General features: G+C 66.7%; 50 protein-coding genes (1 of these 50 cut by a window edge). 33 read left to right on the top strand and 17 right to left on the bottom strand.

Annotated features, from left to right (window positions below; all coding sequences use genetic code 11):
- The 10 genes from KUV62_RS20175 to KUV62_RS20130 form a co-directional block, all read left to right on the top strand.
- On the top strand, positions 1-1,046 hold the 3' portion of the coding sequence (locus KUV62_RS20175) for an O-antigen ligase family protein (RefSeq protein WP_222605551.1). 406 nt of this gene lie to the left of the window's left edge; only the last 1,046 of its 1,452 coding nucleotides appear in the window; its start codon lies beyond the left edge, outside the window; it ends in the stop codon at positions 1,044-1,046.
- On the top strand, positions 1,043-2,239 hold the full coding sequence (locus KUV62_RS20170; RefSeq protein WP_222605550.1) for a glycosyltransferase: 1,197 nt from the start codon (positions 1,043-1,045) through the stop codon (positions 2,237-2,239). Before KUV62_RS20175 ends, KUV62_RS20170 begins: the two co-directional genes overlap by 4 nt.
- A gap of 20 nt (positions 2,240-2,259) precedes the next feature.
- On the top strand, positions 2,260-3,483 hold the full coding sequence (locus KUV62_RS20165; RefSeq protein ID WP_222605549.1) for a polysaccharide biosynthesis/export family protein: 1,224 nt from the start codon (positions 2,260-2,262) through the stop codon (positions 3,481-3,483).
- A 58-nt stretch (positions 3,484-3,541) separates the two neighbouring features.
- Complete coding sequence (locus tag KUV62_RS20160) at positions 3,542-5,902, top strand: exopolysaccharide transport family protein (protein ID WP_222605548.1); 2,361 nt, start codon at positions 3,542-3,544, stop codon at positions 5,900-5,902.
- Positions 5,903-5,934: 32 nt separating this feature from the next.
- Positions 5,935-6,744 carry a sulfotransferase domain-containing protein gene (locus KUV62_RS20155; RefSeq protein WP_222605547.1) on the top strand — a complete coding sequence of 270 codons (810 nt, stop codon included), beginning with the start codon at positions 5,935-5,937 and terminating at the stop codon, positions 6,742-6,744.
- A gap of 34 nt (positions 6,745-6,778) precedes the next feature.
- A complete protein-coding gene (locus KUV62_RS20150; protein WP_222605546.1) occupies positions 6,779-6,976 on the top strand; it encodes a hypothetical protein in 198 nt (65 codons plus the stop codon).
- A gap of 441 nt (positions 6,977-7,417) precedes the next feature.
- On the top strand, positions 7,418-8,482 hold the full coding sequence (locus KUV62_RS20145; RefSeq protein ID WP_222605545.1) for a permease: 1,065 nt from the start codon (positions 7,418-7,420) through the stop codon (positions 8,480-8,482).
- 12 nt (positions 8,483-8,494) lie between these two features.
- Positions 8,495-8,731, top strand: a complete 237-nt coding sequence (locus KUV62_RS20140; RefSeq protein WP_222605544.1) for a thioredoxin family protein — start codon at positions 8,495-8,497, stop codon at positions 8,729-8,731.
- Between the two features lie 267 nt (positions 8,732-8,998).
- Positions 8,999-10,132, top strand: a complete 1,134-nt coding sequence (locus KUV62_RS20135) for an exonuclease SbcCD subunit D (RefSeq protein WP_222605543.1) — start codon at positions 8,999-9,001, stop codon at positions 10,130-10,132.
- Positions 10,129-12,726: an AAA family ATPase gene (locus KUV62_RS20130; protein WP_222605542.1), complete on the top strand. Its 2,598-nt coding sequence runs from the start codon at positions 10,129-10,131 to the stop codon at positions 12,724-12,726. The genes KUV62_RS20135 and KUV62_RS20130 overlap by 4 nt, the downstream gene beginning before the upstream one ends.
- A 7-nt stretch (positions 12,727-12,733) precedes the next feature.
- Here the strand turns inward: KUV62_RS20130 and KUV62_RS20125 are convergent, their stop codons facing one another.
- From KUV62_RS20125 to KUV62_RS20105, 5 genes are all read right to left on the bottom strand, one after another.
- Positions 12,734-13,558: a MurR/RpiR family transcriptional regulator gene (locus tag KUV62_RS20125; RefSeq protein ID WP_222605541.1), complete on the bottom strand. Its 825-nt coding sequence runs from the start codon at positions 13,556-13,558 to the stop codon at positions 12,734-12,736.
- Between the two features lie 266 nt (positions 13,559-13,824).
- On the bottom strand, positions 13,825-14,373 hold the full coding sequence (locus KUV62_RS20120; protein ID WP_222605540.1) for an NADPH-dependent FMN reductase: 549 nt from the start codon (positions 14,371-14,373) through the stop codon (positions 13,825-13,827).
- Between the two features lie 31 nt (positions 14,374-14,404).
- Positions 14,405-15,757 (bottom strand): MATE family efflux transporter, encoded by a 1,353-nt coding sequence (locus tag KUV62_RS20115; protein ID WP_222605539.1) that lies wholly within the window; start codon positions 15,755-15,757, stop codon positions 14,405-14,407.
- 199 nt (positions 15,758-15,956) lie between these two features.
- Positions 15,957-16,466: a PaaI family thioesterase gene (locus tag KUV62_RS20110; protein ID WP_222605538.1), complete on the bottom strand. Its 510-nt coding sequence runs from the start codon at positions 16,464-16,466 to the stop codon at positions 15,957-15,959.
- Positions 16,463-16,888: a PaaI family thioesterase gene (locus KUV62_RS20105; protein ID WP_222605537.1), complete on the bottom strand. Its 426-nt coding sequence runs from the start codon at positions 16,886-16,888 to the stop codon at positions 16,463-16,465. Before KUV62_RS20105 ends, KUV62_RS20110 begins: the two co-directional genes overlap by 4 nt.
- A gap of 125 nt (positions 16,889-17,013) precedes the next feature.
- On the opposite strand from KUV62_RS20105, the gene KUV62_RS20100 reads away from it, so the two are divergent.
- From KUV62_RS20100 to trhA, 9 genes are all read left to right on the top strand, one after another.
- Positions 17,014-17,385, top strand: a complete 372-nt coding sequence (locus KUV62_RS20100; protein WP_222605536.1) for a MerR family transcriptional regulator — start codon at positions 17,014-17,016, stop codon at positions 17,383-17,385.
- A gap of 307 nt (positions 17,386-17,692) precedes the next feature.
- The gene (locus KUV62_RS20095; protein ID WP_222605535.1) at positions 17,693-18,091 is read left to right on the top strand and encodes a MerR family transcriptional regulator; all 399 of its coding nucleotides are present in this window, start codon (positions 17,693-17,695) and stop codon (positions 18,089-18,091) included.
- Positions 18,092-18,123: 32 nt separating this feature from the next.
- Positions 18,124-19,905 carry an acyl-CoA dehydrogenase gene (locus KUV62_RS20090; protein ID WP_222605534.1) on the top strand — a complete coding sequence of 594 codons (1,782 nt, stop codon included), beginning with the start codon at positions 18,124-18,126 and terminating at the stop codon, positions 19,903-19,905.
- Between the two features lie 58 nt (positions 19,906-19,963).
- A complete protein-coding gene (locus KUV62_RS20085) occupies positions 19,964-20,176 on the top strand; it encodes a hypothetical protein (protein ID WP_222605533.1) in 213 nt (70 codons plus the stop codon).
- A 487-nt stretch (positions 20,177-20,663) separates the two neighbouring features.
- Positions 20,664-21,302 (top strand): glutathione S-transferase family protein, encoded by a 639-nt coding sequence (locus tag KUV62_RS20080; RefSeq protein ID WP_222605532.1) that lies wholly within the window; start codon positions 20,664-20,666, stop codon positions 21,300-21,302.
- 13 nt (positions 21,303-21,315) lie between these two features.
- Positions 21,316-22,527 carry an acetyl-CoA C-acetyltransferase gene (locus KUV62_RS20075; protein WP_222605531.1) on the top strand — a complete coding sequence of 404 codons (1,212 nt, stop codon included), beginning with the start codon at positions 21,316-21,318 and terminating at the stop codon, positions 22,525-22,527.
- Positions 22,528-22,544: 17 nt separating this feature from the next.
- Positions 22,545-24,746 carry a 3-hydroxyacyl-CoA dehydrogenase NAD-binding domain-containing protein gene (locus tag KUV62_RS20070; RefSeq protein ID WP_222605530.1) on the top strand — a complete coding sequence of 734 codons (2,202 nt, stop codon included), beginning with the start codon at positions 22,545-22,547 and terminating at the stop codon, positions 24,744-24,746.
- A 152-nt stretch (positions 24,747-24,898) separates the two neighbouring features.
- Positions 24,899-25,186 carry a putative quinol monooxygenase gene (locus KUV62_RS20065; RefSeq protein WP_222605529.1) on the top strand — a complete coding sequence of 96 codons (288 nt, stop codon included), beginning with the start codon at positions 24,899-24,901 and terminating at the stop codon, positions 25,184-25,186.
- Between the two features lie 294 nt (positions 25,187-25,480).
- On the top strand, positions 25,481-26,122 hold the full coding sequence (gene trhA / locus KUV62_RS20060; RefSeq protein ID WP_222605528.1) for a PAQR family membrane homeostasis protein TrhA: 642 nt from the start codon (positions 25,481-25,483) through the stop codon (positions 26,120-26,122).
- Between the two features lie 583 nt (positions 26,123-26,705).
- Here the strand turns inward: trhA and KUV62_RS20055 are convergent.
- On the bottom strand, positions 26,706-27,944 hold the full coding sequence (locus tag KUV62_RS20055; RefSeq protein ID WP_222605527.1) for an L-rhamnose isomerase: 1,239 nt from the start codon (positions 27,942-27,944) through the stop codon (positions 26,706-26,708).
- A 76-nt stretch (positions 27,945-28,020) separates the two neighbouring features.
- On the bottom strand, positions 28,021-30,120 hold the full coding sequence (locus KUV62_RS20050; RefSeq protein WP_222605526.1) for a bifunctional rhamnulose-1-phosphate aldolase/short-chain dehydrogenase: 2,100 nt from the start codon (positions 30,118-30,120) through the stop codon (positions 28,021-28,023).
- Between the two features lie 186 nt (positions 30,121-30,306).
- On the opposite strand from KUV62_RS20050, the gene KUV62_RS20045 reads away from it, so the two are divergent.
- The 9 genes from KUV62_RS20045 (at position 30,307) to KUV62_RS20005 (ending at position 39,450) form a co-directional block, all read left to right on the top strand.
- Positions 30,307-31,107: a DeoR/GlpR family DNA-binding transcription regulator gene (locus tag KUV62_RS20045; RefSeq protein WP_222605525.1), complete on the top strand. Its 801-nt coding sequence runs from the start codon at positions 30,307-30,309 to the stop codon at positions 31,105-31,107.
- Positions 31,108-31,134: 27 nt separating this feature from the next.
- Positions 31,135-32,133 carry a rhamnose ABC transporter substrate-binding protein gene (gene rhaS / locus KUV62_RS20040; RefSeq protein ID WP_222605524.1) on the top strand — a complete coding sequence of 333 codons (999 nt, stop codon included), beginning with the start codon at positions 31,135-31,137 and terminating at the stop codon, positions 32,131-32,133.
- A gap of 98 nt (positions 32,134-32,231) precedes the next feature.
- A complete protein-coding gene (locus tag KUV62_RS20035) occupies positions 32,232-33,773 on the top strand; it encodes a sugar ABC transporter ATP-binding protein (RefSeq protein WP_222605523.1) in 1,542 nt (513 codons plus the stop codon).
- A complete protein-coding gene (locus KUV62_RS20030) occupies positions 33,770-34,762 on the top strand; it encodes an ABC transporter permease (protein WP_222605522.1) in 993 nt (330 codons plus the stop codon). The genes KUV62_RS20035 and KUV62_RS20030 overlap by 4 nt, the downstream gene beginning before the upstream one ends.
- Positions 34,759-35,751 (top strand): ABC transporter permease, encoded by a 993-nt coding sequence (locus KUV62_RS20025; protein WP_222605521.1) that lies wholly within the window; start codon positions 34,759-34,761, stop codon positions 35,749-35,751. The genes KUV62_RS20030 and KUV62_RS20025 overlap by 4 nt, the downstream gene beginning before the upstream one ends.
- Positions 35,751-36,065: an L-rhamnose mutarotase gene (rhaM, locus tag KUV62_RS20020; RefSeq protein ID WP_222605667.1), complete on the top strand. Its 315-nt coding sequence runs from the start codon at positions 35,751-35,753 to the stop codon at positions 36,063-36,065. The genes KUV62_RS20025 and rhaM overlap by 1 nt, the downstream gene beginning before the upstream one ends.
- Positions 36,062-37,435, top strand: coding sequence for an FGGY-family carbohydrate kinase (locus KUV62_RS20015; RefSeq protein WP_222605520.1), 1,374 nt, complete (start codon positions 36,062-36,064; stop codon positions 37,433-37,435). Before rhaM ends, KUV62_RS20015 begins: the two co-directional genes overlap by 4 nt.
- A gap of 550 nt (positions 37,436-37,985) precedes the next feature.
- The gene (locus KUV62_RS20010) at positions 37,986-38,621 is read left to right on the top strand and encodes a DUF1326 domain-containing protein (RefSeq protein ID WP_222605519.1); all 636 of its coding nucleotides are present in this window, start codon (positions 37,986-37,988) and stop codon (positions 38,619-38,621) included.
- A gap of 19 nt (positions 38,622-38,640) precedes the next feature.
- A complete protein-coding gene (locus KUV62_RS20005; protein ID WP_222605518.1) occupies positions 38,641-39,450 on the top strand; it encodes a DUF2182 domain-containing protein in 810 nt (269 codons plus the stop codon).
- 410 nt (positions 39,451-39,860) lie between these two features.
- On the opposite strand, the gene KUV62_RS20000 is transcribed toward KUV62_RS20005, so the two are convergent.
- The 5 genes from KUV62_RS20000 to KUV62_RS19980 all read right to left on the bottom strand — a co-directional run bounded on the left by KUV62_RS20000 (position 39,861) and on the right by KUV62_RS19980 (position 45,217).
- Positions 39,861-40,955 carry a hypothetical protein gene (locus tag KUV62_RS20000; RefSeq protein WP_222605517.1) on the bottom strand — a complete coding sequence of 365 codons (1,095 nt, stop codon included), beginning with the start codon at positions 40,953-40,955 and terminating at the stop codon, positions 39,861-39,863.
- 473 nt (positions 40,956-41,428) lie between these two features.
- Positions 41,429-42,397: a Kelch repeat-containing protein gene (locus tag KUV62_RS19995; protein WP_222605516.1), complete on the bottom strand. Its 969-nt coding sequence runs from the start codon at positions 42,395-42,397 to the stop codon at positions 41,429-41,431.
- Entirely contained in the window at positions 42,370-44,331 is a 1,962-nt protein-coding gene (locus tag KUV62_RS19990; protein ID WP_222605515.1) for a winged helix-turn-helix domain-containing protein, read from the bottom strand. The genes KUV62_RS19995 and KUV62_RS19990 overlap by 28 nt, the downstream gene beginning before the upstream one ends.
- Positions 44,332-44,530: 199 nt before the next feature.
- The gene (locus KUV62_RS19985; protein WP_222605514.1) at positions 44,531-44,734 is read right to left on the bottom strand and encodes a hypothetical protein; all 204 of its coding nucleotides are present in this window, start codon (positions 44,732-44,734) and stop codon (positions 44,531-44,533) included.
- 12 nt (positions 44,735-44,746) lie between these two features.
- On the bottom strand, positions 44,747-45,217 hold the full coding sequence (locus KUV62_RS19980; RefSeq protein WP_222605513.1) for a hypothetical protein: 471 nt from the start codon (positions 45,215-45,217) through the stop codon (positions 44,747-44,749).
- Positions 45,218-46,173: 956 nt separating this feature from the next.
- On the opposite strand from KUV62_RS19980, the gene trmFO reads away from it, so the two are divergent.
- Together trmFO and KUV62_RS19970 are read left to right on the top strand one after the other, a co-directional pair.
- Complete coding sequence (gene trmFO / locus KUV62_RS19975; protein WP_222605512.1) at positions 46,174-47,526, top strand: methylenetetrahydrofolate--tRNA-(uracil(54)-C(5))-methyltransferase (FADH(2)-oxidizing) TrmFO; 1,353 nt, start codon at positions 46,174-46,176, stop codon at positions 47,524-47,526.
- A complete protein-coding gene (locus KUV62_RS19970) occupies positions 47,523-47,744 on the top strand; it encodes a hypothetical protein (RefSeq protein WP_222605511.1) in 222 nt (73 codons plus the stop codon). Before trmFO ends, KUV62_RS19970 begins: the two co-directional genes overlap by 4 nt.
- Before the next feature lie 52 nt (positions 47,745-47,796).
- Here KUV62_RS19970 and KUV62_RS19965 read toward each other — a convergent pair whose 3' ends face one another.
- The gene (locus tag KUV62_RS19965) at positions 47,797-48,330 is read right to left on the bottom strand and encodes a YbhB/YbcL family Raf kinase inhibitor-like protein (RefSeq protein WP_222605510.1); all 534 of its coding nucleotides are present in this window, start codon (positions 48,328-48,330) and stop codon (positions 47,797-47,799) included.
- A gap of 161 nt (positions 48,331-48,491) precedes the next feature.
- Between KUV62_RS19965 and gluQRS the strand changes: the two genes are divergently transcribed.
- On the top strand, positions 48,492-49,349 hold the full coding sequence (gluQRS, locus tag KUV62_RS19960) for a tRNA glutamyl-Q(34) synthetase GluQRS (RefSeq protein WP_222605509.1): 858 nt from the start codon (positions 48,492-48,494) through the stop codon (positions 49,347-49,349).
- Positions 49,350-50,004: 655 nt separating this feature from the next.
- Here the strand turns inward: gluQRS and KUV62_RS19955 are convergent.
- Complete coding sequence (locus KUV62_RS19955; RefSeq protein WP_222605508.1) at positions 50,005-52,110, bottom strand: alkyl/aryl-sulfatase; 2,106 nt, start codon at positions 52,108-52,110, stop codon at positions 50,005-50,007.
- A gap of 211 nt (positions 52,111-52,321) precedes the next feature.
- Between KUV62_RS19955 and KUV62_RS19950 the strand changes: the two genes are divergently transcribed.
- On the top strand, positions 52,322-53,044 hold the full coding sequence (locus KUV62_RS19950; protein ID WP_222605507.1) for a Crp/Fnr family transcriptional regulator: 723 nt from the start codon (positions 52,322-52,324) through the stop codon (positions 53,042-53,044).
- A gap of 408 nt (positions 53,045-53,452) precedes the next feature.
- Here the strand turns inward: KUV62_RS19950 and KUV62_RS19945 are convergent, their stop codons facing one another.
- Both KUV62_RS19945 and KUV62_RS19940 read right to left on the bottom strand, forming a co-directional pair.
- Positions 53,453-54,766 carry an APC family permease gene (locus tag KUV62_RS19945; protein WP_222605506.1) on the bottom strand — a complete coding sequence of 438 codons (1,314 nt, stop codon included), beginning with the start codon at positions 54,764-54,766 and terminating at the stop codon, positions 53,453-53,455.
- 211 nt (positions 54,767-54,977) lie between these two features.
- Positions 54,978-55,367 (bottom strand): hypothetical protein, encoded by a 390-nt coding sequence (locus KUV62_RS19940; protein WP_222605505.1) that lies wholly within the window; start codon positions 55,365-55,367, stop codon positions 54,978-54,980.
- A 545-nt stretch (positions 55,368-55,912) separates the two neighbouring features.
- Between KUV62_RS19940 and KUV62_RS19935 the strand changes: the two genes are divergently transcribed.
- A complete protein-coding gene (locus KUV62_RS19935; protein ID WP_222605504.1) occupies positions 55,913-56,320 on the top strand; it encodes a c-type cytochrome in 408 nt (135 codons plus the stop codon).
- A 486-nt stretch (positions 56,321-56,806) separates the two neighbouring features.
- On the opposite strand, the gene KUV62_RS19930 is transcribed toward KUV62_RS19935, so the two are convergent.
- Entirely contained in the window at positions 56,807-57,145 is a 339-nt protein-coding gene (locus KUV62_RS19930) for a hypothetical protein (RefSeq protein WP_222605503.1), read from the bottom strand.
- Positions 57,146-57,217 lie beyond the last annotated feature (72 nt).

Raw genomic sequence — 57,217 nt, 5'->3', positions numbered from 1 at the left:
TGTGGCTGTTCGAGCGCTTCCACGACCGCGGCCTCTTCGCGCTGCTCGCCGGGGCCGCCATCCTGATCGTTCTGAGCAATGTCGCGGTGGCCATCGCGGTGCCGTCGATCGGCACCCACCCGGCCCTGACCGAGCTCGGCGATCCCACCCCCCATGTCGGGACATGGCGCGGCCTCTACGATCACAAGAACGATTTCGGCCGCATGATGGCGCTCTGCGTGATGATCCTATGGATCGCCTATGCCGCGCGTCGCAGCTGGCGCCGGTCGGTGGGGCTCGGCCTGCTCGTCGGTTATCTCGGCGTCGCCGGCTCGACCTCCGGCCAGGCCGCCTTCCTCTCCGTCGCGGTGCCGCTGCTGGTGCGCACCATCGCGCTGCTGCGCCCGCTCTCGCCCTCGCGCCGCGCGATGGTCGTCGCGGTGTCGCTGCCCGCGCTGGTAACGGTCTACCTGTTCTCGCAGATCGTCGTGACCATCGTGCTCGGCCTGCTGGGCAAGGATCCCTCGCTGACCGGGCGCACCGACATCTGGCTTGGCACGCTGATGGCGATGAAGGGCAACATGGCGCTGGGCGGCGGCTTCGGCGCCGGATGGGGCCTCGTCGGCGAGCGCCTGCTGATCCTCACCGGCATCGATGTCGGGCACGCCCATAACGGCTATCTCGACCTGGTCACCGATCTCGGCGTCACCGGGCTGCTGATCCTCACCGTCTTCTATATCGGGATCTTCGTCTCGGCGCTGACCGCCTATTTCCAGGATCTCGCCAGCGAGACCGCGCTGCTCGCCGCGGGCATCGCCGCCTTCGCGCTGATCGGCAACTGGGTGGCCTCCTTCCTGATCCTGCACAACTCGATCTACTGGATCCTGCCGGTGCTCTGCGTCATGAGCCTGCGCCGCGCCCGCGCCCTGCAACTGCCCGGCGCCCTGCCCGGCCAGACCGCCACCGGCTTCGCACCGGGCTGGAGCCTCGCGGCCTCCGGACCGGCACGGGCCACGGCACGCCGCGGTACCTCTTCCCCAACTCCACAGCGCAAGGCCCTTTCATGAGCAACGCGACCACCTATCCGACCAGCCACGGCACGCGGGCCACGGCCCCGAGCCGGGAGGCGCGCCACGGAGCGAAGCTGACCTTCCTGATCAACTCGATGGAGGGCGGCGGCGCCGAACGCGCGATGGCCAACCTGCTGCACCATCTCGAGGGCCACCTTCCCGCCGACCGCGTCGACCTCGTGCTGCTCGACGATCTTCCGGTGGTCCAAGAACTCCCGGCCTGGGTCAATGTCGTCAAGCTCGACGGCCGCGGCTCGATGCTGCGCTCGGCCCGGGTCCTGGCGGGGTATTTCCGCAGCGCCCGCCCCGAGCTCTGCGTCAGCTATCTGGCCCGGTCCAACAGTCTCAACGTGCTGTTCTCCGCCATCAACCGGCACCGCGCGGTAATCTCGGAGCGGGTCCAGACCTCGAGCCACCTGTCGACCTCGCGTGCGGGGGCGCTCTATCGCTACATCACCCGCCGCACCTATCCGCGGGCGCATCGTGTCATCGCGGTGAGCGAGGGCGTGGCCGACGACCTGATCAACCATTTCGAGGTGCCGCGCGAGAAGACCCGGATCATCGGCAACCCGATCGACGCGGCCGCGCTCAACATCGCCGCCAGCGAGACACCCGCCTTGCCGCTGCCGCGGCGCTTCATCCTCGCGGTCGGGCGCATGGTGGTGAACAAGAATTTCGCGATGCTGCTCGAAGGCTACGCCCGCGCGCAGCCCTCGGCCGAGCTCGTCATCCTGGGCGACGGCCCCGAGCGGCCGGCGCTCGAACACATGATCAATGCCTTCGGCCTGGCCGGGCGGGTGCACATGCCGGGCTTCGTCCGCAACCCCTACCCGATCATGGCGCAGGCCGAGGCGCTGGTGTCCTGCTCCAACGCCGAGGGCTTCCCCAACACCATCATCGAGGCGATGTCGCTCGGCACGCCGGTGATCGCCACCGATTGCCCCTCGGGGCCGTCGATGGTGCTGCGCGGCACCGCCCTCAAGGGCGCGCCAATCGAGACCAACGCCCGCGACGGGCTGCTCATCCGCATGGGCGAAAGCGAGGAACTCGCGCGCGCCCTGGCCATCCTCGAGGACCCCCGCAACCGCGACGACTACGGCGCCCGCGCCCGCAGCCGCGCGCAGGCCTTCGGCGTCGACGCCGTGGTGCGGGATTACCTCGACATCATCGAGACCTGCATGCGGTCCTGACCCGCGCTTTCGGAGGCATCATGAAACCCACACGCATCTCCCCCGTCCCGAAGCTCCCGCTCACCGCCGCGCTTGCGCTGAGCCTGTCGACCGTCCTCGCGTCCGGCCTGCTGCCAGAGCCGGCCGCGGCGCAGGATTCGATGCAGGTGCAGGCCCTGAGGGGCTACCCGCTCGGCGCCGGCGACGTCCTACGGCTCGGTTTCCTCAACCGGCCCGACATCCGGCTCAACATCCCGGTCGAGCTGACCGGCTATGCCAATTTCCCGTTCATCGGCTCGGTGCTGGTCGGCGGCCGCACAATCGAGGAGCTGCGCGCGGAGCTGCCGCTCCTGCTCGATGGTGCGGTGCTGCGCGAGGAGGTCGGCAACGACATCCGCTCGAACAAGGTCGACAGTTCCGAGCTGATCCTGTCGGTGCAGTCCTACCGCCCCGTGGTCGTCGCCGGTGACGTCGCCGAGCCCGGCGAGATCCCGTTCAACGTCGGCATGACGGCGCGCACAGCGGTGTTCAAGGCGCAGGGCATCGGCTCGGTCAGCAACGGCACGCCGGGATCGGTCAACGTGTTCCGCACCCGGGCCGAGATCGGGCGCGTGGTGACCCGCTACGCGGTGCTCAACGCGCTGGTCGAGGCCGATGACATGATCTCGGCCGACGAGCTCGTGCTGCCGCCCAATACCGGCCTGACCGCTTCGAACCTCGTGGCCCGTGCCAATGCCGACCTCGCGCTCGAGAAGGAGAAGGTCGAGCAGGAGAAGAGCCGCGAGCAGCTGCGCGTCGATACGGCCGCGGATCGCATCACAACCGCGCAGGCGCGGGTCGAGAACCTCAAGGCCGCCGAGATCGTCGAGAACGACAACGTGCTCCGCCTCGAGACGCTGATCGAACGCCAGCTGGTGTCGAGCGACGTGCTCAACGAGGCCCGTCGCGATTTCCTGCAGACCTCCGAGTTCCGCCACAAGGCCGAGGCCGAGGCGGCGAGCGCGAAGCTTGCCTGGGAAGAGCTCCAGGTGACCTCGCGAATCGAGGACATCAATCGGCAGCAGCTCTGGCGCACCGAGCTTGCCGCGCTCGATGGCGAGCTCGACGTGCTGATGATCGCGCTATCCGCCGCCTGGGGCCAGGACGCCAGCGCCACCGTCTACCGCCAGACACCTGCCGGTATCATGCGCCTGACACTCAATATGGACGACATGCTCATGCCCGGAGACATCGTCGAACTCAACCGGACCTGGGTCGGCCAATGACCTGCCGCCAGCCGTCCCTCGGCCCTCGCGGGCCCCGCACAGGAAGTGGAGCGATCGGATGAATATTGATCGACTGACAATCAACGACAGCGCCGCCGCACACCAGGGCTACGACCGGTCTTCGAGCTTCGATTTCCGCACCGCGTTCCGCGTTCTCAAGCGCCGCTCGCGGACGGTGATCGCCGTGACCGTTGCCTGCCTCGGCCTCGGGGTCGGGGCCGCGCTCATCGCCGACAAGAGTTACGAGTCGGGCACCAGCGTCTTGCTGGAGGCACCGGCGCTCAACCCGTTCGGCCGCGAGCAGGTCTATTCCGGGCCCAAGTTCGACAATGTCACCATCGAAAGCCAGATGCAGGTGATCCGCTCGCCGCTGCTGCTGTCGCAGGTGGTCGAGACTTTGGACCTCGAGGACCGGCCGCTGTTCTGGGCGCCCGAGCCCGGCCGGTTCGGCACCAGGGTCGAAGAGCTGAAATCAAACCTCGCAGAAGCGTTGCGGCCGCCCGCCTCGGCACGCAGGGGTGCCCCGGACGGGGTACTGGGCACGCTCTCGGCCTTCGGGCTGCAGATGCGGAGCATGCTCGCCGAGCGGCTCGAGCCTGCCGACGACGCCGTCGAGCTGTCGGACGCGGAGCGCTTCCGCAACGCGGTGGAGAAACTGCGCGACGATGTCAGCGTGTCACGCAACGGGGTCACCTCGGTGCTCGCGATCAAGGCCAGCGCCAACAGCCCCGAGCTTGCCGCGGAGATCGCCAACGAGGTCGCGCAGGCCTATGTCATGCAGCGCTACGACATGCGCCGCGCCTCCGCCACCACCGCCGCCGGCTGGTTCGAGACCCGGATGGAGGAGCTGTCGCAACAGGCCGCCGCCGCCGAGGGCGAGCTCAGCGCCGCCTCCGGCCTCGGCAATGCCGACACCGGGGCCGCCCGCAGCGCCGGCACCGCCGCCGCCATGCGCGATGCGATCTCCGCCCGGCTCGAGGCGCAGGCCCGGTTCGACCAGACCATGCTGGCGACGAGGTCCAACAACCCGCTCGGCGTGCTGCCGGCAAGCTCGGCCAGCCCGGCCTTCGCCGAGCTCTCCAAGGCCTACAGCACCACCACCGATCCCGACGAGCGCGCCGACATGAACCAACAGGCCAAGGCGCTGCTGCCCGGCCTCCTGGCCACCGCCCAGACCAGCCTCGACGAGGCCATCGCCGCCGAGAAGGCCGCGCGGGACCAGATGGATGCCAGCGCGGTGGCGCGCAGCGAGGCGCAGTCCGATATCGGGCGGCTCGAGAGCGAGGCCCGCATCTACCGCGAGATGTACGAGACCTACACCACCACCTACCTGCGCACCAAGGAGCAGCAGACCTTCCCGGTGGTCGACGCGACAGTGCTCGGCGTGGCGCAGCCGCCCGAGGCGGCCAGCGGGCGCAGCGGTTCGCAGCTGCTGTTCATCTCGGGGCTCCTGGGCCTGACCCTCGGCTCCGGGCTGGCCTTCCTGCGCGAAAGCGCCGACGCCACCCTGCGCACCCGCGCGGCGCTGTCGCGCGCCGTGGGTGGCCCGGTGCTCGGCCTGCTGCCGCCGCTCGACGAGCCAGGCACGCTCGGCACCGCCGCCAAGCCGCTGACACTGCCCGAGATCAGCATTCTCCGGCCGAGGGTCGACGATCTCACGGCGCTGGCGGCGGAGGGCGATGCGGCCAATCTTGTGCCGCTGCCCAAGCACCGGCTCGAGCTCGAGACGATCCCCGGCCAGATGTCGATGACCCTGACGCATCCGCTGTCGCGCTATTCCGACACGGTGCGCCGCATCCGGGTGGCGTTCGACAATCATTTCTCGCCCCGCCACGCCAAGCGCGGCTCGGTGATCGGGTTCCTCTCGGACGAGGGCACGAGCACGCGCTCCACCCTCGCGATGAACTACGCCGAGATGATCGCGGTCGGCGGCAAGAAGACGCTGCTGATCGATTTCGACTGGCTGGAAGCCTTCCTGAGCCGCGCGATTACCCCGCAGGCCGGACTCGGCATGACCGACCTGCTCTATTCCATGAGCCCGAATTTCGAGCCCGACGATGTCTACTGGGTCGATGAGCGCAGCGGGCTCAACTTCCTGCCCAACCGCGCCCTGAGCCGCAGCGAACCGGTCGATCCCGCCACCTTCGACACCGCCATGCTGACGCGGCTGGTGGCGATGCTGTCGCAGCGCTTCGACCAGATCGTGATCGATTTCCCGTCGCTGGCCGACACCGTCGATGCCGCCGGCCTCTCCTCGGTGGTCGACGGCTTCGTCTGCGCCGCCGACTGGGGCCTGTCGAACCGCAAGACCCTGGCCCGCCACATGGCAACCAGCGGCATCCCCTCCGACAAGGTGATCGGTGCCGTGCTGGCCGGTGTCACCGAGGAACGCCTCGCACAATACGAAGCCACCGCCTGACCCCGAGACCGTGACGAACAGAGGACCGAGCAATGCACCCTTCCGTTATTTTCGTCGGCCCGACCAAATGCGGCACGACCTGGATCGACAGCTACCTGCGGACCCGGCCCGAGGTCAGCCTGCCGCAGGCCCAAAAGGAGACCTTCTTCTTCGACAAGTGTTTCGAGCGCGGCGCCGAGTGGTATGCCGCCCAGTTTGGCCAGCAAAGCGGTATCGGCGTCGAGGTCGCGCCGTCGCTGTTCCACAAGCGCCACGCGCGGGAGAACCTCGCGGCGACGCTGCCCGATGCGAAGATCGTCATCGTCTACCGCGACCCGCTCGACCGCGCCGTCTCGCATTATTTTCATTATCGCAAGGCCGGCGTGCCGCGCATGGCGCTGACCGAGATGGTTCGCGCCCATCCCGACATCGTCAATGCCGGGCGCTTCCGCACCCATCTGGCCGAGTGGCAGGCGACCTTTCCGGGACGGGTGTTCTTCCTCGAATACTCGATGCTCAAGACCAATCCCAAGGCGTTCTGCGATGCGGTCTGCGCCATCGTCGGCATCGCGCCAGAAGACAGCCTGCCCGAGGCGCTGATGGGGCAGAAGGTCAACGCCGCCTCGATCCCGCGCTCGGCCTTCTTTGCCCGCATCGGCCGCCGCGCGGCGGAATTCGCCCGCCGTCGCGGGCTGCACGGGCTGGTCAACACGCTGCGCGAGACCCGTCTCAAGCAGCTGCTGTTCTCGGGCCGCGCCAATGTCAAAGACGAGCGCGACGCGCTGCGCAGCGAGTTTGCCAGCTTCGAGAGCCTGTTCGACAACGAGCGCCTGCAGATCGTCTCGCATCAGGCCGCGCAGTAGCGCACCGGACCCACCCGTTCGAGGGGGAAGAGTGATGAACCTTTGGCAGCTTTTCTGGTCGGCCTACCTGGTCATAGCCGTCTTCGCGATCAGCATGACCTGCCGGGAGCAGCGGCGGTTGCGGCAGACGACGCCGCTCAAGGCCCTTCTGGGATGCGTCGCCTGCACGCTCTGGCCGCTGCTGGTGACGGCCATGCTGCTGCTGATCAGCGCCGACCGCAAAAAGAGCTGAGCGCGGCAGCGTCAGGCGCCGCTCTGGTGCCGGCGCCGCGCGCCAAGCTGAGCTCGCGTCAGGGCGGCGCACCGGAAAGGTCGGATTAGACCCCCGCCCCATGCCAGCCGCCGCGCCGAGCCGAGGGAGACGCAGGCGGCGTTCCTCCTCGTTCGCGCGACGTCGCAGAGCCCCTCGTCGACCGCACGCCCGCGCGGCTCGAAACGCCCTCGGGGCTTTCAGCATCGAGGACTTGGACGGCGCCCTGACCGTCACCCCCGCAGAGCCCTGTGCCCCCGGCATCACCTTGGACTGCCCCCCTTGAAGGCCATGCGCCACCAAGCGCCGATTGACCTGCGTCAACGCGGCTTGGCGGAAAACATGCGCCAATACGCATGTGAGAGACTCCCGCGCCGGTCTCGACGCGGGGCTCGCCGCCCCGAGCGAGGAAAGGCACGCCAGATGACCTCCCATACCCCATCCGCCGCCGCGCCAGCGCATCGCCCCGATTGGCTCTGGCATCTCGGCGTCGCGGCCTTCGTGCTGGCCTGGTGGCTGCTCTATCAGCGCCTGCTCGCCATCGCCGAATGGCTCACCGCGCTGCTGCCGGTGGACCGCCACAGCCATGCCGGCGAGGCCATCGCTTTCTTCCTCTACGACGTTCCCAAGGTGATGATGCTGCTGACCCTCATCGTCTTCGTCATGGGCGTGGTGCGCAGCTATTTCTCGCCCGAGAAGACCCGCGCGCTGCTCTCGGGCCGCCGCGAGGGGCTGGGAAACGTCATGTCCGCCGGGCTCGGCGTCCTGACGCCGTTCTGCTCCTGCTCGGCGGTGCCCCTCTTCATCGGCTTCGTCTCGGCGGGCGTGCCGCTGGGCGTCACCTTCTCCTTCCTGATCGCCGCGCCGATGGTCAACGAGGTGGCGCTGGTGCTGCTCTTCGGCCTCGTCGGCTGGCAGGTCGCCGCGACCTACCTCGCCTTCGGGCTCGCCCTCGCCATCATCGCGGGCTTCGTGATCGGCAAGCTGCAGCTCGAGGGCTGGCTGCAGGATTGGGTGCGCGAGATCCAGTCCGGCGCCGCCGCGCCCGTGCTGCCCGAGGGTGAGACCCCGAGCCTCCCCGACCGCTACCGGCTCGGCATCGAGGCGGTGCGCGAGATCTTCGGACGGGTCTGGATGTGGATCCTGCTCGGCATCGCGCTGGGCGCGCTGATCCACGGCTACGTGCCCGAGGCGCTCATGGTGCGCATCATGGGCGCCGAGGCGTGGTGGTCGGTGCCGGCCGCCGTGGTCATGGGGATCCCGATGTACACCAATGCCGCCGGCGTGATCCCGATCGTCGAGGCACTGATCGGCAAGGGCGCGGCGCTCGGCACGGTGCTGGCATTCATGATGAGCGTCATCGCGCTGTCGCTGCCCGAGATGATCATCCTGCGGCAGGTGCTGACCCTGCGCCTCATCGCGGTCTTCATCGCGGTGGTCGGTAGCGGCATCCTCGCCGTGGGCGTCCTGTTCAACCTGCTGTTCTGAAAGGAGCACGCCATGACATCCGTCACCGTCTACGGCCCCGGCTGCAAGCGCTGCGAGACCACCGCAAGGATGGTTTCCGAGGCCGCCGCGAAGCTCGGCATTGAGGTCGAGATCGAAAAGGTCACCGACGCCCGCGCCATCGCCATGGCCGGCGTGATCTCGACGCCTGGCCTCGCGGTGGACGGCAGGCTTGTCCATGCTGGCGGCCTGCCCGACCCGGCAAAGCTCGAAGGCTGGCTCGCCGCCTGAGTGGGGCAGCGCGGCGCGAGAGAGCCCCCCGAGCCCCGCAGTCGGAATAGGTTACTTGAACCGGGCCGCGCGAAGACGCCGCCCGAGCCGCGCAGCCCGAGATCGCCACCTGCGCCGGACCGCGCGGGCAGCAAGGCGCGGCCATCGTGGGAAAAGCCCTTGCAACCGGGCGATGTTCCCGTTTCAGTCTCGGCAAGACAGCGCCCGGCCCGCAACACCCCGTTGCGCGCCGCGTGCGCCGAATATCCGAAGACCCCGGGAGCCTCGATGACCCTGCGCTTTCTGCACTCCTCCGACCTGCATATCGGCCGGAAGTTCGCCAACATCCCCCAGCCCGCCGATGGCAATATCCGCGGCCGGCTGATGGAGGCCCGCCACGGCGCCATCACCCGCCTCGCGCAGGTGGCACGGGAGACTGGCGCGGCGCATATCCTGCTTGCCGGCGACACGTTCGACACCGCCACGCCCTCGCCGGCGGTGGTGCGCCAGGCGCTTGCCGCAATGGGCGAGGCCGAGGGCATCACCTGGTGGCTGCTGCCCGGCAACCATGACAACATGCGCGATGCCGAGCCGCTCTGGGAGACGATCCGCGAGACCGCGCCCGGCAATGTCCGCCCGCTGACCGAGGCGGCGCCCGTGCCCCTTGGCGATCAGGCCACCCTGCTGCCCTGCCCGATCGCCTACCGCGCGATGGGCGGCGATCCCACCGAGGCGCTGGTGACCATGCCGAGCCCCGAAGGCCAGCTGCGCATCGGGCTCGCCCATGGCGGCGTCACCGATTTCACCGAGAGCGGCGAGGTCATCGCCCCCGACCGCGACCGCAGCGCCCGGCTCGATTACCTCGCCCTTGGCGACTGGCACGGACGCATGGGCGTCTCGCCGCGCGTACATTACCCCGGCAGCCCCGAGCAGGACCGCTTCAAGCACGGCGCCCGCGGCGCCTGCCTCTGCGTGACCCTGACCGCCCCCGGCGAGCCGCCGCAAGTCAAGGAGATCGAGACCGGCCAGTTTCTCTGGACCGAGATCCCGCTTCAGCTCCACCCCCGCCAGGACGCCGCAGCCGCGCTTGCCGCGGCGCTTCCCGCCTCCGGCCGGCGCGACGTGCTGGTGCGCGTGGTGGCCTCGGGCTGGGCGGCGCTGTCGGACCGGGCTCAGCTCGACGCGGCCATCGCCCGCACGGGGCCCGAGTTTGCCCATTTCGAGCTCCGCGCCGAGGCCCTCGGCACGCAGTACGACACCACCGATCTCGACCAGATCGACCACGGGGGCGGCGCCCTGCGAATCGCCGCCGAGGCGCTGATGGCCGATGCCGAGGCCGACACCCTCGCCCCGGAGGAGCGCGCCGCCGCCGCCGATGCGCTGGCCCGGCTCTATGCCTATGTCCGGGAGGGCGCGGAATGAAGCTGCGCGCCATCGAGCTGCACAACGTGCGCCAGTTCACCTCGCCGGTTCGCATCGACGGCATCGGCGACGGCTTGAATGTCCTGAGCGAGCCCAACGAGGCCGGCAAGTCGACCCTGTTCGACGCGCTGCAGGCGCTGTTTTTCAAGCCCCATGGCAGCGCCGACAAGGAGACCAAGGCGCTGCGCCCGCATGCCGGCGGCGCCCCAGAGATCCGCGTCGAGCTGGAGACCCAGGAGGGCCGGTTCACCGTCGCCAAGCGCTGGCTGCAGAAGGCCTCCGCTACGGTGCATCGCGACGGGCGGCTGATCGCTCAGGCCGATGCCGCGGAAGACTGGATCGCCCGCGCGCTCGGCCAGGACGCGGGCGGACCCTCGGGGCTGATCTGGGTCCGTCAGGGGCTCACCGCGCTGACCGATGGCTCGAAGAAGGAGAAGGACGCGGCGCTCGAAGCGCGGCGCGACCTGCTCTCCTCGGTCAGCGAGGAAGTCGAGGCGATGACCGGCGGGCGGCGCATGGACGCGGCGCTGCGACGCTGCCGCGAGGAGCTCGCGCTCTACGCCACCGGGACCGGTCGGCCGAAGACCGGCGGGCCGTGGAAAGCGGCGCAGGACCGGGTCGAGGCGCTGAGCGCCGAGCGTGACGGTCTGGCAGGGCTGACGCAGGAGCTGCATGGCGCGCTGGCGGCGCGCAACCGCGCCCGCCGCACCCTGGCCGAGCTTGCCGCCCCAGAGGCCGCGGAAGCCCGCCGCAGCCGGCTCGAGGCCGCCCGCGCCGCGCATCAGGCCGCCACGCGCCACGCCGAGGAGACCGAGGCTCTGGCCCGCAAGACCGACATGGCCCGGCTCACCGCCGCCAACGCGCAGGCCCGGCTGGACGGGCTGCGCAAGGCGCTGGCCGAACTGGCCGAGACGACGACGTTGGCCACCCAGACCGAGGGCACCGCCACGCAGGCCCGCAACGTTCACGCCGAGGCCTTCGAGGCTCAGGCGCGTGCCCAGACGGCGCTGCACGGGGCTGCCGAGGCGCTCGACCGGGCCGAGACCGAGCGCCGCCGCGCCGAGCGCGCGCAGGCGGCGCGCGACAGCGCCGACCGCCGCCGCGATCTTGTAACCCGCCTCAAGGACGCCGATCGCGCCCGCGGCGAGATGGAGCGCGCCAAGGCGGCGATCCAGGGCCCCGACGCCAAGGCGCTGCAGCGCATCGAGGCCCGCGCCGCCGATCTGACCGCCACCGAGGCCGCCCGCGATGCCCGCGCCACGCAGATCCTGATGCGCTACGCAGACGGCGCCTCGGCGCAGGTCAAACTCGACGGCCAGCCGCTTGAGGAGGGCCGCGCCCTGCCCCTGACCCGCGCGGCGCGGCTGGAGATCGACGGCCTCGGCACACTCGAGATCCGCCCGCCCGAGACCGGCGGCAGCGATCCGGTGGAGGCCGCCCGCGCCGCCCTCCGCAATGCGCTCGCCGAGATCGGTGCCGAGCGCCTCGAGGCGGCCCGCGCCGCCGCCGCCGCCCGTACTCGCGCCGAACAGGCCTTCGGCGAGGCCCGCGCGGTGCTGGGCTCGCTCGCCCCCGAGGGGCTCGATGCGCTGCGCCAGCAGCTCGCTACCCTGCCCAAGGCCGAGGAGGCCGAGGACGCCCCCGAGCTCGCCAGCGCCACCGCCGCCCACGAGGCCGCGCGCGAGGAGGAGAAGGCGCGGCGCGCCAGCCTCGCCAGCGCCGCCGAGCGGCTGTCGCAGGCGCTGTCGGAGAAGACCCGAACCGAGACCCTGCTGGCGCAGGTCAGTGACCGGCTGGCCCGCGCCCGCGCGGCCGTCGAGGGCGCGGAGAGCGACGAGGCGACGCTGGCGGCGCAGGCCGAGGCGGCCCGGCAGCAGCTCCTGCTTGCCGAGGCGGCGCAGGCGGAGAAGCTGCAAAGCGCGCCCGACCTGGCCGCGGCCGAAGCCGCTCTGGCGCGCGCGCAATCAGTCGAGGAGCAGGCCCGCCACGAGATCGAGACCCTGCGCCCCGAGCTGGCCCGCCTTGAGGAGCGCATCGCCCGCGCCGCCGGCGACGCGGTCGAGGAGCGTCTCGCAGAGACCGAGGAGACGCTGGCCGCAGCCCAGGCAGACCTCGCGAGGATCAGCCACGAGGTTGCCGCGCTCACCCGGCTCGAGCAGGCGCTCACCGCCGCCCGGACTGAAGCACGGGAGCGGTATTTTTCGCCCGTTGCCAAGGAGTTGAAGCCGCTTCTCAATCTTCTGTGGCAAGAGTCAGAGCTGACGTGGGCCGAGGATTCCCTGTTGCCGGACGGGCTCGTGCGCCAGGGACATGTCGAACCGCTCGACATCCTATCGGGCGGCACGCAGGAGCAGGTGGCGCTGCTGGTGAGGCTGGCCTTCGCGCGGATGCTGCAGGCGGCGGGCCGTGCCGCGCCGGTGATCCTCGACGATGCGCTCGTGTTCACCGATGACGACCGCATCGAGCGCATGTTCAACGCGCTGCACCGTCAGGCCGCAGACCTGCAGATCCTCGTGCTCACCTGCCGGCAGCGCGCCTTCCGCGATCTCGGCGGCCGGGCGCTGCGCTTCCAAGCACTGGACGAGACCGTCTGAGCGCCGCTCAGACCTCTCCCAGCCGGGCGTTGACCTCGTCGATGCGGCGCAGGCGAGAGCGCGCGATGGCGCCGGCGCGCTGGGTCGCGCGGCCGCCGATCTGGCTGCAGAGCGACAGCACCGCGGCGTGGCATTCCTGCACCTCGGAGCGCTCGGTCCGGCAGCGGAACTGCCAGCGCACGCCGGCTGCCGGCACATCCGAGCCGTCTGCGATCAGCGCCACGGGCACGCGGCTGCGGCGCAGCTCGTCGAGCAGCGCTTCGATGCGGCCCTCTCGGCTCCCCAGCGCCACGCAGATCACCAGGTCCTCGGGGCCGATCTCGGCCACGTGTTCTCCAAGGCTGACGCCGGGCTGCGGGATGCTGGCGCAGGTCGGTGCCACCTGCACGAGCTGGGCCTGCAGGTAATCGGCGAACACGCGGCACAGCCGGAAGCCCACCAGCCAGACCCGTCGGGCGCTCAGCACCGCGTCGGCCAGCGACTCGAGTTCCTCGGCATCGACCTGCTCATAGGTCCAGATCAGGTTGTCGATCTCCTCGCGCACGCTGTCGGAAATATCCGCCGAGCCGACCGCCGGGCGCGGCCGCACGCTGATCTGCCGGTTGGCCTGCTGGCGCTCCTCGCGCGCCGCCCTGCGGGCCGCGTCGTAATTCTCGAAGCCCAGCCGCCGCACGAAGCGCGAGACGGTGGCCTTGGACACGCCGCACAGGCGCGCAAGTTCCTGCGCGTCGTAGGACGCGAGATCGCCGGGAAAGTCGAGAAGGAAGCAACCGAGCTTGTATTCGGCTCTGTGCAGGTCGGGAAGTTGCGCACGGATACGGGCGAGAAACATAACAATAACCATTTTGAAATCAAAATTTCACACCCCATTTGTGCGGAGGTCTGATCTTTTGCGCAAGTCCCAGAGCCAAATTTAGCGTTAATCTTGTAAAAATTGCATATATCCACGGCGAGGCCCCCGTCATCAGGCGTTGCGAAACACCCCTTCGCACAACCATAAAGAAGTGAAGTGCGATCTCGTTCGGTATACCGCAGGCGCAGGAAACTTTGGTTTCACGCCTTTTCATCATTCAGATGACTGAACCGGGTTTGCGAAGGTCAGTGTCCGGCCGAGATCCAGGCCGCGAATCCCCCGACGAATGCCGCCAGCCGCTCCGCGGTGCGGTCGTCGGTGAGCCGGCCCTCGTCGTCGAACAATCCCGAGGCCTTCGAGACCATCATCCGTCCGTCGAACCACGGCCGCGTGCCCAGGGTGCGCAGCACCGGCAGCCAGGCATTCTGCGACAGGATGGTGCCGAAGCCCCCGGGCGAGGCCCCGATCAATGCCACGGGCTTGTCACGGAAGAGCGCGGCGCCATCGCCCGAGCTCATCCAGTCGATGGCGTTCTTGAACACGCCGGGGACGCTGTTGTTGTATTCCGGCGTCACCATCAGCAGCCCGTCGGCGCGATCGAGCGCGGCGCGCAGATCGAGCACCGGCTGCGGCGTGCCCTCGGCCTCGAGATCGGCATCGTAGAGCGGCACGCCGCGGATCGTGCGGGCGTCGATCTCGACCCCGTCGGGCGCGCCCTCGGTGGCAGCGCGCAGCAGCCCGGTGTTGAAACTGTTGCGGCGCAGGCTGCCCGACAATCCCAGAATGCGTGTCATCGCTGTCTCCATGCTGTCTCCCATGCAGAAGCTAGGCGGCGCGCGGCGCAGGTCCAGCCGCCGCATGGGCGGCGCGCTCGAGCGCCGGGTAGCGCAGCGCCAGGGTGAGCCCGCGCGCCACGAAGGAGATCTGCATCGCCAGCCAGAGCCCGTGGTTTTCGAGCGGCCCGAGAAACACCGCCAGCGCGACGCAGTAGAGTGCCGCCGACACGATCATCATGTTGCGCATGTCGCGCGAGCGGGTGGCGCCGATGAAGATGCCGTCGAACATGGTCAGCCCGAGCTGGGTGAACGGCGCGAGGACCATCCACGGCAGGTAGGCGCGCGCCTCGGCGCGGACCTGCGGATCGGTTGCCATGATGTCGATGATCGACGGCCCGAAGCGCCAGAACACCAGCGCCATCAGCGCCGCCGTGGCCATCGCCCAGAGGCTGGTGAGCACCGCGCCGCGGCGCAGGAGCTGCACCTGCCCGGCGCCGAAGGCCCGGCCCACCAGCGCCTCGGCGGCGAAGGCGAAGCCGTCGAGCGCGTAGCCGGTGATCATCAGGAATTGCAGCAACACCTGGTTGGAGGCCAGCGTCACGTCGCCGAACTTGCCGCCGATCAGCAGGAAGGAGACGAAGATCGCCTCGAGCAGCAGCGAGCGGATCAGGATGTCGGTGTTGACCACCGCCATGCGCTTGAGGCGCAGCCGGTCGAAAATGCGCGGCCAGTGGCGCGCGGCCGGCAGGCCCAGCGTGGCGCGGCAGAGCCAGAGCCCCATGGCGAGGCCCGACCATTCGGCGATGAAGGTGGCGATGGCGACGCCCTCGACGCCCCAGCCGAGCCCCAGCACGAAGACGAGGTCGAGCACCACGTTGATGGCGTTCATCCAGAGCTGCAGCACGAAGACGCCGCGGGTGCGCTCCTGCGCGATGAGCCAGCCGGTGATGCCGTAGATCGCGATGGCGGCGGGCGCCGACCAGATGCGGATCTGCATGTAGCTGCGGGCCAGCGCCTCGACCTCGGGCGAGGCCGGCGAGACCGCGAAGGCAGCGGAGAAGATGCCCCATTGCGCCGCGATCAGCAGCACGCCACCGGAGAGACCGATGATCAGCGCGCGGGTCAGCAGCGCCGCGACCTCGGCCCGGTCCCCGGCGCCGGCGGCCTGCGCCGCGAGCCCCACCGTGCCCATGCGCAGGAAGCCGAACACCCAGTAGATCGCCGACAGCACGATGGCCCCGACCCCCACCGCGGCGATCGGCTCGGGCTGCGGGATCTGCCCCACCACACCGGTATCGACGGCGCCGAGGATCGGGATCGTCACGTTCGACAGTAGGATCGGGATGGCGATCTTGAGGACGCGGGAATGCGTGATGGGGGTGGCGGGGGTGGTCTCGGACATGAACTGGCTCGATCTGGGAGCCCGCAGACCCCACGCACGGATGCGGGATGGACACATGCGCGGCCTCGGGACGAGAACTCGCGCGGCCGCGGGATGGAAAGCGGAGAGTCGGGGGCGCTGCCCCCGTCCGCGCGAGCGCGGACTCCCCCGGAGTATTTGTGACGTAAAGAAGCCCGGGCGCGGGCTGCGGGCGGTCGGGTCAGCCCTCCTTGCGGGGCATCAGGAAATGGGCATGGGCCTGGGCGATGGGGCGGTCGTGATTGTCCTGCCAGGCTTCGGCCCGGACGCTGGCATAGCGGCGGCCGGAGCGGGTCACGTGGGCGCGGGCATAGGCGTCGCGCGGCAGGCCCGAGCGCAGGTAGTCGACGGTGAAATCAATGGTCTTGGGCAGGCGCGGCAGGTTGCCGGCCTCGAGCGCCTCGAGGGTGAGCGCGCCGCTCTCGACATCTTCCCAGAGCAGGCCCCAGCTCAGGGTGATGATCGCGGTGACCTCGAGGAAGGCTGCGGTGACGCCGCCATGCAGCGCCGGCAGCTGCGGGTTGCCGATCAGCTTGTCATCGTAGTTCAGCACCCCTGTCAGCTCGTCGCCGCGGCGGTCGAAGGAGATGTTGAGGAAGCGGATATAGGGCACCCGGCCGGCCAACGCCGTGAGCGCCGCGTCGCGGCGTTGCTTGACCACCTGCACCGGCTCCGGCGGACGGCGGTTCATGTCGCGCCCTCCACGGTGAAGGTGCCGGTGGCGGTGGCGACCGGGTTGTCGGGGTCGTCGTCATGGGCGGTGGCCCGCACGAAAGCCACCGAGCGGGTCACGTGGTGGCACTCGGCCCGCGCCACGATGGCCTGACCGGGGGTCGCGGCGCGCAGATAATCGATGCGCAGGCTGATCGTGGCGGTGCCGCCGGGATTGCTGGGATGCGACATGGTCGCCGCGCCGCCGCAGGTGTCCATCAGGGTCGAGACCGCGCCGCCATGGATCACCCCAGTGTCGGGATCGCCGACCAGCTGCGGATCGTAGGGCATGCGGATCACCGCGATGCCGTCGTGAATCTCGGTGATCTCGAGCTTCAGCGCCCGCGCCTGCGGCACCAGGTTGATGAACTCGCGCGCGAGCTCGGTCTTGTCGACATGCATGCGACGCCTCCGTGACTGTCGCGGTCTTTATGCGGGCGCGACAGGGGCTTCGCAAGGCTCTGCCGATTGAGTTGCGCAGCCCGCCCCGGCGCACTAGGTTCCGCATCACGATCAAGGAGGAGCAGATGAGCGAGACCCGTCTCAGCTTCAAGGAGATGTGCGAGCGTTTCGAAGTGACGCCGCGAACCCTGCGATACTACGAGTATATCGAACTGCTCTCCCCCGACCGGGAGGGCCGCTCGCGCTATTACGGCCCCCGCGAGGTGGCACGCATGGTGCTGATCTTGCGCGGCCGCCGCTTCGGCTTCCAGCTCGAGGACATCCGGCAATGGCTGGAGATGCGCGAGCAGGAAGGCAGCCAGGCGCAGATGCAGGCCTGGCTCGAGATGGCCGACCGGCAGATGCTGGAGCTGGCCGAACAGAAGCGCCAGCTCGACGAGGCCATGGCCGAGCTCAAAGCGCTTCGGGACGACACCGCGAAATCGCTCGACGGCTGAGCGCCGTCATCCGAATCCCTCGCGAGCCCGACCTGGCGCGCCGCCTCGCCTGCCCCGAGCCCGACACACCGCAAGCGCTTTGGCAAATCGCCGGCGCGATGCGCTCACGCGCGCCGATTTCGGTTTCGCGGAACGCCTGCTTTACGTAACGAAATGTCGCCCGAACGCGGGTGACGCGAAAGGAAGTTACGTCAACTTCGAAGTGACGTAGCGTCTGAGTTACGTCAACCAAATTTGCCATTGTAAGACTCGGCTCGAAAGCGCACCTCACCCGGCATCTTAACGCTACGTGAGGGGAGCAAGACCAATGAGCGACGAGCAGATGATGACGATCCGGGAAATGTGCGACATGTTCGACGTCACCCCCCGGACTCTGCGTTTCTACGAGCAGAAGGAGCTGCTCTTCCCGGTTAGGGAAGGACAGAAACGGCTCTTCACCCGGCGCGACCGCGCCCGGCTCAAGCTGATCCTGCGCGGCAAGCGCTTCGGCTTCAGCCTCGAGGAGATCCGCCAGCTGCTCGACCTGTACGACATGGGCGACCAGCAGCACACGCAGATCGCCCGCACCTACGAGATCGCCCAGCAGCGGCTCGACGACCTGCAGAAGCAGCGCGACGAGCTCGATGCCGCGATCAACGACCTGAAGGACCAGCTGGCATGGGGCGAGAGGATGCTCCAGCAGCTGCAGCAGAAAAAGGCCGGCTGACCCGTCAGCCGGAGGCATGAAGGAGGAGACATATGCCGAGCTACACCGCCCCCGTGAAGGACATGCAGTTCGTGCTGCACGACGTTCTCGACGTCAGCAGCACCGGCATTCCGGGCTATGACGAGCTCGACCGCGACACCACCGCGGCGATCCTCGACGAGGCGGCGAAACTCGCCGAGAACGTGCTCGCCCCGCTGAACCCGGTGGGCGACGCACAGGGCTGCATGCTGGAGAACGGCGTCGTACGCACCCCCGAGGGTTTCCACGACGCCTTCAACCAAATGCGCGAGGGCGGCTGGCCGGCGCTGGATTGCGATCCCGCCTATGGCGGCCAGGGCCTGCCCTATCTCGTCTCCACCGCGGTGGGCGAGATGTTCTCCTCCGCCAACATGGCCTTCAACATGTACCAGGGCCTGACCCATGGCGCCTATAATGCCATCCATGCCCATGGCTCGGACGAGCAGAAGGCCACCTACCTGCCCAAGATGGTGAGCTGCGAGTGGGGCGGGACGATGAACCTGACCGAGCCCCATTGCGGCACCGATCTCGGCCTGATCAAGACGAAGGCCGAGCCGCAGGAGGACGGCACCTACAAGATCACCGGCTCGAAGATCTGGATCTCGGCCGGCGAGCACGACATGGTCGACAACATCATCCACCTGGTGCTGGCCAAGATCCCCGGCGGGCCGGAGGGTGTGAAGGGCATCTCGCTGTTCATCGTGCCGAAATTCATGGTCAACGAAGACGGCTCGCTGGGCGACCGGAACGCGGTGAGCTGCGGCGGTCTCGAGCACAAGATGGGCATTCACGGCAACGCCACCTGCGTGATGAACTACGATGGCGCCACCGGCTTCCTCGTCGGCGAGGCGCACAAGGGCATGCGGGCGATGTTCACCATGATGAACGAGGCCCGGCTCGGCGTCGGCCTGCAGGGCTATGCGCAGGGCGCGGTGGCCTATCAGAACGCGCTTGGTTTCGCCAAGGACAGGCTGCAGGGGCGCGACGTGACCGGCGCCAAGAACCCCGAGGGGCCGGCGGATTCGATCATGGTGCACCCGGATGTGCGCCGCAACCTGATGGACCAGAAGGCGCTGACCGAGGGCGCGCGCGCGCTGGTGTTCTGGGGTGCGTCGCTGATCGACCAGGCGCATCGTTCCGGTGACAAGGATGCCGAGGGGCTGATTTCGCTGCTGACCCCGGTGATCAAGGGGTTCCTCACCGACAAGGGCTTCGAGACCACGGTGCTGGCGCAGCAGACTCTGGGCGGCTCGGGCTTCACCCGGGAATGGGGGCTCGAGCAGTTCGTTCGCGATGCCCGCATCACGATGATCTACGAGGGCACCAACGGCATCCAGTCGCTCGATCTGGTCGGGCGCAAGCTGGCGCAGGATGGCGGCAAGCACGTCATGGCCTTCTTCGAGATGGTCAAACGCTTCATCGCCGAGAACAAGGGCCAGGACGAAGCCTTCGACGCGCAATTCCTCGAGCCGCTGAAGGCCGCGTCGAAGGATCTGCAGCAGGCCGGCATGTTCTTCATGCAGAAGGGCATGAAGAACCCCAACGAGGCGCTGTCGGGGTCGTATGACTTCATGCATCTCTTCGGCCATGTCTGCCTTGGCCTGATGTGGGCGCGCATGGCGCTGGCGGCGAGGGCCGGGCTCGAGACCGAGGGCGCCGACCGTGCCTTCCTCAACGCCAAGATGGCCACGGGGCGCTACTACATGGCGCGCCAGCTGCCCGCGACCCGCACCCACCTGGCGCGGATTGAGAGCGGCGCCGAGCCGGTGATGGCGCTGGACGTCGAGAGCTTCTGACGCGAGGGTGGCGGCGGGGCCATGCGCCCCGCCGATCCCCCACCGTAGGAGAGAGACCTTGCCGAAACGCTTCCGCCTGACCCGCCGCCTGTCCGTCGCCATGACCGAGGACGGCTATCGCGGCCTGCGGCGCTTCGCCGGCGAGGCGGGGCTCGACGAGGGCGAGGCGCTGTCCTTCCTCTTCGAGCATTTCGACAGCGTCACCGACAGCGAGCTGCTGGCGCACCGGCTGCGGCTGTTCAACGCCGAGCTGGAGGCGCGCAAGCGCTAGGCTCGTCGCGACATCACACGGCGCGACACCACACGACGAGACAGTCGTCACGACAGCGGCAGCGGCAGGGAGGGCCAATGCGCAGCATGATCGCCATAGACCCGGCCTCCGCGCCGATCCCACGTGAGGGACCGGGGGTTTCACACCCCCGGACCCCCGTGGAGTATTTGGGACGTAAAGAAGCAGGGGATCCGCACATCGGGCCCACTGCCGCGCGGCGGGGAATCCCCGCGACAGCATCTCGGGCAGCTCTCGGGTCACGCCGCCGCCCGGCCAGTGCTGCGGCAAGACGGCGGCGCTTCTCCACGTGCGGTCATCGGCTCTCCAGCCTGTACCGCGCAGACAGCCTAGCGCGTTCGAGGTTAACACGGGGTTACCCGCTCGCGGCGGCAGCCCCTTCTCTTCGTCGAAAATACTCCGCGGGGGTGCGGGGGTGCGAAACCCCCGCTCCGGCCCAAGCCACAAGCGCATCCGAAAGGACGATCGCATGACCATCCAACTCTATTGCTTCGGTGAATCCGGCAATGCCTACAAGGCCGCCCTGCCCCTCGCGCTCTCCGGGCTCGACTGGCAGCCGGTCAAGGTCGACTTCTTCAACGGCGAGACCCGCAGACCCGACTATCGCGCCCGGATCAACGAGATGGGCGAGGCACCGGTGCTGGTGGATGGCGACATCAAGCTGACCCAGTCCGGCGTCATCCAGATGTACATCACCGAGAAGACCGGCCGCTTCGGCGGCGCCACACTCGAGGAGGCCCGCGAGGTGATGCGCTGGGTGTTCTGGGACAACCACAAGCTCTCGAGCCAGGCCGGCATGACCCGCTTCCTGATGAACTTCCTGCCGCAGGACAAGCGCCCCGCAGAGGTCATCGCCTTCACCCAAGCGCGGCTCAAGGCCGCCTACCAGGTGCTGAACGCCCATCTCGAGGGACGTGACTGGATCGTCGGCGAGGGCCCGACCCACGCGGATTTCTCCTGCTGCGGCTACCTGTTTTATCCCGAACCCTTCGGCTTCGCCCGCGGCGACTGGCCGGAGATCGATCGCTGGCTGTCGAACATCGAGGCGCTCGACGGCTGGAAACACCCATACGACCTGATGCCCGGCTCCCCTGCGGACCGGGCCTGAGAGGAGGAGCAGAATGACTGAAGCCTATATCTACGATGCCGTGCGCACCCCGCGCGGCAAGGGCCGCAAGGACGGCGCCCTGCACGAGCTGACCTCGCTGCGGCTTTCGGCGCTGACGCTGAACGCGCTGAAGGAGCGCAACGGGCTCGAGGGCCACGCCGTCGAGGACGTGATCTGGGGCAACGCCACGCAGGTGGCCGAACAGGGCGGCTGCCTGGCGCGCTCCGCGGTGCTGGCCTCGGATCTCGACGAGCGCATCCCGGGCCTGTCGATCAACCGCTTCTGCGCCAGCGGCATGGAGGCGGTGAACCTCGCCGCCAACCAGGTGCGCGGCGGCGCCGGTGACGGCTACATCGCCGGCGGGGTCGAGATGATGGGCCGGGTCGCCATGGGCAGCGACGGCGCCGCCATTGCGGTCGACCCGAGCCTTGCCATGAAGACCTATTTCGTGCCGCAGGGCATCTCGGCCGACATCATCGCCACCGAGTACGGCTTCACCCGCGATGACGTCGACGGGCTCGCCGTCGAGAGCCAGCGCCGCGCCGCCGAGGCCTGGGCCGACAACCGCTTCGCGCGCTCGGTCTTCACCGTGCGCGACCAGAACGGCGTCGCCATCCTCGACCGCGACGAATACATGCGCCCGGGCACCGACATGCAGTCGCTGGGCGGGCTCAAGCCCTCGTTCAAGGAGATGGGCGAGGTGATGCCGGGCTTCGACCAGCTGGCGCTGATGAAATACCCGCATCTGGAGAAGATCGAGCACGTCCATCATGCCGGCAACTCCAGCGGCATCGTCGATGGCTCGGCCGCGGTCCTGATCGGCTCCAAGGCCTTCGGCGAGGCGCATGGCCTCAAGCCGCGCGCGCGCATCCGCGCCACCGCCAAGATCGGAACCGATCCGACCATCATGCTGACCGGCCCCGTCCCTGTCACCGAGAAGATCCTCGCCGACAGCGGCATGGCGATCTCCGACATCGATCTCTTCGAGGTCAACGAGGCCTTCGCGAGCGTCGTGCTGCGCTTCATGCAGGCCTTCGACGTCGATCAGAGCAAGGTCAACGTCAATGGCGGCTCGATCGCCATGGGCCACCCGCTCGGCGCCACCGGCGCCATCATCATCGGCACCCTGCTCGACGAGCTCGAGCGCAGCGGCAAGGGCACCGGCCTTGCCACGCTCTGCGTCGCCTCGGGCATGGGCGCCGCCACCATCATCGAACGCGTGTGACGGGAGGAGACCGGATCATGAGCCAGGAATTCACCATGCAGACCGACGCCGAGGGCGTCGCGACCATCACCTGGGACACCCCGGGAAAGAGCATGAACGTGATGAGCATCGAGGGCTTCCAGCAGCTCGACGCGCTCATCGACGCGGCGCTTGTGGATGAGGCCGTCAAGGGCATCGTCCTGACCTCCGGCAAGGCGGGCAGCTTTGCCGGCGGCATGGACCTCAACGTGATTGCCAAGATGCGCGAGGATGGCGGCGACGATCCCGCGAAGAGCATCTTCGAGGGCATCATGCAGATCCACACCATCCTGCGGAAGATCGAGCGCGCGGGCATGGACGACAAGAACAAGGGCGGCAAGCCGATCGCCTGCGTGCTGCCCGGCACCGCGCTCGGCATCGGCTTCGAGATCCCGCTGGCCTGCCACCGGATCTTCGCCGCCGACAATGCCAAGGCGAAGATCGGCCTGCCCGAGATCATGGTCGGCATCTTCCCCGGCGCCGGCGGCACCACGCGGCTGTCGCGCAAGCTCGGCGCCATGGCGGCCTCGCCCTTCCTGCTGGAAGGCAAGCTGGTCGACCCCAAGAAGGCCAAGAGCGCCGGACTGATCGACGAAGTCTGCGAGGATCCGCTGGCCGCGGCCCAGGCCTGGGTGCTGGCGGCCAACCCCGCCGACATCATCAAGCCGTGGGATGCCAAGGGCTACAAGATGCCCGGCGGCGCCCCCTATCACCCGGCGGGCTTCATGACCTTCGTCGGCGCCTCGGCGATGGTGCATGGCAAGACAAAGGGCGTCTACCCGGCGGCCAAGGCGATGCTCTCGGCGGTCTATGAAGGCGCGCTGGTGCCCTTCGACACGGCGCTAACGATCGAGGCGCGCTGGTTCACCAACGTGCTGCTCAACCCGTCGTCGAGCGCGATGATCCGCTCGCTCTTCATCAACAAGGAAGCGCTCGAAAAGGGCGCCAACCGGCCCGACGTGCCGGACCAGAAGGTGAAGAAGGTCGGCGTGCTTGGCGCCGGCATGATGGGCGCCGGCATCACGCTGGTCTCGGCCATGGCCGGGATCGAGGTGGTGCTGCTCGACCAGTCGCTCGAAGCCGCCGAAAAGGGCAAGGCCTACACCGCCTCCTACATGGACAAGGGCATCGCACGGAAGAAGGCCACGGCGGAGAAGAAGGAGGCCGCCCTCTCCCTCATCACCGCCACCGACGATTACGCCCGGCTTTCGGGCTGCGACCTGATCGTCGAGGCGGTGTTCGAGGACCCCAAGGTCAAGGCCGAGGTCACCCGGAAGGTGCTCGAACACGTGGGCGAGGACTGCATCTTCGCCACCAACACCTCGACCCTGCCGATCACCGAGCTCGCCAAGGCCTCGAACAGCCCTGAGCAGTTCATCGGCATCCACTTCTTCTCGCCGGTCGAGAAGATGATGCTGGTGGAGATCATCAAGGGCAAGGAAACCGGCACCCGCGCCGTGGCCAAGGCGCTCGACTTCGTGCGTCAGATCCGCAAGACGCCGATCGTGGTCAATGACGCACGCTTCTTCTACGCCAACCGCTGCATCATCCCCTATATCAACGAGGGCATCCGCATGGTGGCCGAGGGCGTCGAGCCGGCGCTGATCGAGAACGCCGCCAAGCTCGTGGGCATGCCGCTGGGGCCGCTGCAGCTGGTCGACGAAACCTCGATCGATCTCGGCGTGAAGATCGCCAAGGCGACCCGCGCAGCGATGGGCGATGCCTATCCCGACGGCGCGGTCGACGAGGTGGTGTTCTGGATGGCCGACGAGGGCCGTCTCGGGCGCAAGGCCAATGCCGGCTTCTACGACTACGACGAGAAGGGCAAGCGCCAGCTCCTCTGGGAGGGCCTCGCGGCGAAATACCCGGTCGCGGAAGCGCAGCCCTCGCTGATCGAGGTGCAGCACCGCCTGCTCTTCGTGCAGGTGCTGGAAGCGGTCCGCGCGCTCGAGGAAGGCGTTCTCGAAGACATCCGCGAAGGCGATGTCGGCGCCATCCTCGGCTGGGGCTTCGCGCCGTGGTCGGGCGGTCCGTTCTCCTGGCTCGACATCCTGGGCTCTGCCTATGCCGCCGAGCGCTGCGACCAGCTGACGGCGGCCTATGGCGACCGCTTCGCCTGCCCGGATCTGCTGCGCGAGATGGGCGACGAGGGCGAGGGCTTCTACGAGCGCTTCACCGCGCCGCAGGACGCCGCCGCCTGACCTCTCAGACCAGATCGGGGCGCCCTTTCGGGGCGTCCCGACACGGTTTGTTGAAGCCGCCGCCCCGTGAAATCTCCACGAGCGCGCCTATGTTAGCGGGTGACGCTGCAACGCAGCGGATACGTTTTTACAGACCATTCACGGAGATATAGATGACCTGTTCGATCATGGTCCGCGCCATTCCCCGGCCCGGACAGGATACCCGTCTCAAGACCCTCGCCTCTCAGCTGGCCGAAGCGGCCCGCGTCGAGCCCGGCACGATCCGCTTCGACGCGCTCAGCGAGAAAGGCGGCAGCGTCGTGCTGATGGCCGAATACGAAAGCCCTGAGGCCTATGACGCGCATATGCAGGCGCCCCATACGCAGGCCTTCCGCAAGGCGCTGGAGCGCATCGCCGAAGGCAGCGGCGCAACCGTTACGCCTCTTGCGCGTCTCGCCTGAGACCGACTATGGTGCCCGTCGCGGGCCCGTAACCGCCCGGGCGCCAAGCGCGTTGCCCGGGCCGCTGGCAGCCGGCCACCGCCCCCGCGCAACGCCTTGCCGAGTTCCGGCGAAGGCTCTCCACGCCCGGGCGACGGCCCTCTGCCACATTTTTGCCACATTTCCGTATCATCTTGTTCTTCCCCCGCTTTGTGCGCCCTTCACCGTCGGCCAGCGGGTCTCGGCGCCCTGCCCCGAGACTGCCGTCGCGGCCGCCCCAACAGGAAAGCCGGAGACCCGTCCGCGAAGATACGCATGACCCGATACATCCTCCCCCACACGCTGGCCGAACAGATCGCAGATGGGATCGTGCTTGTGCTGGGGGTATGTTTCGCGGTCGGAGCGGTCTCGGCGCTCTTCGTCTGGGCCAGCCTCGAGGGCAGCCCCGGCGCGATGTGGCCGCTGATCCCCTACGCGCTCGGGCTGATCGGAAGCTTCGGCTTCTCTGCGGCCTATAACCTCACCCTGCACGCCCCCACCCGCGCCGTGCTGCGCCGCTTCGATCACGCCGCGATCTACCTGCTGATCTCGGGCACCTACACGCCGATGGCCCTGCTCGGCATCGGCGGCACCGAGGGGCTGGCGCTGACCGCGGCGTCCTGGACGATCTCCGCGGTGGGCATCACGCTCAAGCTGCGCTCGATCCACCGCTGGGCGCGGCTCGGCTTCGCGCTCTACCTCGCCCAGGGCTGGCTCGGCGGCATCGCCGCCTGGCCCTTCCTCAAGGCGCTGTCGCCCGAGGCGCTGATCCTGCTGGTGGCGGGTGGTCTGGTCTACACCGTCGGGACGATCTTCCACCATTCCAACCGCATCCCCTATGCCCGCGCAATCTGGCACGGCCACGTGCTCGCCGCCGCCGCCAGCCATTACGCCGCGATCATCCTCGTCGCGCGCTGACGCGCGACTCCTCGGTCGCAGCCCGCCTGCCCGACCAGCCCCTGACCACCGCGCCCGCGGCACCGTCCGGCCTGCCTCCGGCGGGAGTATTTTCGACGAAGAGAAGCCAGGGGCGCTCTCCCCGTGTCTTCTCTGGTTCCAAAATACCTCGGGGGTGAATGCGGCTCTGCCGCAGAGGGGGCAGCGCCCCCTGATCGGGCGATGATCGCACTGCACTTGGTATCATGCCGGATATACGCTTCCCGCCCACCGAAATGGTTGCATGTCTGGAGCACTCATCCCTTTCAGGTCTTCGTTCCAGGGACCCGGCCCGGCGTTTGCCTGGCAGCTCCTCGCGTCAATAATCTGGCAGATCGTGCATCCTCGTCGTCGCGGAGTGAGCCGGAAGGCAGAGACTCACCGGACTTGCAAATTGCGCGGAGCAGAGGGCAGCCCCTCTTTTCCGCATGAAAAAGCTACTCTGCCCGGGGATTTGCCGAACAGCCGCGCGGACTGGGGGGATGACCAGAGCGGCGTGGGATCCCGGATAAGAGAGCAGCGGGCCGACCGGCTCGCTGCTCTCCTTGCCGTGCGAGCCGGGGGCTCAGGTCCGTTCGGCCACGCTGCGCTGGTACGCGTCCAGGGCGTCGATCAATTGCGTCCCGGTGGGCCGCTCGGTGCGGGCGCAGAACTCGGACCAGACGGCTCCGTGGGGCAGGCTCTTGAACTCCTCGGTGAGCATGAGCCGCGCCGTGAAGTCGAGCCCCGTTTCGGCGGCCCGCAACCGCTCGATCGGCATCAGCAAGGCCTCGAGAAGCGCCTTTTGCATGTTGCGCACGCCAATCACCCAGGCGGCTGTCCGGCTGATCGTGGCATCGAAGAAGTCGAGGCCGATCCGCGTCCGCGCCAGCAGATCGGCAAAGACGATCTCCTGCGCCATGGCCCGGATGCTGTCGTCGAGCAGGATGACGTGGTCGCTGTCCCAACGCATCGGGCGCGACACGTGCAGAAGGATATCCTGCACCGAAAGCGCCACGGCGGTGAGCTTGTCGGCCACGTTCTCCGTGGGGTGGAAATGCCCCATGTCGAGGCAGAGCGCGGTCTGATTGCGGATCGCGTAGCCCATGTAGAACTCGTGGCTGCCCACGGTCATGGCCTCGACCCCGATCCCGAAGAGCTTGCATTCCACCGCGTCCAGCAGATGCGCCCTGTCGTGTTCCGGCGCAAGCATCGCATCGAGCGATGCCTCCAGCCGCCGGCGCGCGCCCATGCGGTCGACCGGGTTGTCCTTGGAGCCGTCCGGGACCCAGATGTTGTTCACCACCTCGCTGCCCTGCGCGGCCCCCATCTGCGCCGCAATCTCGCGGCAGCGCCTGCCGTGCTCGATCCAGAAGTCGCGGATCCCCTGATCGGGATGCGACAGCGTGAGGTTGTCGTCCGCCTTGGCGTGGGCAAAGAAGGTCGGATTGAAGTCGAGCTTCACCCCTTGCTCCGCCGCCCAATCGACCCAGGGCAGGAAGTGCCGATACTCGATCTCGTCGCGATCCGGCGTCTCTTCGGTATCGAGATAGAAGGCGTGCAGGTTCAGCCGATGCCTGCCCGGGATCAGCCCATAGGCGAACTCGAGATCGGCGCGCAGCTCTTCCGGGGTGCGGGCGCGGCCGGGGTGGTTGCCCGTCGCCTGAATGCCGCCGCCGGAGGTGCCCGTGGCCGCCTCGAAGCCGCGCACATCGTCGCCTTGCCAGCAATGCATGGAAATCGGGATGGTCGAGAGGGTGCGCAGCGCGGCTTCGGTGTCGACACCCCATTCGGCAAAGGCCTCGCGGGCCAGTTCATACGTCATTGATATCCTCCCAAAGTGGCTCGCCGACCCACCCTGACCCACGACGGGCCGGGTGGGTCCTGGATCCACCGAAGCGTCAGCGCGTGAACGCCTCCTTGTTGCCCGCATCGACGTTGATGATGTTGCCGGTGGACTTGGCCGATCGGTCCGAGGCCAGAAAATAGGCTGCCTCCGCGATGTCCTCCGGCAGCACCGACCGCTTCAGCATGGAGCGCTGGCGGTACATCTCCTCGAGCCCGCCCTTGTCGGTGCCATAGGTCGAGGCGCGCTGTTCCAGCCATTCGCCTTCCCAGATCTTCGACCCGCGCAGCACCGCATCGGGGTTCACCACGTTGACGCGGATGCCCGCCTCGGCGCCTTCGAGTGCGAGGCAGCGGGCGAGGTGGATTTCCGATGCCTTAGCCGTGCAGTAGGCCGAGGCGTTGGGCGAGGCCGCGAGACCGTTCTTGGACGCGACAAACACCACCGAACCGCCGATATCCTGCACCCTCATCACCTTGAACGCCTCCCGCGAGACAAGGAAGTAGCCGGTGGACAGGATGTCCATGTTCTTCTGCCAGAGCGCGAGGGAAGTGTCCTCGATCGGCGCAGACGACGCGATCCCGGCGTTTGAGACGAGGATGTCGATGCCGCCGTATTCCACCGCCAGATCGGCATAGGCCGCTGCGACGGCGGTCTCATCCGTCACGTTCATCGTCACGCCACGCACCACGTCGCGCCCGTAGGTCTGGACCAGGGCCTCCTGCGCCTGCTCCAGCGCGTCCGCATTGATGTCTGCCAGCATGACGCAGGCGCCCTCGGACAGGTAACGCTCCGCGGTCGCCATGCCGATGCCGCCCGCGCCGCCGGTGACCAGGGCCACGCGGCCCGCCATCGACTTCGGTTTCGGCATGCGCTGGAGCTTGGCCTCCTCGAGCAGCCAGTACTCGATGTCGAAGGCTTCCTGCTCGGGCAGACCGACGTATTCCGATACCGAGGACGCGCCGCGCATCACGTTGATCGCGTTGACATAGAACTCGCCCGAGATCCGCGCCGTCGCCTTGTCCTTGGCAAAGGTGATCATGCCGACGCCCGGCACGAGGTAGACCACCGCGTTCGGATCGCGCAGCGCGGGGCTGTCATCGTGCTTGCAGCGGTCGTAATAGGCCGCGTAGTCGTCACGGTAGGCGGAGATCTGCGCCGCGAGCCCGTCCAGCACGGCGTCGATGTTGTTCTGCGCCGGGTCGAAATCGACCACCAGCGGGCGGATCTTGGTGCGCAGGAAGTGGTCCGGGCAGGAGGTTCCCAGGGCCGCCAGGTCCCGCATGTCCTTCGCATTGACGAATTCCAGAACCGCGGCGCTGTCCTCGAAATGGCCGACCATGTGCTGGTTGCCGGAGACGAAGCCACGAATGGCGGGCATCAGGCGCGCCGCCACCGCACGCCGCTCGTCAGGCGGCAACGACTCGTACACAGCGCCGCCAAACGCCGCGACCCCGGCGGTCTTGTCAGCGAACCAGTCCATCGCCTTCTGGATGATCTCCAAGGTCAGCTCGTAGCACGCCTTGGCATCGTCATCCCAGGTGAAGAGCCCGTGGCTTTCCAGAACGACCCCCTTGGCCTCGGGGTTCTCCAGCGCGAATGTCTCCAGCCAGAGGCCCAGCTCGTAACCCGGCTTCTTCCACGGCAGCCAGCCGATCTCGTCACCGAAGATCTCCTGCGTCAGCTCCTTGGAATTCTTCGAGGCCGCGATGGCGATGATGGCATCCGGGTGCATGTGGTCGACGTGCTTCTTGGGCACGTAGGCATGCAGAGGCGTGTCGATCGAGGCCGCGCGGGCGTTCAGGTTGAAGGTGCAATGCGGCAGGTACCCGACCATCTCGTCTTCGAACTCGACACCGCGATACTTGCCCTTCAGCGCGCGCAGTTTGTCCATGTAGAGCGTGGCGAAGCCGTCCATCTTGATGGAACCGACATCGCCGCCCGATCCCTTCACCCAAAGCACCTCGACCTGCTCGCCGGTGAGCGGATCGGTCTCCATCACCTTTGCCGAGGTGTTGCCACCGCCGTAGTTGGTGATTCGCTTGTCGGAGCCCAGAAGGTTCGAGCGATAGAGCAGCTTCTCGGGCTCGCTCATGGCCTTTGCGCGGGCATCGTCCCACAGGTTTTGAAGCCGGTTTTCGGCGCGGGTCAGCATGGTCATCCTCCCTAGAACGCCGCAAGGTGCGGCCTCTTCTCTGGCGCTCAGCCTGAGCGGATACATCATGCAAGTCAAGCAAAACCGATCAAAAGCAATCACCAATAATTGCCTTATGATCGAAAATGAAAGAAAATGATTGACCTAAACGGTGGATCAGGCATTCTTGAGCTCAGGGAGGACGAAATGCACGAAACGGAACGCCACAGGATCATTCTATCCGCGGTTCAGGAACGCCCCATCGTGACGGTGGCGGAGCTGGTCGTGCTGACGGAGACATCCGAGGCAACCATTCGCCGCGACATCGCGACCCTTGACGGGCAGAAGCGGCTGCGTCGCGTGCGTGGCGGGGCCGAAGCCCTGACGCCCCCCGCCCTGCCCGGCCTGGCGGGGCGACCGTTCTCCGTGAACCAGACGATCAACGCCGAGGCCAAGGCGGCGATTGCCCGCGAGGCAGTGGCGCTCTGCGCCGACGGCGAGCCGATCATCATCAACGGCGGCACCACCACATTCCAGATGGTACACCCGCTGGCGAACCGTCGAGTGCAGGTCCTGACCAACAGCTTTCCCATCGCGGAACACCTGCTGCGCCACAGCAAGAACACGGTGATGGTGCCGGGCGGCGCGATCTATCGCGAGCAGAACATCATCCTGTCGCCGTTCGATCATGACATGACGCGGCATTTCTATGCCCGGCGCATGTTCATGGGGGCGCATGGGCTCGGCCCGATCGGGCTGATGGAGAGCGATCCGCTACTGATCCAGGCGGAGGAGAAGCTGATCGGTCAGACGGATGAGCTGGTGGTGCTGGTGGACAGCTCGAAATTCGAGAACCGGTCGAGCCTCGTGCTCTGCCCGCTCGAAAGGATCGATATCGTCATCACCGATGAAGGCATACCGGACCGCGCTGCCTCGATGCTCGAGGCAGCCGACATCCGGGTCATCGTGGCGCAGGGAAGCGCCGCGCGTGAAGCGAACGCCGGCTAGGGCGCTCACACTTAGGGAGGAAAGACCATGAAACTGACACGCAGATTGTTTGGCGGCGCCGCGATGGCCGCAGCGCTGATGACCGGATCGGTGGCACAGGCCCAGGACCCCGTGCGCATCGCGCTGGTGGTCAAGGCACTGGGCATCGGCTTCTTCGAGGCTGCCGCAAAGGGGGCGGAGGAGGCCGCCGCCGAGCTCGGCAATGTCGAGGTGATCTACACCGGCCCGACCGACACCACGGCCGAGGGGCAGATCGAGGTGATCAACGCCCTGATCGCGCAGCAGGTCGACGCCATCGCCGTGTCGGCCAATGACACAGACGCGCTCGTTCCGGCGCTCAAGAAGGCGATGCAGCGCGGCATCTCGGTGATCTCCTGGGATAGCGGCGTCGCCCCCGAGGGTCGGCAGCTGCACCTGAACCCGTCGTCCAACCCGCTGATCGGCAACATGATCATCAAGCTCGCCGCCGATGAGCTGCCGGAGGGCGGCAAGGTCGCGGTGCTGTCCGCCACCACCACCTCGACGAACCAGAACATCTGGATCGAGGAGATGAACAAGGTGCTGGGCAACTACGAGGGCATCGAGGTGGTCGGCACGGTCTATGGCGACGATCTCGCCGACAAGTCCTACCGCGAGGCCACCGGCCTGATGCAGACCTACCCGGATCTCGACGCCATCATCGCGCCGACCTCGGTTGGCATCGTCGCCGCTGCGCGCGCCGTCGAGGATGCCGGCAAGGTGGGCGAGGTCAATGTCACCGGGCTCGGCCTGCCCTCGGAAATGGCCGGCGCCATCGAGAGCGGCGCGTCGAAGTCGTTTGCGATCTGGAACCCGATCGACCTCGGCTACTCCGCCACGATGCTGGCCTACCAGCTCGCCACCGACGCCGCCGAGGCGGAGCCCGGTGCGGAGATCCCGATGGGCCGCATGGGCACGCTGACGCTGGACGAGAACACCGAAGGCGCGATGGCCGATCCCTTCGTCTACGACGAGAGCAACATCGACGAGTTCAAGGGCATCTTCTGATGCCGTGTTTCCCGGCGCGGCTTGCGCGCCGGGACCGGCCCCCGGCGCTCTTGGCTGCGCCGGGGCAATCCCCCATGCAAGACCCAGCGGAGGCTGCGATGCAGATGAGCGTCGAGTCCCGGCAGTTCGACGATGTGCAGGCCGGCGCGCCTGTCCTCGAACTCAGGGACATCACCAAGACATTCCCGGGCGTGAAGGCGCTCGATGGCGTTTCGCTGGAACTCTATCCCGGCCAGGTCACCGCGCTGATCGGCGAGAACGGCGCCGGCAAGTCGACCCTGGTGAAGACCCTGACCGGGATCTACCAGCCGGATGGCGGCGCCATCCACGTGGCGGGAGAGCCGGTCGTCTTCGCCACCGCGCAGGACGCCGCCGCCGCCGGGATCACCGCGATCCACCAGGAGACGGTGCTGTTCGACGAGCTGACCGTGGCCGAAAACATCTTCATCGGACACGCGCCGCGCGGGCGCTTCGGGCTCATCGACTGGACAGCGATGCGGAGCCGGGCGCGCGAGATCCTGGCCCGGATCGACGCCGAGCTCGACCCCGACACGCCACTGCGCGAGCTGGGGATCGCCTCCAAGCATTTGGTTGCGATCGCCCGCGCGCTGTCGGTCGATGCGCGCGTCGTGGTGATGGATGAACCCACCGCCGCCCTGTCCCACAAGGAAATCGAGGAGCTCTACGATCTCGTCGACCGGCTCAAGGCCGAGGGCCGCGCCATCCTCTTCATCTCCCACAAGTTCGACGAGATCTTCCGCATCGCCGACCGCTACACCGTGTTTCGCGACGGCACCCATGTCGGCGCCGGGCTGATGGCCGACGTGACCGAGGCGGACCTGGTGCGAATGATGGTCGGCCGGGACGTCAACCAGATCTTCCCGGAGCGCCGCAAGGCGCCCGGAGACGAAGTGCTCAAGGTGGTGGGCTATGCCCACCCGACCGAATTCGAGGACATCAACTTCACCCTGCGTCGTGGCGAAATCCTCGGCTTCTACGGCCTCGTCGGCGCCGGTCGCTCGGAGGTCATGCAGGCGCTCTTCGGCATCACGAAGCCGTCGAAGGGCGTCACCCGGATCGATGGGCAGATCACCGTGATCCGCTCGCCGGCAAGGGCGGTCGAGGCGGGGATCGTCTATGTCCCCGAAGATCGCGGCAAGCAGGGTGCGGTGATCGGCCTGCCGATCTTCCAGAACGTGACGCTGCCGTCGCTGGGCCGGACATCGCGCAACGGCTTCCTGCGGCTCAGCGAGGAATTCGCGCTTGCGAGGCACTACACCGACCGGCTCGACCTGCGCGCCGCGGCGCTGGACCAGGATGTCGGCAACCTCTCGGGTGGCAACCAGCAGAAGGTGGTCATCGCCAAGTGGCTGGCGACCAAGCCCCGCGTCATCATCCTCGACGAGCCGACCAAGGGCATCGACATTGGCTCCAAGGCCGCGGTGCATGCCTTCATGGCGGAACTCGCCGCAGAGGGTCTGGCGGTGATCATGGTCAGCTCGGAGATCCCCGAGGTGCTCGGCATGTCCGACCGCGTCATCGTCATGCGCGAAGGCCGGATCGCCGCCGAACTCGAAGGCGATGCCCTGACCCCTGAAACACTTGTCCGCCACGCGGCGGGGATCGGAGCCCCGGCATGAGCCTGCTCAAGTCACGCGAAGCCCTGCTCGGCGGGGCCATCCTCCTGCTGCTGGCCCTGATCGCCAGCCGCTTTCCCGGCTTCGTCGCGCCCGACAACCTTGCCCGGGTGTTCACCGACACCTCGCCGTTGCTGATCCTCGCGCTCGGCCAGACCGTGGTGATCCTGACCCGCTGCATCGACCTGTCGGTGGCGGCGAACCTGGCGCTGACCGGCATGGTCTGTGCCATGCTCAACGCGGCGCTGCCCGGCGTGCCGGTGGTCGTGATCCTGCTGCTCGCCGTGACGCTCGGCGCGGTGATGGGCATGGTGAACGGGCTGCTGGTCTGGAAGCTGTCGATCCCGTCGATCGTCGTCACCCTCGGCACCATGACCATCTATCGCGGTATCATCTTCCTGATCTCAGACGGCGCCTGGGTGAACGCGCACGAGATGTCGGCCGCCTTCACGGGCTTCCCCCGCGCGCAAATCGCAGGGCTGCCGGTGCTGGCCTGGTTCGGCATTCTTGCCGCAGCAGCCATGGTTCTGATGATCAACCGCACGCCGCTGGGCCGCGCCTTCTACGCGGTCGGAGGCAATCCGCACGCCGCCGTCTACACCGGAATTTCCGTCGGGCGCACGCAGTTCTGGGCCTTCACCCTCTCGGGCGCGCTCGCCGGGCTCTGCGGCTACCTCTGGGTCGCGCGCTACGCGGTGGCCTATGTCGACATCGCCGGAGGGTTCGAGCTGGAGGTCGTCGCCGCCTGCGTGATCGGCGGGATCTCGATTGCCGGAGGGGCGGGCACGATCCTCGGCACCATCCTCGGCGCGCTGTTTCTCGGCATCGTGAAGAACGCCCTGCCGGTGATCGACATCTCGCCCTTCTGGCAAATGGCGATCTCGGGCACCGCGATCATCGTTGCCGTCACGCTCAACAGCCGCAACGCCCGCGCCAAGGGCCGCATCATCCTGCGAAAAGCTCAGGAGCAGACCGAAGGAGCCACCGCATGAGCGATACAAGCGTCACCCCGCGCAGCATTCCCGATCGGCTGCAGAGTCCTGCCGCCCGCCTCCTGGCGTCGTGGGAGCTGCTCCTGCTGGTGGTCGCCGTGGCGATCTTCATCGCAAACTCGCTGGCATCGCCATACTTTCTCAACGCCTGGAACCTCTCCGACGCCACGTTCAACTTCACCGAAAAGGCGATGATCGCCTTCGCGATGGCGCTGCTGATCATCTCGGGCGAGATCGACCTCAGCGTGGCGTCGATCATCGCGCTGGCCTCGACGGCAATGGGAGCCGCGGCATCGGTCGGCTTCGGCACGCCCACGCTGGTCCTGATCGGGCTGGCCACCGGCCTCGCCTGCGGCGCCTTCAACGGCGTGCTCGTCACGCGGATGGGCTTGCCATCCATCGTCGTAACCATCGGCACCATGAGCCTGTTCCGCGGCATCTCCTTCATCGTGCTGGGCGACGGTGCCTACCGCGATTACCCGTCGGATTTCAGCTATTTCGGCCAAGGCTACGTGTTCTGGGTCATCTCCTTCGAATTCGTTCTGTTCGCCGCCCTCGCCGTCGCCTATTACGTGCTGCTTCACCGCACCAACTTCGGCCGCACCGTCTATGCCATCGGCAACAACGTGACCGCGGCCCAGTTCTCCGGCATCCGGGTGGAGCGGGTGAAGTTCATCCTGTTCCTGCTCACCGGCCTCATGTCGGGCGTTGCGGCGATCTGCCTGACCTCGCGGCTCGGCTCGACCCGCCCCTCCATCGGCACCGGCTGGGAGCTGGAGGTCGTCACGATGGTCGTCCTTGGCGGCGTGTCGATCCTCGGCGGAGCCGGGAGCATCCCCGGCGTCGTCATCGCGGCGTTCGTCATGGGGCTCGTGACCTTCGGGCTCGGGCTGCTGAACGTGCCGGGCATCGTCATGTCGATCTTCATCGGCCTGATGCTGATCGGGGTGATCGCCCTGCCCCGCGTCTGGAAGGCGTGGAGAGCATGATGGAGAAACACGCCTTCACCATGCAGCTCCACCCCGGTCAGGCCGAGGAGTACAAGCGACGCCACGACGAGATCTGGCCCGAACTCGTCCAGCTTCTGAAAGACGCCGGCGTCTCGGATTACTCGATCCACCTCGACCCCGACACGCACACCCTGTTCGGCGTGCTCTGGCGCAGTGACGATCATGGCATGGACGCGCTCCCGGAAACCGAGATCATGCAGCGCTGGTGGGCCTCCATGGCCGACATCATGGAGACCCATCCAAACAACGAACCGGTGGCCCGTCCGCTGCGACCGATGTTCCACCTGCCATGAAGATCGCCGTCCTCGACATCGGCAAGACCAACGTCAAGCTGGCACTGGTCGATACCGCCAGCATGACCGAGATCGCCGTGGTGACGCGGCCCAACCGGGTGCTGTCCGGCCAGCCCTATCCGCATTTCGACATCGACGGGATCTGGGCCTTCTTCCTCGACGGTCTGCGCCGGATGCAGGCTGAGCACGGGGTAGACGAGATCAGCGTCACCACGCACGGCGCCTGTTTCGTTCTGCTCGATGCCGGTGGCGGCCTTGCCGCTCCGGTGCTCGATTACGAGCATGACGGTCCGGACGCCCTCGCACAGGCCTATGACAGCCTCCGCCAACCCTTCGAAGACACCGGCGCGCCGCGGCTCCCCATGGGGCTGAACGCCGGGGCGCAGTTGCATTGGCTGGTGCAGAGCTTCCCCGAACTGACGGCACGCACCGCGCAGGTCGTCAGCTACCCGCAATACTGGTCCGGAAGGCTCACGGGGCATTTCGCCACCGAGCCCACATCGCTGGGCTGCCACACCGACCTCTGGCTGCCGCGCGAAGGCCGGTTCTCGGACCTGCCGGAACGGCTCGGTCTGACCATGGCGCCGCTTGCCGCCGCCAACGACGTGGCCGGGACGATCACGTCCGAGATTGCCGCGATGACGGGCCTTGCCCCGCACACCCCGGTCCGCTCCGGCATCCACGACAGCAACGCCTCCCTGCTGCCCTACCTGCACCGGATGGAAGGGGCGTTTTCCGTCGTCTCGACCGGGACCTGGGTGATCTGCATGAGCGTTGAGGGCGACGAGGTCGCCTTGGATCCGTTGCGCGACACGCTGATGAACGTCAACGCCCTCGGCAATCCCGTGCCGTCCGCGCGCTTCATGGGCGGCCGCGAATACGAACGCATGAGGCCTCAGACGGTGGCCCCCACGCGCGCAGACATCGACCGCGTCCTCGCCCAGGGGAAGGCCCTCTACCCGGCGATAGAGACCGCTTCCGGACCGTTCGGGGGCTGCGCCGGCGGATGGAGCGATGAAGCGATGACACCGGGCGAAAAAGGGGCAGCACTGTCGCTCTACCTCGCGCTGATGACGGCAACCTGCCTCGACCTGATCGGCGCCCGCGGGCCGGTCATCGTTGAAGGGCCCTTCGCGCGAAACGAACTCTATCTCGATATGCTGACCGTGCGGACCGGACGGCCCGTGCTTGTCTCGAACACGGCCACCGGCACGAGCCTGGGAGCCGCGCTGCTATGCGCCCCGGATGCCGACTTGGGAGTCTCGCTCACCGAACGACGCCCCCCAGAGGAGAATGCCGCGCGCCTCTCAAGCTATGGCAGCCGTTGGTACAGCGCCGTGACCGAACGCAACATTGCCTTGGTCCTCTGACCTGAACTGGCCTGACCGAGCCGCCTCAGGTTTGCGAGAGCCTGCCTATGGTTGGTTGCGCGGTCCTGTGTGCAGCTTCAGCGGCGCGTGGACGTTGACCTCCGCTTTGGCTGGCGGGATAGCCCCGATGGGCTCGAAACGGCGGCGATTGCTGAAGCGCATTAACCATTCCGACATCGTCTGGGCGACCACCCCGAAGCACATGCTGCGCATCTGCGAGAGGGCGGCATCGTGCGCTCCTGGCGGGGATTGTCTTTCCCGGAGCGCGCCTGTGCCGGCCGCTGGTTCGAGGACACTGGCGAGCACCTTGAATGCCCCTGTCCGTCATCAGCCTTGCCACCGTGCAGCGCGACATCGAAGCCTCCCCGGACGAGCTGCCGCCAAGACCTCATTGCATCCGCTCACGGCGCCGACCGGTCAGCCCGATGCAAGCGCGAAACCCTATGACGGCCGAGGGCGCGTCGGGTCGCACGGCAGACCGACATGACATTTCGTCTCATTTTGTGTATATTGCGAGGCGCGGTTGGGGTTGTATCACGAGGACAGTGTTATGACACCCTGGGAAATTCACGGCACAGAGCTTGCAAACTGCAACTGTAACACAGGCTGCCCCTGCCAGTTCATGTCGTTGCCCACCAAGGGCTCCTGCGAGGCAGCGGTCGCAATCGTCATCGACAAGGGCCATTACGGCGATGTCGACCTCTCGGGCACCAAGCTCGCGCAGGTCTACAAGTGGCCCGGCGCGGTGCACGAAGGCAACGGTACCATGCAGACCATCATCGACTCCAGCGCCAGCCCGGAACAACGCGCAGCGCTCGAGAAGATTGCCACCGGCGAGGACACCGAGGACATGGCGACGTTCTGGTGGGTGTTCTCGGCGATGAGCCCCAACAAGCTGGAAACGCTCTACAAGCCGATCGAGGTCGCGCTGGATCTCGAGGCGCGCACTGGGACGTCGAAGGTGCCGGACGTGTTCGAGACGGTGTTCGAGCCGCTCACCAACCCGGTTACCGGCGCCGATCATCGGGCGCGGATCAACCTGCCGCACGGCTTCGAGTACCACGTGGCCGAGGTCGCGAAGGCCACCACGAAGACCACGGGCGAGATCCCGCTCTCTGACAACATCGGCACCCACGCGCATCTCTGCGAGCTCCACATGAACAACAGCGGCGTTCTCGCCGCCTGATCCGGAAGCGGAGCGCAAGATGTCGGACACGGATCTGATGGAACGCGTGCTGCAGCGTGACCGGCTGCTTCTGGTCACGCTGCTGGCGCTGCTCTTCCTGCTGGCCGCGCTTTACACCGTTTTCGGTGTCGGGATGCGGATGACAGCCCTGCAAATGACTGCGATGCGCGGCATGCGGGACATGCCGGGCATGGGCACGCCGGGAGTCTGGAGCGTCGGCTTTGCCGGACTCGTCTTCCTGATGTGGTGGGTGATGATGGCGGCGATGATGCTGCCGAGCGTGGCACCGACGGTGCTGCTCAATGCCGCCCTGCTGCGCCACGCCGGCAAGGCCGACGCCGTGGCGGGGATCTCGGCGGCTTTCGTCGCGGGCTACCTCGCGGTGTGGGCCGGGTTCAGTGCAGCGGCCGCCGCGACGCAATGGCTGCTCGAGGCCCGCGGCTTGGTCTCGGCCGGGATGATGACCCTGACCGATACGCTTGCCGGGGGCATGGTGCTGATCGCGGCGGGGGTTTTCCAATTCACCCCGCTCAAGGCCGCCTGCCTGACGCAATGTCGCGCGCCGGTGCGGTTCCTCACCGAGCGCCGGCAGCCCGGCGCCTCAGGCGCTTTCCACATGGGGATCGAGCACGGCGCCTACTGCCTCGGCTGCTGCTGGTTCCTGATGGCGCTGCTCTTCGTGGGCGGGATCATGAACCTCTACTGGATCGTCGGCCTCGCAGCCTTTGTCGCCATCGAGAAGCTGGCGCCATGGGGCGACCGCTTCGCCCGGATCGCAGGTGCGGGGCTGATCCTCTGGGGCGGCTGGGTGGTGCTCTCGGCGCTGTAAGCGGGCCGACGGCAGGACATCTCGGAGCGGCAGAGGCCGCCTGCACGGACCGGAGCGTCGTGCGGGCTATCGCCTTGCCCCTCTGCTCCGGTGGTGCAGCCCATTCAGCGCTCAGCCCTTGCGCGGGTGCTGGCGTTGGCGCCACCGCGTCGTTGCACATGCCGACGCGGATTTTTTCCGCCACTCCGGAGGAGACGAAGACTTTCAAGTCTTAGCGCCGGGGCGGCCATGTATATCGCATTTCAGTCAGGCCTTGGCATGCTGCCGCCTGCGAGAGTATTGCGGACCCGATTGGGGGTACATGACAGGGTGTCCCAAGAGCTCAGAGCCCTTCCAGGGTCACCCTGCCGCTGCGATGTTGCCGCGCCGTTTCAGACAGGACCAGCGCCAAGCGCCGGTGGCACTGCGACCTACAAGACCGCCCGCGCGATGCGGAGCATCTGCAAGAGCTCGTATTCCTCGTCATTCAGCTGCACGAGTTCGCCATTCAGAACGGCATAGTTCTGATCGGCGCCGAGCTGCGGCAGGCGGTAGAGGTCGATCAGCTCGTTCTGCGTCAACGCCGCCGTCGGGGCGATGCGAGTGCCGTCCATCAGGTCCGTCGCCCGCGCCATCTGGTTCACCAGCATCAGCGACCGGTAGTCATCGTCGTCGAGCAGGACCGGAAGTCCGTCGATCAGCGCATAGCGCTGCCCCTGCGGCGCGGGATCGAGATCGAAAAGCTCCGCGATCTGGTCCGACCGCAGCAGCAGACGGTCGGGATCCGGGTCGATCTCGCGATCATAGCCCAGCCAGTCGTCACGGCGCTCGACCCAGATATCGTCATAGCGCTCGCGATCGTAGGAGAGCCATTCGTCATAGGTCACGCCGTCGCGCGCCAGACCGGGCGGGACACAGGGCGGATCTTTCTTGGCGAGACCGGGCGGGCAATTGCTGTAGCGGATCAACTCATCTTCAGGGGTGTCGGAATACACCAGCTGCGGCGTCGCGAGCGCAAGGCCGGTCGCGGTCAGGACCCGCGCCATGTCGCGGCCCGCGGGCGCCGGGGTCGAGACGATGCGCTTCACGATCTCGTCGCGCTCGGCGCCGGAGATGCGCCGGCGCTCCTTGCCGTTGTTTCCATTGCCGGACGGCGCCTGCTTGGCGGCGTTGCCGTTGGCCTTCGGCTTTGCCCCGCCGGCCTGTTCTGGCTTGCCCTTGCCGTTGCCGGCGTGGTCGTTGCCCTCGGCGGGCTGGCCGTTGCCCTTGCCGTTGCCCTTGCTGGCCTGCTCATTGCCGCCGCCGGGCTTTCCCTTGGCGCCATGGCCCTGGCCCTTCTTCAGCAGCTTCTTGTTGCCGCCTCCGTTTCCATTGCCTTTGCCGTTGTTGCCCTTGGCCAGCCAGATATGCGCGGCTCCGGACGCGCCTGCTGCCGTGCCCCCGCCTGGCGCGTGGATCGGAGCTGCGGAGAGCGATGTCGAAGCCAGAGCGAGCGCCAATGCGCCGCCGATACAGAACGTTTTCATGCGAGAAGCCTCCCGTTTGGCGAGCCAACGCAGCCGACACGTGTGATGTTCCCCGTCTTCACGTTTCGCGGATCGCGGTGCGGCAGGACTGAACGCCATGCCGCGTGCAGGCCGAGACTTGCAACCCGCTGTGAAGACTAAGGATCTTCAAGCGATCGCCTTTGCCGTCCAGATCCTTCGAGCCCCCAACGGGCGCGGTCGAGTTCCGATGCCGGCGACCAGCCTCTCGGCCACGTCCGGTCGGGGGGTCCAACCCGCAGCCGCGTCGAGCGAAGGCCTCGACCCGGATCGATCACCGTGAAGCGCAAGACACCCCCCTTGCGAGCCTGTCGAGCGCGGCCGGTAACTGCTCGCTTGCGAAGGTGATCCGCCCGTCATCACCGGCCCGGACATCGGAGGAAAGCACGAGGTCGCAGACCAGAAACGCCCCCATGCGCTCAATGCGGTCGGGGTGTTCGGGGTCTGGGCCGTCGTTACGGGACGAGCCTGTAAACGCTGACTTGGCTGCGATAGTCGGTTCGGGCGCCGCCGGACAAGTAGAGAGCACGGTCGCTCGCCGCGAGCGCTGCAAGGAAGCGCCCCGCGGGCAGATCCGGGCCGGTTTCCCAGCGGTCCGCCTCCGGATCATAGATCTCGACCAAGGTCAGTGCCTCGTTTTCCCAGGAAAGGCCGCCAGCGAGATAGATCCGCCCGCCCAGCACCGTCGCCCAGAGCCCCGTTCGGGGGGTCGGCATGTTCGCGCCCTTGCTCCATTGGTCCGTCTCGGGGTCGTAGATCTCTACCGTGGCGAGCGGGACCGGCCACTCCGGGCTGCCGCCGAACACGTAGATCCGCCCCTCATGGGCAACGCTGGTGTGATGCAGCCGCGGGGTCGGCATGTCACGGCGGCGGGTCCAGACGCCGATGGCCGGGTCGAACATCTCGACCGTGCCGAGGGCGTCGATCCCCACCTTGCGGGTGCCCCCTATGGCGTAGATACGTCCATCCACCGTGCTCGCGGCAAGATCCGCACGTGGGACCTGCAAGGGTGGCGCATAGCGCCAGCGGTCTGCGACGGTGTCGTAGATCTCGACGATTGCCAGCGCCGGATCCCTCTCTCGCATCAGGGTCGAGCCGCCGATGGCATAGATCTCCTGCCCGATGGCAGCGGTGCCGAAGAAGCCGCGCGGCGTGGGCATCGGCGCGCGCTCCTGCCAGCCTGCGGCATCGGACGGGAGCGCAAAGACGCGGTCTGCCGAGGTCTCGTCGCGATGCGGGACGCTGTTCCCTCCCAGGACGTAGACCGTGCCGGCGATCGCCTCGGAATGCAGCCCCATGCGGTCGACGGGCAAGCTCGGCGCGGCCTCCCACCCTTCGGCGGAAAGACCCTGCGCGAGGGCAATGGGCAGCATTGCGCGCAAGCAGAGGCGCGAGGTCAGTCGGGGGATGGATCGAAGAAACATGTCATCGCTCCCTGCATGACATAGGGGAAGGCGCGCTTGTCGGGGGCCGAGGGCGCGTTGTGCCGGATCTCGAAACATCCTTCCCGGAGTTGCGGCAGGTTCTCGAAGGCGATGCAGAGCCGGCCCCCGCGCACCGTCGCCGTGCCGACGATGTTGATGTCATCCCGGAGGCTCCAGAGCACGCTGCCCTCCGACGAGACCCGCATCTTGGGAAGGTATTCGGTCGCGTAGCAGAACCCGGTCGAGCGGGTGCCGAGGATCAGCTCGCGGACCTCGTTCCCCGGCAGCGCCGCGCCGCGCACTAGCTGCGCGCCCGAGTGCGGGACGATTCCGGCGCGGGTCAGCCCGTCTGACAGCAGCGCCTGATCGGCGGCATGGGCAAAGAGCGGCACCGGCATCCTGGCGCTCAGGCTCGGAAACACCTGCGTGCCCCGGTCGAAGGCTTCAGGCGAGCGCCCGAGCAGCCCCGAGAGCGCCACCGCGAGCGAGGTTGCGCGCCAGTCGAGGGAAATCTCCGCGGCCGCGTTGGCGTCGGCAAGGCTTTCTAGTGCCTCTTCCATCCGACGCAGGCCGAACAGCGCCATGCCGCGCACGGTGTGGTGCTCGGGCGAGCCAACCGGGTCGAGCGCATCGGCGAGGCGGATCTCTTCCAGCGCCTCGCTATGGAAGCCGGCGGCGGAGAGCGTTCTCGCCAGCATGACATGGGCATCGGAAAGCTGCGGTTCGAGCCGGACCGCAGCCCGGGCATGGTCGAGCGCCGTCTCCCAGCGCAGCTCGCCCAGCCGCAACCGTGCGAGCGCGATGTCGGGCCCGGCTTGTCTCGGGGCAAGCTCCCGGGCACGGGACGCGAGCCGCTCCGCTGCGACCCGGGTCAGCATCGGCGGGCGCTCCCATTCCAGAGGATGGTTTCCGCCGGAGAAATCGAAGGCGTTGGTCTCGGCCAGCGCGATCATCGCGGCGGCGAAATCGGGCTCCAGCTCAAGCGCCCGTTCCAGCGACCAGTAGGTCAGGCGCAGCGCCCGCTGCGTGCCCTGATGGCGGGCCTTGCGGGCGCGGAGGAAGAGGTCATAGGCTTCCAGATGCTGGGGCGTGGCGGTGGGCAGGCGGTCGGCCTCGTCTTCCGAGAGATGCACGGAGAGGGCCGAGACGATCCGCGCCTTGACCCGGTCCTGCACCGAGAAGATGTCGCCCGCGGCTTCCTCGAACTGCTCGGCCCAGACGTATCGGTTCTCGACCGTGTCGACCATCTCGACATTGACGCGCAGGATATCGTCCTGACGGCGCACACTGCCTTGCATCAGGTAGCGGACACCGAGGGCGGCGGCCAGTTCGCGGTCGCTCAGATTGCGTTTGCTATAGGCGAACGCGGTGTTGCGGGAGGTGACCTCGAGATTGCGCAGCCGCGACAGGTCGAGGATCAGGTCCTCGGTGATGCCCTCGACGAAATACGCCTCCCTCGGGTCGGCCCCGGGATTGCGAAACGGCATCACCGCGAGGGACGGTGGCGCGTCGGCGGGGCGCGCGTGTGAGAGCGTATCGGCAAGTTTCAGGCCGCCCAGACCGAACGAGGCCAGAAGCGCCACCGACGCCACTGCCAGCAGGGCCGGCCGCCGGGGCGGAGGCCGGTCCGCATCCTCGGTCAGCTCCGTCGCGTTGAGCATGTAGCCGCGCCGCGGAACCGTCCGGATGATATGGCGGCGCTTGTCCCTGATGCTCTTGCGGATGTCCGAGATGCACTGGGTCAGGCTGTCGTCGGTGACGTGCAGGTGCCCCCACGCTTCGCCGATCAGGGCCTCCTTCTCGACGACCTCGCCGCGATGCCGTGCCAACGACAACAGCACCTCGAGGGATTGCGGTCGCAGGAAGATGTCGCCGTCGCGGTCATAGAGTCTACGGGTTTCGAGATCGAAGCGGACCCGTCCGAGGAGAAGCACCGGCAGGGGCTCCGACGGTGTCGTGGTCTTCCTATGGGCGGCGTCAGCCACCTTGTCCTGTCAGACGGGTCGCCCGCAGCCGTTGGCATTGCGGCCCATTGCACTCGGATACACTCACCATTCGCGCAGTCCCCTGTTACTGCGTCACGCGAACATGGTACGCCGAGGGCCGGATTCGTTCAACAAATCTCCAAATTCTTCAGATCTCGGCGATCGAGCGATCATGAGGACGGCATTTCCAGCTCTGGATCTGCCAATTCGGATGTCCGTTCGACCACTGGGCGAGCTGCGCCTGGCCCTGCATCATGCAGGTCATGATCCCGATGTCCTGAAACAGCAGGCTGCGCTGCTCGCAATGCTGCGTATCCACCATCAGGCAGGCGACGAAAACCAGTTCGATCATGATCGCCTCCCCTCAGCAACGCGCGTAGACATGGGCCCAGAACCGCCGGTTGGGCAGCGGATCACGGGTGCGCGTGCGGTCGAGGTAGCGCCCGCCGAGCATGTAGGCCTCGCGCTCGCCGAAGCTCTGGCATTGCCAGTTGTCTGCTTCGCCGCTCTGCCACTGGATGTGGTGGACGAGTTCGTGGAGCAGGATCTCGCGCCAGACCGGGTTCTCGTGCGGCGCGTCGAAATGCTCGGCATCCTCGACCGTCTCGGCCGCGAGAATGTAGATCGTTCCGCTGGCACCGTCGGTCGAGGCATAGAGCGCCTGCAGCCGTTCGTCTCGCCCGTCTTCGGGCGCAAGGTAGGGATAGTCGGCGTAATACTCGCCGGTCAGTTCTTCCGGCGACATTTCGACCACCGTTGGCCTCGTGAGCCCGGCGATGTCACGCCCGGTCTCGGCGCTTATCCATTCAAGCAATGCGTCTATCAAGAGTTCCATAACAACCTCCAAAATCAATCCGGACAGCCTGCTCCGATCCAGATGGCGAGTCCTGAGAACGGCGTTGAAAAGTTCTGAAATTTTATGAAATCCCTTCTCGATCAATCAGTTATGAGAGCGGCACCCTTCAGGCCCGAAACTACTGCAACGGCCCCATCTCCGGCGTTCGACGTCGCTTCAGCGGCTTTGTCCCGCCGAGGGCCTGTGACTGGTTTGCGCCCGACTGGCGTCCTGCGGCTCCTTCGCGAGGGGCTTCGGGAACATGCTTCGCTGCATGGCCTCGCGCGAGGCGCGCGACACCGTCCCGGCCTGCACTCCGCGCGTTGCGAGGACCTCGGCAGGCTGGTGGCCGATGATGCGCTGATGGCTGAGGGGTGTTCTCGATCCGACCTGCCACGGGTCTTTCATCCAGCCGGCTCCGGAGCGCGCTCGCTTGGAGCTGAGCGAGCCCGCCGAAATTCGCCATTGCAAACCGTGCGGAGATCGACCGGCCGCCACGCATGGGGTGATCCCGCAGCGAAGGCGCGGCTGCCTCGGTGCAAAGCTGCGGCGAAGACAGCGTGGCGCTTATGGTCTCTCCCAAGCGTCGGCTTGCATCGCTTCTGGATGGTCGCAATGCCATCGTCGCGAAGCTCAGGAAGCCGCCCTCGGCGTCGCACTTCGATGGGCCTGCTGCGCCGGGCATAATCGACGGCGTTGGAGCGAAAACGACCATGCGCCGTGCGAAGCACAAACGCCCGCTCGGACCCCGGCAGCCTAACAACGTGGAAGGCTGACCACGGAGCCGCTGCATCTCCCATCATGGGACGCCGCGCAGGGACGCGCCGTGCAGACGACAGCCGGGCGGTGCCCCTGCCCCATGCCACGAGCAGAAGGCCCTCGCGGTCAGGGCTGACGCGGCAAACAGCGCATCTTCCCTCTTAACACCGCCCCTCCGATCCCCTATCTGCCCCTGCATGACACAGAGATTGCACATCGTCGGCGGCGGCATGGCCGGATCGGAAGCCGCCTGGCAGGCCGCGGAGGCGGGCATTGACGTGGTGATCCACGAAATGCGCCCCAAGGTCGAAACCTTCGCCCATCGCACCGGTGACCTCGCCGAGATGGTCTGCTCCAACTCGTTCCGCTCGGACGACCACGAGCAGAACGCCGTCGGCCTCCTGCACTGGGAGATGCTGCAGGCCGGCGGGCTGGTGATGCGCCAGGCCTACACCCACCGCCTGCCCGCGGGCGGCGCGCTCGCGGTCGACCGCGATGCCTTTTCCGCCGGCGTGACGCAGGCGCTTCGCGATCATCCCAGGGTCTCGGTCTCCGACGAGGAAATCACCGAGCTGCCCGAGGACGGCCAGTGGATCTTCGCCACCGGCCCGCTGACCTCCGCCGCGCTGGGCGACGCCATTGCCCGCGAGACCGGCGCCGACGCCCTGGCCTTCTTCGACGCCATTGCCCCCATCGTCTATTTCGACAGCATCGACATGGACGTGGCCTGGCTGCAATCGCGCTACGACAAGGGCGAGACCGAGGAAGAGCGCAAGGCCTACATCAACTGCCCGATGACCAAGCCGCAATACGAGGCCTTCATCGACGCGCTGCTCGCCGCCGACAAGACCGCCTTCCACGAGGGCGAGACCGCGGGCTATTTCGACGGCTGCCTGCCGATCGAGGTGATGGCCGAGCGCGGCCGCGAGACCCTGCGCCACGGCCCGATGAAGCCCATCGGCCTGACCAACAGCCACAAGCCGGAGGAAAAGGCCTATGCCGTGGTGCAGCTGCGCCGCGACAACGCGCTCGGCACGCTCTACAACATCGTCGGCTTCCAGACCAAGATGAAGTACGGCGCCCAGACCGAGGTGTTCCGGATGATCCCCGGCCTCGAGAACGCCAAGTTCGCACGGCTCGGCGGCATCCACCGCAACACCTTCCTCAACTCGCCCACCCTGCTCGACCGCCAGATGCGGCTGCGCTCGAAGCCCAACATCCGCTTTGCCGGCCAGATCACCGGCGTCGAGGGCTATGTGGAATCTTCCGCCATGGGCCTCGCCGCGGGCCGCATGGCCGCCGCCGAGATCCTCGGCCACACGCTGCCCGAGATCCCGCAGGACACCGCCCACGGCGCGCTGATCCACCACATCACCGGCGGCGCCGAGGCCAAGACCTTCCAGCCGATGAACGTCAATTTCGGCCTGTTCCGCCCGGTCGACGGGCTCAAGGGCGGGCGCCGCGGCCGCAAGGACCGCTACAAGGCCTATACCGACCGCGCCAAGTCCGAGTGGACCGCGTGGCTCGCCGCACAGGAGGTGCCCGCATGAATTACGTCCTCGCGCTGCTGCTGCCGCCGCTGTCGATCCTGTTCACCGGGCGGCCGATTCTGGCGATCGTGGTGTTTCTCGTCTGGGTGCCGGCGATCATCTTCTCCGGCGGGCTGACCCATCCGATGTTCATCCTGCTGGCCTGGATCCTGATCTACCAGTCCGGCGAGGAGCGCCGCACCCGCCGCATCGAGCGCGCCTGGCGCGACGAAGACTGAGACCCCCGGAGAACGAGGGCGGCCCGAGAGGCCGCCCTTTTCCTCATGCGCCTCAGCGCCCGTAGGTTCCGTTCAGCACCGCGCTGTCGAGCGCCTTGGCATTGACCGTGAAGCCGATCACCGCCTTCGAGGCCCCCTCCATCGGCCCGAGCGCCTCCGGCAGCGCGTAGAGCGTGACATTGTAGCGGTGCGCGCCATCGCCCTCCGGCGGGCACGGGCCGCCCCAGCTCTCTGCACCGAAATCATTGGCGATGACCGTCACCCCCTCGGGCATGCCGCTGGCGCTGGCATTCTGCGCGAGCCCGGCCGCATCGCCGGGCAGATCGAGCACGATCCAGTGCCAGAAACCGGCGCCCCCGGTCGGCGCGTCCGGATCATGCACCATCAGCGCATAGGCCGCGGTGCCCTCTGGCGCACCGGACCAGGCCAGCTCCGGCGAGACGTTCTGGCCGGGGCAGCCCCAGCCATCGAAAACGAAGCGCTCGTCGATGGGCGCGCCATCGCCGATATCAGGGCTGGTCAATTCGAGCGCCTGGGCAGACGTGCCGGCGCAGAGCGCGGCAAGACAGAAGACAAATCTCTTCATTCAACTCTCCATCATGAAAGACAGGACAACTCAAAAATGTATCGGGAGAGTCATCCCCCCCTATAAGGCCCCGCCCCGCGCGCAATCGTAAAGGTCCCGGCGCCGGCCAAGATGTCGCAGGCGCTTGCCGCTGGGCGGGGCTCCGCCTAGGGTCGCGCGCCATGATCACCCGCTTCGCCCCCTCGCCCACCGGCCCGCTGCATCTCGGCCACGCCTATTCGGCGCTGCTCAATCACGACATGGCCAAGGCGGCAGGCGGAACCTTCCTGCTGCGCATCGACGATCTCGACCGCAGCCGTTCCCGGCCCGCCTGGGAGGCGCAGCTCAAGGACGACCTGCATTGGCTCGGCCTCGACTGGCCCGAACCCTGCCGGCGCGAGTCGGAGCATCTCGACGCCTATGACGCCGCGCTCGACCGGCTCTGGGAGATGGGCCTGCTCTACCCCTGCAGCTGCACCCGGCGCGACATCCGCGAGGCGCTCTCGGCGCCGCAGGAAGGCGCACCGCTCACCGGCCCCGACGGGCTGGTCTACCCCGGCACCTGCCGCCCCGCCGCGCCGCCCACCGGCCCGCGCCCGAAGGACACGACGCTGCGGCTGGACATGGCGCGCGCCTGCGCCTCCCTGCCCATGCCGCTGCGCTTCGAGGAAACCGGCGCCGGCCCTGAGGGTCAGACCGGCCTGATCGAGACCGCTGCGCAGGAGATGACCGCGACCATCGGCGACGTCGTCCTCGCCCGCCGGGAGATGGGCGCCGCCTACCACCTCGCGGTGGTCATCGACGACGCGGCGCAGTGCGTCACCGAGGTGATCCGTGGCCGCGACCTCTTCGAGGCCACCCGCATCCACGCCTTGCTGCAGCGCCTGCTCGCCCTGCCGACCCCGCGCTACCACCATCACCGCCTGATCCGCGACGAGACCGGCAAACGCCTCGCCAAGCGCGACGATGCCCGCGCCATCGCGCTCTACCGCAGCGAAGGCCTGACCCCGCAGGAGATCCGCACCAGGCTCGGCCTCTGACGCCGCGCCCCTGTCTTCTCTGGTTCAAAAATACCTCGGGGGAGTCGCGGCAAAGCCGCGGCGGGGGCAGCGCCCCTTAACCGGCTGTTGATTGCACTGTATTTAGCGAAATGCCGGATGCGCGCTTCTCGCCCGCCGAAGTAGTCGAAATCCAAGAGAATCTACTTTTCCGGCGCTTTGCGCCAAGGACACTGCCCGACGTTGATTTGGCAGCTCATAGCGTCGATCACGCGCGAGACTGTGCATTCTCATCGACGCGGGGGCTGAGCCAGATGGCATACGCTAACTGGACCTTCCAGTCGCGTAAAGCGAACGACAGAGAGCAGCTCTCCTGCGACAGTCATGCAGCGCGCAGCATGACGTGTGGCCCGGCACGAAGGGCGTGGTGCCGCCGATGCTGTGGTACCATGCAAGGGCAACTATGCGCAGGTAGCTGCCTTGTAGATCCGCGTGGCCTCATCATCACCGAACGACGCGACCGGCCCTTTGCTGTCATCGATGGCGACCGGCAGCGCTGCACTGCGGCTTCATGGAAGCGGCCGTTCGAGCCTCTGCGCAGCATTTCTGACGATCCGATGTCGGCAGTGCGGACAAAGGGGACACTCCGGAGTGCGGCTCAGACCCCTGACATCGGGCCTGGGCCGCAGGACGCTAATCACTCGGGGATCGGGGCGCCTGGAACGGCTTCGTAGGAATCCGCGTGAGCGATTTCCGCCCCAGCTCCCTTAGTGCCCGGCAGGACTTCGAACAACGGATCGAAATCTACCATGGTCGCACCAAGCTTGGCCAGCAGGCTGGCATCGCCCTCAATGGTCGCCGTGCCATCGCCGATCTGATCCTCGAGGGTCACCTCTCCGATCATCGTCCGCTCCAGATCGCTGCGATTGATGATCAGCGTCAGGTCGGGGTGATCACTCAAGAAGCCCTCGATGTTGGTCAGCGTGGCGTTCTCCAGTTCGACGATGAACTTCTCCCCGTTGTCAGGCGTGATGATGTTGATGGTGAAGCGCATACCCTCGGCCTTACGGCTGTCCATGCGGATGCCGAGGAAGTTCAGGAACATCTCGGTCGTCATCGCCCGGATAACGTCGGGGCCTGAGGTGCTGGCGCGTTCCCCTTCGGGAATACCGGAGCGCAACTCATAAGCGCCTGCGAGAAAGCTGTTGCGGAGGCCTGGGTTCTCCTGCTGGTAGCCGAGCTGTTCGAAGACATCGGCGAGCAGGTCCTTGGCGTCCAGATTCTCAGGTTCCGCATGCACCAGCTTGTCGAGGATTTCCGACGCAAGCCGATAGTCCCCAGCATCATGCAACTCCCGCCCCTTTTCGAGGATGCGTTCGGCTCCGCCCATCATCTCGACGTAAAGAGGTGCAGCGTCAGAGGGCGTGTGCGGGATAAGGGTTGCCGGGTTGCAGTCCCAGAAGCCGAGATATCGCTGCACCACACCACGTGAGTTGTGCTGTGGTGAGCCGTGATAGCCGCGGCAGTGCCACTGCTGCTTGAGCCCCTCGGAGGGTTCGTAAACCTCGTGAATCTGGTTGATCGTTACCCCTTGGTTCGCCAGATGCAGCACCTGATTGTTCATATGAGCATAGAGGTCGCGTTGTGCCCGCAGCACCTCCTGGACACGGTCGTTCCCCCAGCGTGGCCAATGATGCGAGGCGAACATCACCTCTGCCTCGGTGCCGAAGAGGTAGAGCGCCCGGGCGATGTATCTTGACCAACGCAGCGGATCGCGCACCGGCGCGCCGCGCAGCGTGTAGATGTTGTGCAGCGAGGAGACGACGTTTTCCGCCATCCACAACGCCTTCATCTCGGGAATGTAGGTGTTCATCTCCGACGGAGCCTCGGTGCCCGGCGTGTTCTGGAACACCATCTTCACTCCATCGACATCGATATACTCGATGTCCTCCTCGACGATCCGGGTCGGCGCGATCAGCCCGACCTCACCAGCCGAGACGCCCTGACCGAGGCCCTGCGTCACGAAGCCGTGCGGTGCGACGGGCAGCACCTGCCCGTATTGGAACGACAACCGCCGGTTCATGGCATTGCCGGCATAGACGTTCTCGGAGATCGTGTAGTCCATGAAGTCACGCGGCGCGATAATCTCCACCTTGCCGGATCGCACGTCCGCCTCGTCGACGATCCCGCGCACGCCGCCCCAATGGTCGGTATGGCTGTGCGAGTAGATTACCGTGGTTAGAGGAAGACCCTCGCCCCGATGCTCCTGAAAGAAGTCCCAGGCCGCGCGGGCGACCTCGGCTGTGATCAGGGGATCGAAGCAAATCCAGCCTCTCTCTCCGCGGACAAAGGAAATCTGCGACAGGTCGAACCCCCGGACTTGATAGATTTGCCCCTCAAGCACTTCGTAGAGCCCATAGTCCTGGTTCAGCCGGGCCTGCCGCAGCATCGAGGGGTGGATGCTGTCCCACTCGGTGTCCTCGTTCAGAAAATCGAAGCGCGCCTTGTCCCAGGCAACATGTCCCGCATCGGCCATGATCTGCTTCTGGGGCATCTCGGCGATCAGACCCTTCTTCTGCTCGTCAAAATCGCGCGTGTCGCTGAAGGGCAGGCTTTGGCGTGCCTCAGCCAAAACCTTCAGAGTGTGATCGGAGGGCGCCTTGCCCTTGGGATGGAAGTGGCCCTCGAGCGGTGCTGCTGACTGTGCAAGCGCGGGACTGTCGTCGAGAACAACATGCCCGGCGACGGCGAATGCCGCGCCAACTGCGGGAACCGATTTGATGAATGCGCGTCTGGTGGTCATGGCTGTGCTCCTCCCTGCTGCCGTGGAAGGTGACAACCGCGTGCCTCCCTCCACTCGTGGACTTCAAGCTTAGCCCTTGGCTCGCCGCGAGACTCCCTCACATGCGGGAGTCTTGATCTATGTCATCGGGCTGGCGGAGATGCCGTGAGATAGTCGCCCTCCATGATTGTTCCCGACTTTGTTCTGGAAGGGTCGCGCAGGAGGAGGCGCAATGAGATCGTGTTTCGCACAGCTCGATGATAGGGGCCGCGACGCGCTGCTTTCCCGAGGCTGGCTTGCCGCGCGCACCTCTGAGTTTCAGGAGGCGTTCCTCGCTCTCGGCAGCCTGCGCACCGTGCATGAGGGTCGCTACCTTTACCGGGTCGGCGACCCGATGGAGCGCGCTTTTGGGCTGGTCGACGGGCGGATCGACATCCTTCTGCCCGTGGACAGCCTTCCGGACGCGGCCTTCCCGGTCTGCGGACCCGGACATTGGCACGGGCTGTCGTCGCTGGTCGATCGGACACGGGCGATCTCTTCGGCGCGCGTGCTCCGCACCTCGACAATCTGTTGCATTTCCCGGCGCGACTTCATCGCTTTCCTTGAGGCCAACCCAAGGCGCTATCGCGACATCCTCGCCTACGAGCACGAACTTCGCGCTTTCCTGCAAGAGTTTCTTGCCGAGGCGCTGTCATGCGGGGGCCCCATTCTCGTCGCCCGCCAAATCCTCCGCATGATGGATGCAGGCCGGACCGACGCGCTTGGCCAACTGCCCGTCTCTCAAGCGCTCTTGGCCCGGCTCATGGGGGTTTCCGACGCGACCCTTCAACGCGCCCTAAAAGACCTGCGCGCGGACGGTATCGTGGACACCTTGTATGGGAAGATCAGGATCATAGACCGCGACGCTCTCCTCGCCCGCGCGAGTGAGGAGCCGCGTGTGGTGGGGCACAGCTAAGCGGAGTGGCCAAGGGTCGCAGGCATCGATGCCCCGGAATATCGCAACAAGACTGGCGAGCCTCTTATGCACCTGTGTGACAGCCCTGCAAGACTGGGTCTTTCGAGGTCCGGGACAGGGCACTCCAGCAAGGTCTGCTTCGGGCTCGGTTCCGTCAGGCGCCGATGCAGCACAACCCTTGATCTTGGCCCGCTCTGAATGTCGGCTTCCACCTTTGCTACCGCTCGGATGACTAACGCGGCGAAGGTCCGCAATCCGCCCTTCGTGTCGGCTCATGGCGTCATGCTGCATCGTGCACGAAGGTCGCGGAAGGGCTGTGAGCGGTCGAACGGCCCCGGTCCAGTAAATGGCTGATCCTTTGGGTCACTTCGCTCGCTACTGCGGCTTGCGCGGATGTCTGCCTCGTCTCTAAAGCCAAGCGGTTCCGAGCAGAAGCAAGCTTGTCAACGCTCCCATGACGGGGACGATCAAGGGTACTGAGAAGTGGTCAGGCCCGCCATCGCCCCGGCATTTCAGCCTGATCAGGGCAACGTTCACCAAGACAAAGATTAGGAGAGCGATCTGTGACGTGCGTTCGGCCAGTTCATCAATTGGCAGTGCCAAGGCCAGAAATGCGACCACGCCCATCACAAGAAGCGTTGCTACAACCGGTGTTTGTGTTCGCGAGCCGACGATCGCCATGGCTGGAAGCAAGTGCCCTTGATCGGCCAGTCCATAAAGGACCCGAGAAGCCATGATCATCTGGATCAAGACACCGTTTATCGTTGCTACAATGGCGATGATGGAGAACCCCTGTCGTACCGCCAAAGGGGCACCTTCAAAGACCAGTGAGAGCGGAGCAGAGGAAGAGGCCACTTCGCCAAGCGGCACGGCCACAATCACGGCGGCGGTCGTCGCGAGATACAGAAGAGTCGCTATGGCCAACGTCAGAACAATGGCCTTGGGCATGGTCGATCCCGGATCTTTGACCTCTTCCGCAACGTTCGCCATGTCCTCGAAGCCGACAAAAGCGAAGAACGCCAATAGCGAAGCCGCGCCGATCCCCGTCCAGTGCTGCCCAACGAGAGGCGGGAGCATGTCTCCGAAATCGAAGCCGGTCGGCTCGGAAATACCAAAACCCCAAACAGTCACAAAGATCAGTCCGCCGACTTCAACCAGGGTGATGATTGCGGCCACCAAAACCGACTGCGTGATGCCCCAAAGGGCTATGGCCCCCATCACCGCCACCACCGCGACTGTCAGCACCCAAAGAGGTGCCGCGATGACCGCCTGCAGGTAGGATGCTGCTCCGATCGCGACGGCCGCAGCCGAGACCATACCTGACAAGGCTACCGCCAGCCCGACGAGAGTCGCCAGTGAACCGGAGCGAAAACCAGCTTCAATGTACGCTGCCTCACCGGCACTGACCGGGTATCGCGTCGTCAGTTCCGCGTAGGAGAAGGCGGTGAAGGCGACAACGGTGGCGGCAATGACGAAAGAAACCGGGGCATAGGCCCCAGCCTCGGCCACCGTGCTTCCCACGAGGACATAGATGCCCGCACCGACCGTGACGCCAAGCCCATAGAGCGTGAGCAAGGGCGTCGTCAGGGCGCGGCGCAATTTCACCGTCCGGTGTTCCCTGTTCGCCTGACTGTCGGGTGCCGACATTGCCTTGAAATCCTTGTGACGTTCGCCTGAAAGTGAGCGATGGGCATCGCGCTCTCCAAGGATGATCGAAAGCACAGCAGCTGTGAAGCGATCAGCGTTGGCTATCAGGATGGCCTACGTCCATGCGCCTGCGGCAAAAGCCAACATGCGCCCGCGCTCCGATCGCGCCGCAAAGCCTACCATGCTGCGCCTGGCGCGCCCGGTCGCCAGCCGCTGACACCTGGCGCCTCGACTGCCCGGCTCCAGAATGGTTCACAGAAGACAAAGCCACTGCATGCAGGCGAAATCAGGTTGCCAAGTCTGCTAGGTTGGCGTCGAGCAGTGCCTGCTGCTCGACTGGAGCGAGCCCCTCGTCGAGTATGTCGCAGATCACCTCGAAGATCGCGGCGGCGCGGCCGTCCGCCGTGGTTTGCCAGATCCGGTCGGATCCCGCGACAGCGATGTCGAGAAGATCTTCGCGGGCGGCTTCAAGGTCGCGCTCCGGGATATCAAGCGCAATGGTGAGGTCACCCAGCCCCTGCCGAGGCAAGTTCGCTTCAGCGGCATAGAGCTCAAAGTTGGCGAAGAACTCCTGCTGGATGCCGGAAGAGAGCGCTCGCTCTATGATCTGCAGAATCGGACGCAACATATTCTTGGTATCTGTGCTTCCATCCACGGCCTCCAGCGTATCCAGCATCACGGTCTGGCCACGGAGGCTCGCAGGGAGGGTCAATTCAAGTCTCACTTTGCTGCATATCTCCCGGCAACTCTGCCTTGGATGTACCTATCATGACGTTTGAGCCTGGCAAGGTGAGTGCGAATAGCTTTCATTCGACCAGTCGGATGCAGGATGAGAAAATTCTGCTACTCCGTGAACTGAGCGGTGGCTTCCCGGAAACGATAATTTCTACCGCGCGCACAGTAGGATGGCCGCTCTCGGGCTGGGTCCGGGCATCTGCTGCGCCTAGCAGCCAGGTCGGCTCTGGGGAGGGGAGCCACGGCACACCTCGCCGTAAGGGTTATCTTGGCGCCCCGCCGCCGCAAGTCCGCTTTAATCCCACCGCTGCCGCTCAAGCTGGCTGGCCATGAACGGCGTAGAGCAGCCCGAGCCGTCGCATCCGAGTTCTGACCTTGATCAAGGTCAAGCAGCGTCCCGACCATGCCATGTAGGCTTTAAGTCAGTGGTCTCAGTTCAAGATGCCGCTGCAAATACTTTTTAGAGCTGGAGGAGGAGCTCTGACAATGAAGGGATTTTACACGACGTTTTGCGCCTTTCTCGTTGCCGCGCCGATGCACGTTTTGGCCCAGGATGCGGATGTTGAGGCCGGGCATCAGGAGTTTACAGCTTCGTGTGCCGGCTGCCACGGCGAAACAGGCAAAGGTGATGGCCCTTTAGCAGGCCTGCTCGGGATCGAAACGCCCAGCCTGACCCTGATTACCAAGAGGAGTGGAGGGGGAGATTTCCCATTCTACAATACTTTGAAACTTATTGACGGTCGGGATGTTCGCGCACACGGAGGCGAGATGCCTCTCTGGGGTGAGCGCTTCCAAGCGTCGGCAACCAGCCAGCGCGGCGAGACTGCCGACATGGTAGCGCGAGGTCGCATCCTTTCTCTCGTCTACTACTTGGCGTCTATTCAGGAGGAATAGGTTTAGCGTCAACAGGGTCCAAGACTTGGAGGAGGCATCAATTCAGTCTGGCCGGTTCGCGGGACATGACCTGATGCTATGGCCTCCTCCGACCCACCGCCGAAGTTCGCAATTCTGTGGCAACCCTCGGCTTGCCAAGTTGTTCATGTCCAAAGTTCCAACGAGTCATGTGCAAAGACCAGCCGGATGCAGTCACGGAAAAGTTTTTGCCTGCAAGCGCAAGTCTGAGCTCGGAGGGGCGCGTCGCTGCGCTCCTACTGAAACGAGACTTTTCTCGGGGGGGATGAGTGCAGCGGAGCTCCGTCGATTACTTGCACATCCCAGTCATTCGTGTGCCCAGGAACCAGCGCTTGCTCGCGAGCCATGCTCTTAAGCTGGCGCCTTCGGCGCCAGACTTCGCACGCATCGCCTGATGCAGCCCCAGAACACAAAAAAGGCGCGGGCCAGGTCCCGCGCCTTTCTCTCATCTCACCGAAGTTGCGGAGGTCACTCCGCCGGCTTGTCCTCCTTGGTGCGGTTGGCCTCGCGCTCGGCCTTTCGGGCCGCTTGCTCGTTGGCGGCCTGCGCCTGCATCTGCTCCACGAGCGCGCCGACCTCATCGCGGCGCAGGCTGTGCTGGGCGATGAGCTTGGCCGCGTTCCTGGTTGCGTGGAACTCGATGCAGGCGAAGAACCGGTCGAGGAGGTCAGGCTGCTCGTCGAGCTCGGCGAGCACCTTGTCGAACTTCTTGGCAAGCGCCTCCAGCGCGGCATCCTGGGCCGCGCCGTTGGTCATGGTTTCGCCGATCTGCGCGATGACGCGCTGCTGGTTCTTGGTAAAATTCATGCGTATGTCCTTCTATATGGCATGGACTTCAGATGGTGCTCTCGCACCGGTGAGGGTCGGAGTGGTCGGCGT

It is taken from the genome of Salipiger bermudensis, from assembly GCF_019801965.1.
GTDB lineage: Bacteria > Pseudomonadota > Alphaproteobacteria > Rhodobacterales > Rhodobacteraceae > Salipiger > Salipiger bermudensis_A.
Note: the sequence above shows the minus strand (reverse complement) of the source record. Positions and strands in the feature narration are given on the sequence as shown.

Bases quoted from the DNA above. Each gene is read 5' to 3' on its own strand.
- KUV62_RS20005 (WP_222605518.1), top strand. From the start codon at position 38,641: ATGTCGGACACGGATCTGATGGAACGCGTGCTGCAGCGTGACCGGCTG.
- rhaM (WP_222605667.1), top strand. From the start codon at position 35,751: ATGGAGAAACACGCCTTCACCATGCAGCTCCACCCCGGTCAGGCCGAG.
- KUV62_RS20055 (WP_222605527.1), bottom strand. From the start codon at position 27,944: ATGACGTATGAACTGGCCCGCGAGGCCTTTGCCGAATGGGGTGTCGAC.
- KUV62_RS20135 (WP_222605543.1), top strand. From the start codon at position 8,999: ATGACCCTGCGCTTTCTGCACTCCTCCGACCTGCATATCGGCCGGAAG.
- KUV62_RS20035 (WP_222605523.1), top strand. From the start codon at position 32,232: ATGCAGATGAGCGTCGAGTCCCGGCAGTTCGACGATGTGCAGGCCGGC.
- KUV62_RS20080 (WP_222605532.1), top strand. From the start codon at position 20,664: ATGACCATCCAACTCTATTGCTTCGGTGAATCCGGCAATGCCTACAAG.
- KUV62_RS19940 (WP_222605505.1), bottom strand. From the start codon at position 55,367: ATGCTGGATACGCTGGAGGCCGTGGATGGAAGCACAGATACCAAGAAT.
- KUV62_RS20065 (WP_222605529.1), top strand. From the start codon at position 24,899: ATGACCTGTTCGATCATGGTCCGCGCCATTCCCCGGCCCGGACAGGAT.
- KUV62_RS19980 (WP_222605513.1), bottom strand. From the start codon at position 45,217: ATGGAACTCTTGATAGACGCATTGCTTGAATGGATAAGCGCCGAGACC.
- KUV62_RS20165 (WP_222605549.1), top strand. From the start codon at position 2,260: ATGAAACCCACACGCATCTCCCCCGTCCCGAAGCTCCCGCTCACCGCC.
- KUV62_RS20125 (WP_222605541.1), bottom strand. From the start codon at position 13,558: ATGTTTCTCGCCCGTATCCGTGCGCAACTTCCCGACCTGCACAGAGCC.
- KUV62_RS20030 (WP_222605522.1), top strand. From the start codon at position 33,770: ATGAGCCTGCTCAAGTCACGCGAAGCCCTGCTCGGCGGGGCCATCCTC.
- trhA (WP_222605528.1), top strand. From the start codon at position 25,481: ATGACCCGATACATCCTCCCCCACACGCTGGCCGAACAGATCGCAGAT.
- KUV62_RS19970 (WP_222605511.1), top strand. From the start codon at position 47,523: ATGAATTACGTCCTCGCGCTGCTGCTGCCGCCGCTGTCGATCCTGTTC.
- KUV62_RS20115 (WP_222605539.1), bottom strand. From the start codon at position 15,757: ATGTCCGAGACCACCCCCGCCACCCCCATCACGCATTCCCGCGTCCTC.
- KUV62_RS20145 (WP_222605545.1), top strand. From the start codon at position 7,418: ATGACCTCCCATACCCCATCCGCCGCCGCGCCAGCGCATCGCCCCGAT.
- KUV62_RS20170 (WP_222605550.1), top strand. From the start codon at position 1,043: ATGAGCAACGCGACCACCTATCCGACCAGCCACGGCACGCGGGCCACG.
- KUV62_RS19995 (WP_222605516.1), bottom strand. From the start codon at position 42,397: ATGTTTCTTCGATCCATCCCCCGACTGACCTCGCGCCTCTGCTTGCGC.
- gluQRS (WP_222605509.1), top strand. From the start codon at position 48,492: ATGATCACCCGCTTCGCCCCCTCGCCCACCGGCCCGCTGCATCTCGGC.
- KUV62_RS20150 (WP_222605546.1), top strand. From the start codon at position 6,779: ATGAACCTTTGGCAGCTTTTCTGGTCGGCCTACCTGGTCATAGCCGTC.
- KUV62_RS19930 (WP_222605503.1), bottom strand. From the start codon at position 57,145: ATGAATTTTACCAAGAACCAGCAGCGCGTCATCGCGCAGATCGGCGAA.
- rhaS (WP_222605524.1), top strand. From the start codon at position 31,135: ATGAAACTGACACGCAGATTGTTTGGCGGCGCCGCGATGGCCGCAGCG.
- trmFO (WP_222605512.1), top strand. From the start codon at position 46,174: ATGACACAGAGATTGCACATCGTCGGCGGCGGCATGGCCGGATCGGAA.
- KUV62_RS20010 (WP_222605519.1), top strand. From the start codon at position 37,986: ATGACACCCTGGGAAATTCACGGCACAGAGCTTGCAAACTGCAACTGT.
- KUV62_RS20160 (WP_222605548.1), top strand. From the start codon at position 3,542: ATGAATATTGATCGACTGACAATCAACGACAGCGCCGCCGCACACCAG.
- KUV62_RS20015 (WP_222605520.1), top strand. From the start codon at position 36,062: ATGAAGATCGCCGTCCTCGACATCGGCAAGACCAACGTCAAGCTGGCA.
- KUV62_RS20070 (WP_222605530.1), top strand. From the start codon at position 22,545: ATGAGCCAGGAATTCACCATGCAGACCGACGCCGAGGGCGTCGCGACC.
- KUV62_RS20045 (WP_222605525.1), top strand. From the start codon at position 30,307: ATGCACGAAACGGAACGCCACAGGATCATTCTATCCGCGGTTCAGGAA.
- KUV62_RS20130 (WP_222605542.1), top strand. From the start codon at position 10,129: ATGAAGCTGCGCGCCATCGAGCTGCACAACGTGCGCCAGTTCACCTCG.
- KUV62_RS20050 (WP_222605526.1), bottom strand. From the start codon at position 30,120: ATGCTGACCCGCGCCGAAAACCGGCTTCAAAACCTGTGGGACGATGCC.
- KUV62_RS19955 (WP_222605508.1), bottom strand. From the start codon at position 52,110: ATGACCACCAGACGCGCATTCATCAAATCGGTTCCCGCAGTTGGCGCG.
- KUV62_RS20000 (WP_222605517.1), bottom strand. From the start codon at position 40,955: ATGAAAACGTTCTGTATCGGCGGCGCATTGGCGCTCGCTCTGGCTTCG.
- KUV62_RS20105 (WP_222605537.1), bottom strand. From the start codon at position 16,888: ATGCATGTCGACAAGACCGAGCTCGCGCGCGAGTTCATCAACCTGGTG.
- KUV62_RS20025 (WP_222605521.1), top strand. From the start codon at position 34,759: ATGAGCGATACAAGCGTCACCCCGCGCAGCATTCCCGATCGGCTGCAG.
- KUV62_RS19935 (WP_222605504.1), top strand. From the start codon at position 55,913: ATGAAGGGATTTTACACGACGTTTTGCGCCTTTCTCGTTGCCGCGCCG.
- KUV62_RS20100 (WP_222605536.1), top strand. From the start codon at position 17,014: ATGAGCGAGACCCGTCTCAGCTTCAAGGAGATGTGCGAGCGTTTCGAA.
- KUV62_RS20110 (WP_222605538.1), bottom strand. From the start codon at position 16,466: ATGAACCGCCGTCCGCCGGAGCCGGTGCAGGTGGTCAAGCAACGCCGC.
- KUV62_RS20095 (WP_222605535.1), top strand. From the start codon at position 17,693: ATGAGCGACGAGCAGATGATGACGATCCGGGAAATGTGCGACATGTTC.
- KUV62_RS19965 (WP_222605510.1), bottom strand. From the start codon at position 48,330: ATGAAGAGATTTGTCTTCTGTCTTGCCGCGCTCTGCGCCGGCACGTCT.
- KUV62_RS20120 (WP_222605540.1), bottom strand. From the start codon at position 14,373: ATGACACGCATTCTGGGATTGTCGGGCAGCCTGCGCCGCAACAGTTTC.
- KUV62_RS19950 (WP_222605507.1), top strand. From the start codon at position 52,322: ATGAGATCGTGTTTCGCACAGCTCGATGATAGGGGCCGCGACGCGCTG.
- KUV62_RS20090 (WP_222605534.1), top strand. From the start codon at position 18,124: ATGCCGAGCTACACCGCCCCCGTGAAGGACATGCAGTTCGTGCTGCAC.
- KUV62_RS20140 (WP_222605544.1), top strand. From the start codon at position 8,495: ATGACATCCGTCACCGTCTACGGCCCCGGCTGCAAGCGCTGCGAGACC.
- KUV62_RS20155 (WP_222605547.1), top strand. From the start codon at position 5,935: ATGCACCCTTCCGTTATTTTCGTCGGCCCGACCAAATGCGGCACGACC.
- KUV62_RS19985 (WP_222605514.1), bottom strand. From the start codon at position 44,734: ATGATCGAACTGGTTTTCGTCGCCTGCCTGATGGTGGATACGCAGCAT.
- KUV62_RS20075 (WP_222605531.1), top strand. From the start codon at position 21,316: ATGACTGAAGCCTATATCTACGATGCCGTGCGCACCCCGCGCGGCAAG.